This is a genomic window from Serratia sp. N21D137 (assembly GCF_047530005.1).
GTDB classification, from domain to species: Bacteria; Pseudomonadota; Gammaproteobacteria; order Enterobacterales; family Enterobacteriaceae; genus Chania; species Chania fonticola_B.
This window is the reverse complement of sequence record NZ_JBLJAJ010000026.1, coordinates 1-57,671: the sequence shown is the minus strand read 5'-3', so window position 1 is coordinate 57,671 and position 57,671 is coordinate 1. Positions and strand designations below refer to the sequence as shown.

The window sequence follows — 57,671 nt, the reverse complement described above, 5'->3', positions numbered from 1 at the left end:
TAACCGCGTGTTGCACAGCGCACTGCGTAATTTCGTGACGCCGTTGATGTGCCTGGTGATCACCGTGCCGCTCACCTTCCTGCTGATTGGCCCGGCGGCTACCTGGCTGAGCCTGATGTTGGCCAATGGCTATCAGGCTATCTATGCCTTCAACCCGATCGTGGCCGGTGCCTTTATGGGCGCGGCCTGGCAGGTCTGTGTGATCTTCGGCCTGCATTGGGGGCTGATACCGCTGATGCTCAACAATATGAGCGTGTTTGGCCGTGACACTCTGTCTCCACTGCTGCTGCCTGCGGTGATGGGGCAAGTGGGGGCTACGTTGGGCGTGATGCTGCGTACCCGCGATGCCAAGCTGCGGGTGATGGCGGGCTCTGCCGTTACCGCCGGTATCTTCGGTATTACTGAGCCTGCTGTATACGGGGTCACTCTGCCAAACAAACGGCCATTTATTTTCGGCTGTATTGGCGGGGCGCTGGGTGGTGCGGTGATCGGTTACTTCCACACGGCAACCTACTCGTTTGGTTTGGTCAGTATTTTCACCTTTGCCCAGATCATTCCGGCGGGCGGCTTTGATGCGACGGTCCTGGGGGCGATTGCCGGTACCTTGGTATCGTTTGTGTTTGCGACCATTGCCAGCTATCTGTTCGGCCTCGTACCGCCAGCGGAACAACCGGCTGAAGCGGCCCCGGCCCCAGCTCCACAGGCATCTCTCAACCGCAAGCAGCAGGTCACCAGCCCGATTGCTGGCGACATCATCCCGTTGGAACAGGTTCAGGATGCCACCTTTGCCAGCGGCCTGCTGGGTAAAGGCGTGGCCATTATGCCGCACCAGGGCCGTGTGGTGGCCCCAGTCAATGGCTGTGTGGCATCGCTGTTCAAAACCAAGCACGCCATCGGCATTGAATCAGATGAGGGGGCTGAGGTGCTCATCCACGTGGGTATCGATACCGTCAAGCTTAACGGCCTGCATTTTACCGCCCACATCAAAGAGGGCGATCGCGTTAAACAGGGCGATCTGCTGATCGAGTTTGACCAAGAGGCGATCCGTGCCGCAGGTTTCGATACCACCACGCCGATCATCATCAGCAACAGTGACGACTATGTCGATGTGCTCACCAGCGGCCAAAGCCCGGTGCAGGAACAGGCACCGCTGCTGACACTATTACGTTAATCAGGTTTATTGAGGAGAAAGCGATGAGTTGCAAATTTCCACAGCATTTTCTATGGGGCGGCGCGGTCGCGGCAAATCAGGTAGAAGGCGCGTATCTGGAGGATGGCAAAGGCCTTTCGACGTCAGATCTGCAACCCCAAGGGATCTTTGGTGGGCTGACGCCGCGCGTTGCCGGAGACAGCGGTATCAAGGATGTGGCGATCGATTTCTACCACCGTTACCCTGAAGATATCGCGTTGTTTGCCGAGATGGGCTTCAAGTGCCTGCGTACCTCGATCGCCTGGACGCGTATCTTCCCGCAAGGGGACGAAGAAGTACCGAATGAAGCCGGGCTGGCATTTTACGATCGACTGTTCGACGAGATGGCAAAATACGGCATTCAGCCGTTGATCACCCTGTCGCATTACGAAATGCCCTATGTATTGACGCAAAAGTATGGCGGTTGGGGCAATCGCCAACTTATTGAGTTCTTCGAGCGTTACGCCCGCACGGTGTTCGAGCGTTACAAGCACAAGGTCAAACACTGGCTGACCTTCAATGAGATCAACATGTCGCTGCATGCGCCGTTCACCGGCGTGGGTCTGCCGGAAGACAGCAGCAAAAGCGAGATTTACCAGGCAATCCACCATCAGTTGGTAGCCAGCGCCAAGGCGGTAAAAGCCTGCCATGAGATCGTGCCGGACGGTAAGATCGGCAATATGTTGCTGGGCGGTATTCTTTATCCGCTGAGCTGCAAGCCGGAAGACCTGTTGGAAACCCAGCGCCAGAACCGCGACTGGATGTTCTTCGGTGATGTACAGGTACGCGGTACGTACCCGGCCTATATGAAGCGCTTCTTCCGTGAGAACGGCATTCAGGTAACGATCACCGAGGAAGACAAGCAGGCGCTGCGCGAAACCGTCGACTTTATCTCCTTCAGTTACTATATGAGTGGCTGTGTCACCACCGACGAAGAAAAGAACCAGACCGCCCGGGCCAATATCCTCAACATGGTGCCTAACCCGCATCTGGCAAGCTCGGAATGGGGCTGGCAGATTGACCCGGTGGGGCTGCGCTATCTGCTCAACGTGCTGTATGACCGCTATCAGAAACCGCTGTTTATCGTCGAGAACGGCCTGGGGGCGAAAGACTGCATCGAGGCCGACGGCAGCATCAACGACGATTACCGCATTGACTATATCAACGATCATCTGGTGCAGGTTGCGGAAGCGATCGACGATGGGGTTGAGGTGATGGGTTACACCAGTTGGGGGCCGATCGATCTTGTCAGTGCTTCCAAAGCGGAGATGGCGAAGCGCTACGGCTTTATTTATGTCGATCGCGATGATGCAGGTAACGGCAGCCTGGAGCGCCGCCGCAAGAAGAGTTTCTACTGGTATCGCGATGTGATCCACAGCAACGGCAGCAGCTTGAAGATCAAGTAATTACTCAGGAAAACAGGCCCCTCACCCCAACCCTCTCCCACAGGGAGAGGGAGCTGCCCCGGTGTTGCGGTCGGGTGCTGCGATCGCTTTGTCCTGCCTAAAAGGGAGCAGATTGGGTGCAATGGCCAGGTAATTTCTATAACTGATAGGCAACTCGAACGGTCTCCTCCCACAGGGAGAGGGAGCTGCCACGGTGTTGCGGTCGGGTACTGCGATCGCTTTATCCTGCCTAAAAGAGAGCTGATTGGGTGCAATGGCCAGGTAATTTCTGCAACTGATAGTCAACTCGAACGGTCTCCTCCCACAGGGATAGGGAGCTGCCACGGTGTTGCGGTTGGGGGCTGCGAACGTTTTGTTCCCTGCCTAAAAGGGATCTGATTGGGGGCAATGGCCAGGTAATTTCTGTAACTGATAGGCAACTCGATCGGTCCCCTCTCCCTGTGGGAGAGGGCTAGGGTGAGGGGCCATAGCAGTGCTTATGTCTCCCTCCTATCTCAAGCTTACACCACCTCGTTTGCCTGATATCGCTGCCGGGCATGGTCAAACCAACGGGCCGGGACGTTATGCGGAGGCAGCTGCAGCGCCTGCAAGCCCTGTTCGATGATATAGCTAGCCTGCCGCCACAGCTGTGGATCGCCTTCGGTCAGCACTTCCAGCAGGCGCTGTTTTTCCACCAGGTAGGTTTTGGCGAAGTGGCTATCGTATTGCAGCAGGGAACGGGTGTTGTCGATCAAATCGGCCAGCTTGATGGTTTTGGCCTGTGGGGAGGCATTGGCGCTGTGGCGACGATCGCGGTTCTTGCGTTGATAGCGATTTTCCGCGCTGCCGACGCTGACGTTGGTCAGCATAGCGACCAGGCTGGCAACCTGCAGGCCAAAATGGCTTTCGATATCGGCCAGCGTAGAGGGAGTATCTTCCACGGTGTCATGCAACCAGGCCGCAGCCAGCATCTCTTCGCTGTGCGGCACGCTGCTGACAATCTCCATCACTGCCTGTGGATGCACAATATACGGGTCGTTCGTGTATTTGCGGCGCTGATCGATCGCTCCATGCGCTTTGGTGGCATAGCGGCGGGCACGTTCGGCCAAGGTGTCAGTCATGCTTTGATTTCCCTGTGGCATCCGATAGATAGAACTTAGCATACCGTGCTTAACGTCGGTTGTGCGAGCCTGGGCTACGCGCAGAATGGTCTACACTGGATCGGGTCACCAACCCGAAAAGGAACGATCTATGTCTATTGAGAAAGTGGTTTATCGCGCCCATGCCAAGGCAACCGGTGGCCGAGACGGCCGTGCAACCTCATCCGACGGCGTGTTGGACGTGAAATTAGGCGTGCCGAAAGAGATGGGCGGCGCCGGTGGGGAGGTTACCAACCCTGAGCAACTGTTTGCCGCGGGCTATTCGGCCTGTTTCCTGGGGGCACTGAAGTTTGTCGCCTCGAAGGAAAAAGTGAAAATCCCTGCTGAAGCCTCCATCGAGGGCACCGTCGGTATCGGTGAGATCCCCAACGGTTTTGGCATTGAGGTTCAGCTGGATATCAGCTTGCCGGGCGTTGAGCGTAGCGTCGCGGAAGACTTGGTGAAGAAAGCCCATGTGGTCTGCCCTTACTCCAACGCCACGCGCGGCAATATCGATGTAACCCTTAACATTAAATAATGTTCTCTGCCAATAACCGGTGAAAGAGGGGGACAGTGCTCCCCCATTCACAAGTCCTGTCTCCCCGCTATTTTTCTCACAAAATTGGCAAAAAATGCTCGTTTACTGAGATTTTTCTTGATTCTGTTCTGCAGAATGATGCTTATTGCCCATCGGCTGAACCTGAGGGCATATCGACTGTCTGATGGTTTCAGAACTTGAAGCCCGGAGCCACTGCGTTACATGAACAAAGTTAAATCGCTATCACAGCAGAATTTATCGTTATTGTTAGCGATCTATATCGGCATCTTTTTAAACCTTTCCGTTTTCTATCGTCGTTTTGATTCTTTTGCGCACGGCATTCAGGGGATCAAGGTGGTTTCTGCGGTGACAGAAGTCATTGCCATTGTCCTGTTCACCTTCTTTATCATGCGGCTGGTATCCCTCGGGGGCCGGCTGTTTTACCGCATCGTCGCCTCTTTGCTGGTATTGATCTCCGTCGCTGCCAGTTACTACATGACGTTCTTCAACGTGGTGATTGGCTATGGGATTATCGTTTCGGTGATGACCACCGATATCGATCTCTCCAAAGAGGTGGTCGGGCTGAATTTTGTGCTGTGGATGATCGTGGTCAGCGCTTTGCCGCTGTTGTGCATCTGGAGCAATAACCTGCGCGATACCCTGATCGAACAAATGAAAACGCCAGGGCAGCGGATTAAGCCACTGTTGATCATGTTGGCGGTGGTCGCGCTGGTGTGGCTGCCGTTGCGTACCTTGGATAAAGAGCAAAGCGCACAGGAAAAGATCACCAATATCGATCTGCCGAGCTATGGGGGGGTGGTGGCGCACTCTTATCTGCCTTCCAACTGGCTTTCGGCGCTGGGGCTGTTTGCCTATACCCGTTATGATGAAAGCTCGGATGCAGCCAACATGTTCGATCCCAGCAAGAACTTTACCTATGTTGCGCCAGAGGGCATTGATGACACCTACGTGGTGTTTATCATCGGTGAAACCACCCGCTGGGATCATATGGGCATCCTGGGCTATGAGCGTGATACCACGCCAAAGCTGTCGCAGGAGAAAAACCTGGTGGCATTTCGTGGGGAATCTTGTGATACCTCTACCAAGCTTTCGTTGCGCTGTATGTTCGTGCGCGAGCATGGTACCTCGGATAACCCGCAGCGAACCCTGAAAGAGCAGAATATCTTTGCCGTACTGAAAGAGCTGGGCTTCAGTTCCGAACTGTTCGCGATGCAGAGCGAGGTATGGTTCTACAACAATACTGATGTAGATAATTATTCATTCCGTGAAATGATCGCCTCAGAGAAGCGTAACGACGGTAAATCGGTGGACGATATGCTGTTGGTGGATGAGATGAAAGAGTCGCTGGCCCGCCATCCCAACGGTAAGCATCTGGTGATCCTGCATACCAAAGGGTCGCATTACCTCTATTCACAGCGCTATCCGCGCAGTTTTGCTCGTTATCAGCCGGAATGCATGGGCGTGGATGAGTTCTGCTCCAAAGAGCGCTTGATTAACGCCTATGACAACTCGGTGCTGTACACCGATACCTTTATCGACAGCGTGATTGACCAGGTGCGCGATAAGAAGGCTATCGTGTTCTACGCGGCCGACCATGGCGAATCCATTGGTGAAAACTCGCACCTGCATGGTACGCCGCGTGAAATGGCCCCGCCGGAGCAGTTCCGTGTGCCGATGATCGTCTGGGCCTCCGATAAATACCTCGAAGACCCACAGCATAAGAGTGCGTTTGAGCAGTTGCAGACCCAACAGCGGGTTGGCCAGCCGCACCGTCACGTAGAACTGTTTGACTCTATCCTCGGTTGCCTGGGTTATACCTCGCCAGACGGCGGTATTGTTGAGAGCAATAACTGGTGCCGCCTCCCGCAGAGCAAAGCGGACGCCAAAGCGCTGTAAACCGAACCAGAAGGGCCGTATCCGCTCAGATACTGGCCTGTTTGGCGCTTTTAGCGCCACTTGGTGTGCGGTGGTGAAAAAGAGATTGACGCGTATACGGCCCGGCAGTAAGATGCGCCCCGCATCGGCGAGTAGCGCAGCTTGGTAGCGCAACTGGTTTGGGACCAGTGGGTCGGAGGTTCGAATCCTCTCTCGCCGACCACATTCAAGAAAGCCCGCTTTTTTAAGCGGGCTTTTTTACGTCTGGAGTTTATCGCTCAGGCTGCCTTGCCAATGACAAAATCGAAATGGATTTGGTCGTAGGGGAAAATCACCCCGGCTGTACCCTTATCAACGATGCCGCAAGCCAACAACGCCTGAAGATCCGTATGCACAGCTTTGACATCCCGCTCAACGCGACGAGCAACTCCTGCCCGTATGGCAAAAAATGTCTACCTCTAGCTAGGCATCAATAGTGTGAGGGGAAGTAGAGGCTGGCAAGAGGGCTCTTTTAATGGTTGCGAGTCCACTCGCAACGTGGGGTCAGTAGCCAGCGGAATGGTAAGAAATCCCTCACGCACAACCCCTCCACCCAGCTCCCTCTTTCGGGCAGTGCCCCAGCATTTCCTCCTGTCTTTTACCGGGATCACAAAAATAACCGCTCAGATATTCATCATTCAGCAATAATCTTTTTTGGTTTTTTATTGGAGGTTAATGCTGGATAGGTCCTTAACGCTGGTTCATGACGCCAAGATTTAACCGGTAGCACAAGTTTTAATGCTGTAAATGTTGCTGAAAGGTTTTTTTTATGTTTGCTTGCTGTTTCTCACAGTCTAGGTAAATCCCTACTGGTTATATTGACGGCACCCCAAACAGTTGGCAATTTGGTACCCTCAGGGATAAGAGTGAGAGGTGTATGAGTGAAATTCACTCGCTCAAACGCCCCGCCGTGATGCGTTCCATCGGGCATTCTCGCGCTTTTTATTCCTCCTGCCTTCGGGCACTGACCGCACAGGCCGCGTAACAAAAAATATTAGGCTCTGGCGGTAATACACACACACCACATCACATACGGAGCACTAGCGATGACAAGTTCCTTGGGTAAATCAGGGATTCTGAAATTCGGTATCGGCCTGATTGCGCTGACCGTTGCGGCCAGCGTGCAGGCAAAGACGCTGGTTTACTGTTCTGAAGGTTCTCCTGAAGGGTTCAACCCGCAGTTGTTCACCTCCGGCACCACCTATGATGCCAGCTCAGTGCCAATCTATAACCGTCTGGTTGAGTTCAAACTGGGCACTACCGAACTGGAACCCGGCCTGGCAGAGAAGTGGGACGTCAGCGAAGACGGTAAAACCTATACCTTCCACCTGCGCAAAGGCGTGAAGTGGCAGGACAGCAAAGATTTCAAACCTACCCGTGAACTGAATGCCGACGACGTGGTGTTCTCCTTCATGCGTCAGCTCGATCCAAACCACCCTTACCACAAGGTTTCTGGCGGCAGCTATGAATACTTCCAGGGTATGGGCATGCAGGATCTGATCAGCAAAGTCGAGAAAGTGGACGACAACACCGTTCGCTTCACGCTGACCCGTCCAGAAGCGCCATTCCTGGCTGACCTGGGCATGGACTTCGCTTCTATTCTGTCTGCAGAATATGCCGACAAGATGATGAAAGCCGGTACGCCAGAGAAAGTGGACCTGAACCCTGTGGGTACCGGGCCGTTCCAACTGTTGCAGTACCAGAAAGACTCCAAAATCCTCTACAAGGCCTTTGACGGTTTCTGGGGCACCAAACCGAAGATCGATCGCCTGGTGTTCTCCATCACGCCAGATGCCTCTGTGCGTTACGCCAAACTGCAGAAAAACGAGTGCCAGGTCATGCCGTACCCGAACCCGGCAGACATCGCTCGCATGAAGCAGGACAAAACCATCAACCTGATGGAACAGCCTGGCCTGAACGTCGGCTACCTGTCGTTCAACACCGAGAAGAAGCCGCTGGATAACGTGAAGGTGCGTCAGGCACTGACCATGGCGGTGAACAAGCAGGCCATCGTGGATGCGGTGTATCAGGGGGCGGGTCAACCTGCCAAGAACCTGATCCCACCAACCATGTGGGGCTATAACGACGAGATCAAAGATTACACTTACGATCCGGTCAAGGCCAAAGAGCTGCTGAAAGAAGCAGGCATGCCAGATGGCTTCTCCATCGATCTGTGGGCGATGCCGGTACAGCGTCCGTATAACCCGAACGCACGCCGTATGGCTGAGATGATCCAGTCCGACTGGGCGAAGATTGGCGTCAATGCCAAGATCGTCACCTACGAGTGGGGCGAGTACCTCAAGCGTGCCAAAGACGGTGAGCACCAGACGGTCATGATGGGCTGGACCGGTGACAATGGGGATCCAGACAACTTCTTCGCCACGCTGTTCAGCTGTGCGGCCGCTAAAGATGGTTCCAACTACTCCCGTTGGTGCTACAAGCCGTTTGAGGATCTGATCCAACCGGCCCGTGCCGAAGCAGACCACGACAAACGCGTCGCACTCTACAAGCAGGCTCAGGTAGTCATGCACGATCAGGCCCCGGCGCTGATTGTTGCCCACTCCACCGTTTACGAGCCAGTGCGTAAAGAAGTGAAGGGCTATGTGGTCGATCCGCTTGGTAAACATCACTTTGAGAACGTTTCTCTGGACTAAGCCTACCAAGGCGGGTTGAAGGACTGGGATAGTTAATCTGCAGGGGCGCAATACGTTGCGCCCCTGCATTCCCGTCCCCAGAAGAATGTCGTGAAGCGTGTGAGTTTTAATAAGCTTGGCGGACGATGAGCTGCCAGGCACTTTATACAGAGAGTTCGGGATATGTTGCAGTTCATACTCCGACGTTTGGGGTTAGTTATCCCAACGTTTATCGGCATAACGTTGCTGACTTTTGCATTCGTCCATATGATCCCCGGCGATCCGGTGACCATTATGGCCGGGGAACGCGGGATCTCCGCAGAGCGCCATGCACAACTCATGGCAGAGATGGGGCTGGATAAACCGCTCTATCACCAATACTTCAATTACGTCACCAACGTGCTGCATGGCGATTTGGGGACGTCCCTCAAAAGCCGTATCTCCGTGTGGGAAGAGTTTGTGCCGCGCTTTAAGGCCACCCTGGAACTGGGCCTGTGCGCGATGCTCTTCGCGGTGATTGTCGGTATCCCGGTGGGGGTGCTGGCGGCCGTCAAGCGAGGTTCGGTGTTTGACCATACCGCCGTGGGTCTCTCCCTGACCGGCTATTCAATGCCGATCTTCTGGTGGGGCATGATGCTGATCATGCTGGTCTCGGTACAGCTCAACCTCACGCCCGTATCGGGGCGAATAAGCGATACGGTCTTCCTCGATGACAGCCTGCCGCTGACCGGCTTTATGCTGATCGACACCCTGTTCTGGGGTGAGCCGGGTGATTTCATCGACGCCGTGATGCATATGATCCTGCCTGCCATCGTGTTGGGCACCATCCCGCTGGCGGTTATCGTGCGTATGACCCGTTCCTCCATGCTGGAAGTGCTGGGTGAAGACTATATCCGTACTGCGCGCGCCAAGGGTGTGAGCCGTATGCGGGTGATCGTGGTGCATGCGTTGCGTAACGCCTTGCTGCCGGTGGTGACGGTGATCGGCCTACAGGTTGGTACCTTGCTGGCCGGGGCGATCCTGACCGAAACCATCTTCTCCTGGCCGGGGCTTGGCCGCTGGCTGATGGATGCGTTGCAACGCCGTGATTATCCGGTTGTTCAGGGCGGCGTATTGTTGGTCGCCTGTATGATTATTCTGGTTAACCTGCTGGTAGACGTGCTCTACGGCGTGGTCAACCCGCGTATTCGCCACAAGAAATAAGGGGCGCTCTGATGTCTCAAATTACCGAGTCTGTAGTGAACGGTGCGCCGAAGCCAATGACCCCGTTCCAGGAGTTTTGGCACTATTTCAAGCGCAACAAAGGGGCCGTCGTTGGCCTGGTTTATATCGTGGTCATGCTGGTGGTTGCCGTGGGGGCAGGATTCCTGGCTCCACATGCGCCTGCCGAACAGTTCCGTGATGCCCTGCTTAGGCCCCCGGTCTGGGAGGATGGCGGCAGCTGGAAGTTTATTCTGGGTACCGACGATGTCGGCCGTGATGTGTTGTCGCGCCTGATGTACGGTGCCAGGCTCTCGCTGTTGGTCGGCTGCCTGGTGGTGGTGCTTTCGCTGGTGATGGGCGTGGTATTCGGCCTGTTGGCCGGTTATTTCGGCGGCGTAGTCGATGCCATCATCATGCGCGTGGTCGATATCATGCTGGCACTGCCAAGCCTGCTGTTGGCGTTGGTGCTGGTGGCGGTGTTTGGGCCCTCGATCGTTAACGCCTCGCTGGCGCTGACCTTCGTTGCTTTGCCGCACTATGTCCGCTTGACCCGCGCTGCGGTGCTGGTGGAAGTGAACCGCGATTACGTGACGGCTTCCCGCGTGGCGGGGGCTGGGGCGGCGCGTCAGATGTTCGTCAATATCCTGCCAAACTGCCTGGCACCGCTGATCGTGCAGGCTTCTCTCGGTTTCTCGAACGCCATTCTGGATATGGCCGCTCTCGGCTTCCTGGGTATGGGTGCGCAACCGCCAACGCCGGAGTGGGGCACCATGCTCTCCGACGTGTTGCAGTTCGCGCAAAGTGCCTGGTGGGTTGTGACCTTCCCAGGGGTGGCCATTCTGCTGACGGTTTTGGCCTTTAACCTGATGGGGGACGGCTTGCGTGATGCTCTCGACCCCAAACTCAAGCAGTAACAGAGGAAGAGAGAATGGCGTTATTAAATGTAGACAAGCTTTCGGTGCACTTCGGTGACGAAGGTGCGCCGTTCCGCGCGGTAGACCGAATCAGCTACAGCGTAGAACAGGGGCAGGTGGTTGGCATCGTCGGCGAATCCGGCTCCGGTAAATCCGTCAGTTCGCTGGCAATCATGGGGTTGATCGATTTCCCCGGCAAGGTGATGGCCGACAAGCTGGAGTTCAACGGCCAGGACCTGCGGAAAATCTCGGAAAAAGAGCGCCGCCAGCTGGTGGGCTCCGAAGTCGCGATGATCTTCCAGGACCCGATGACCAGCCTGAACCCGTGCTATACCGTCGGTTTCCAGATTATGGAAGCGCTGAAGGTGCATCAGGGCGGTAATCGCCGTACCCGTCGCCAACGCGCTATCGACCTACTCAATCAGGTAGGCATTCCCGATCCGGCCTCGCGGCTGGACGTTTACCCTCATCAGCTTTCTGGCGGGATGAGCCAGCGTGTGATGATCGCCATGGCGATCGCCTGCCGGCCCAAGCTGCTGATTGCGGATGAACCGACGACCGCGCTCGACGTGACCATTCAGGCCCAGATCATTGAGCTGCTGCTCGAGCTGCAACAGCGTGAAAATATGGCGCTGCTGCTGATCACCCACGATCTGGCGCTGGTGGCGGAAGCGGCACACCACATCATCGTGATGTATGCCGGGCAGGTGGTGGAATCCGGCAAGGCGGTAGAAATTTTCCGTTCGCCGCGCCACCCGTACACCCAGGCGCTGCTGCGTGCGTTGCCGGAGTTTGCTACCGACAAGGCGCGTTTGGCCTCGCTGCCTGGTGTGGTGCCGGGCAAGTACGATCGGCCGGAAGGCTGCTTGCTGAACCCGCGTTGCCCGTATGCTACCCAACACTGTCGCGAAGAAGAGCCGGAACTGCGCAGCATTCCCGGCCGTCAGGTTAAATGTCACACACCGCTGGATGATGCGGGGAGGCCGACCGTATGAACCAGAACCACCCTTTATTGCAGGCCATTGACCTGAAAAAACACTACCCGGTCAAGAAGGGGCTGTTTGCCCCGGAACGACTGGTGAAGGCGCTGGACGGGGTTTCCTTTACCCTTGAGCGTGGTAAAACCCTGGCGGTGGTTGGGGAGTCTGGTTGTGGCAAGTCCACGCTGGGCCGCCTGCTGACCATGATCGAAATCCCTACCGGTGGTGAGCTGTACTATCAGGGGCAAGATCTGCTTAAGCCGGACGTGACGGCAGAGAAGCTGCGCCGCCAGAAGATCCAGATCGTGTTCCAGAATCCTTACGGATCGCTTAACCCTCGTAAGAAGGTGGGGCAGATCCTCGAGGAGCCGCTGTTGATCAACACCTCGTTGAGCAGCGCCGAACGGCGTGAGAAAGCGCTGGAGATGATGGCGAAGGTCGGCCTGAAAACCGAGCATTACGACCGTTACCCGCATATGTTCTCCGGCGGCCAACGTCAGCGTATTGCCATTGCGCGTGGGCTGATGCTCAACCCGGACGTGGTGATTGCCGATGAGCCGGTCTCTGCGCTGGACGTGTCCGTGCGTGCGCAGGTATTGAACCTGATGATGGATCTGCAACAGGATCTGGGGTTGTCTTACGTGTTCATCTCCCACGATCTGTCGGTGGTGGAGCACATTGCTGATGAAGTGATGGTGATGTACCTCGGCCGCTGCGTGGAGAAGGGCAGTAAAGACGCCATCTTCAACAATCCGCGCCATCCGTACACTCAGGCACTGCTTTCCGCTACGCCGCGCCTGAACCCGGACATGCGCCGGGAGCGTATCAAGCTGACCGGCGAGCTACCAAGCCCGATGAATCCACCGCCGGGTTGTGCGTTTAACGCCCGCTGCCGCCGTGCCTTTGGCACCTGCACCCAGCTGCAACCGCAGCTCAAGCAGTATGGCGATCAGATGGTGTCCTGCTTTGCCGTTGACCAGGATGAAGCTACCGGGTCTTGAGACTACTAACCGGGCTCGCAGCGTAGATACTCTGCGTGCTGCGCCTGGTTACCTCAGCGACATTAACACTCGATCTTCAATCTGACGCCGGTAGCGATACCGGCGTTTTTTTACTTATAGATGCGAAGCAAATCCCATGGTGATTACTTTTTAGTCGATATTGTTGACGCTATAAGTTATGACTTATAGAATTAATTATAAGTTGTAGCTTATAAAGGAGAGGGCTTTGTGGACTGTTATTTTTACCTCGACATTTGATTCTTGGTTGCAAGAGCAGGAAGAAGGGATGCAGGAGAAGGTACTGGCTGACCTGTGAACCTGGAGACGTATGGGCCTCAACTGCCACGTCCTTACGCTGACACGGTAAAAGGTTCAAGATACAAGAATATGAAAGAGCTGCGTGTTCAGTATTCGGGCCGCCCAATCCGTGCCTTTTTTGTTTTCGACCCCAAACGCCAAGCCATTGTGTTGTGCGCTGGTGATAAAAGTAATGATAAGCGTTTTTACGAGACAATGATCCGAATAGCGGATGATGAATTTACGGCGTATTTAGCCACACAAGAGGTATCCAAATGAAAACGTTACGTGATGCAGTCGCTGCCCGTTCTCTTGAGAGCCAAGCCCGTATCAAGGAAATGGCCGACGAAATGATGCTAGAAACAGGTTTGCAACTGATGCGTGATGAGCTGCAACTGTCACAGAAAAGCCTGGCCGAAGCTATGGGCGTAAGCCAATCCGCGGTTGCACAAATAGAGCAGCGTGGTAATGACGTAAAGTTAGCGACGCTAAAACGCTATATTGAAGCTATGGGTGGGAAGTTGAGTCTGACTGTAGAGATGCCGGAAGGCGGTGGGCGAGTCTTCCATATCTGATCGAAGGTGCTTTGGTCTCGAGCCAGGTCTAATTAACCGAAGATTGCAAAAATTCCCCAATCAACTCAAAACGGGGCGCAGCATGCCGCGCCCCTATATTTTGAGCCCGGTGAGGGAATGTCTGCAGTTTCAGTCTATAACCGCAAAACTCCCTTCACCAGTTACTGGGGATAAGGCACCCAATCCCCGCCATTAAGGCGAATATACGCCTTGCCCTGATACTGCATCACGATGGCATTGTCATTCTCCGAGATCACCGCAGTCTGCGGCAGGTTCTGCGTCAGCACTTGCCAGTCGACGCTTGGCGCGCTGAATACCTTGCCATCCACCAGACGGGAAATCAGCTCAGACAGCGCCAGATAGCTGCTCGGCGTTTTAATCTCCACCGGGCTGCCCTGGTGCGGGGCCTGCATCCCTACCAGTTTGATACCAACCGGCGTATGGGTAATGTTCAGGCTTGGGATATCCCGCAGGCCAGACATCTGCATTTTGTCGCCCGCCAGCGCCGCACCGTGCTCCGGCACGATCACCACCATCACCTTGCGTCCGGATTTCTGAAGCTCATCAAGGAAGGTGTTCAACTGATCAAACAGCTTTTGCGCTCGAGGCTGATAATCGGCGGTCTGTTTACCCCCGACAAAGCGGTTGCCGTCATGCAGCGGGATCAGGTTGAAGAAGGTGGCGGTGCGGGCATCGCCGCCCTGTTTCTGCTGATCGAGCCAGCGGTTGAGCAGTTGTAGGTCGTTATAGATTGGTTCACCGTCGAATGAGGCCAGCTCATTGCCGATCCCTGCCTGGGACATCAGCGGAGCCTGCATATCACCTTGCTCACGCAGCTCTTTCAGGAAATTACCGAACACGCCAGAGTGATCCAGCATCAGCTGTTGTTTAAAGCCCAGCCTGGCCAGGTTGTCAAACAGATAACACTGCTGATTGGCGGGTTGATACAGATCGTGATGCGAAGGCTGGCCGCAGCTGGCGCGTAGCAGGCGGATGGCCGCTGGGCCGCTGTACGCGGTGGCCGAGTTGAAGTTGGTGAACATAATGTCCATCTTGGCCCACAGCGGATGGTTGCGCAGATTGACGGCATCCAGATCGGCCCAGGCCAGCGAACAGATGTTGATGATCAGCACGTCAAACGGTTGGGCATCGGCGGGTAAGGCGGCCGGGAAGGTGGTCGCTCGGGCTTTTTCCTGCTGGTAGAACTGCTCCAGGTAGGCCGTGAGGTTGGCATTGGTCGGTGGGCCATTGGCCGCAGGCAGATTGCCGCCTGGCGTGCTCGCCGTGGCCGGTGTAGACGGGGTATCCGTCACCGTAGCGGTATGGGTGGCAGGCAGCAAGGAGACCGCCGGGCCAGCAATATTGACCACGTTCAACCACACCAATGCCGCCACGGTAAATACCGTGATGCGTATCCATTGGGCCAGGAACAGGTAGGCAATCAGCAGCACGAAGGCGGCGCCAATCATCTGCCAGTTGATAAAGCGGTTGGTCAGCTCCAGTAGATAATCCGCGCTGAAACCGGTGAGCTGCGAGCCCTGGCTAAGGATGCTGTTAATCCCCGGTAGCCAGGTATCGTGGTAAAACAAACCGATACCGATAGGAATGGCGATCAGGTGACGCCAGCGGTGCCAGCGCGGCGACGGGATCGGCATCAGTAAAAAGGCCATAAACACCAGGTTGGGCAGCGCATGGAAGTTCAGATAGCCGAACCACAGCAGGCCGAACTTGACCAGGAAATAGAAGTTCCAGCCGCCAAGACCGCGCCAGTATCGCCATAAGGTATTGTTAGGTTGCGTTATTTTATCGTCACTCATGGTTATTTTTTACGCTTGATTTGAGAGGTGGAACCTGCGCGCACCCATAGCCCTGCCGACTTTAAATAGCGCGGTGATAACAACAAATTCTGCCAAGATCGGCGCCAGTTGGGGAAACGGCGATGCAGCAGGTATCCCGTAGGGATAAACACTATGGCGCACAGGAGCACCAGTTGCACGATATCGTCAAGTGCGTTCATGGCTGTTCCTCCTGCCCGAGGCTCATCAGGGTGAAGGGAATGGGTTCCCGGCGTTCGGTCTGGTGTTCCGTTTCTACGGCGTGGGTGGTGACAGCGGCCGATTGCAGCTTGCTGGCGGGGAGCGAAAACTCGATATGCTGCCGCATCAGCCTGATTTTATCGATAATATCGACATCCAGATGCCACACTACTCGGTTACTGAACGCCTCACTCACTGGCAGGCGGAAGACGAATTTCAGTGCAGTATCCAGATCGTTAATCCGGCAGGTGGAAAGGAACAGGAACAGTCGATTCTGCGCCACGGTCATGATGTCGCCAAAACGCCGCAAATGGCACAGCGTCATCGACTGGCGGGCGCTCAACCCCGGTGATGGGCGCAGGGCGACCATCACCCCTTTGCCATCTTCCGGCAACAGGGTATTTTCCATAAGGGAAGTCACCGCCCGGCTGAATTCCTCCAGCGGCAGGTAGCCTTTCAGTTGCATTGACCGCAAACCGGCGAGCAGGTTATCGATATCCGCCGGAATATGGCGCGATAGTCGCTGGCCCTGGATACCTTCCAGCATGGTCAAAAAATTGGAAAGCGGTGCCACGTGGGGCACGATCAGATTGGCACCGCAGGCCAGCAGCAGGCGTTCGTCGCTGTAGCGCAGGCTGGCGCTCATCTCGCGCACCACAATCTTCAGTCCGTCGCCCCTGCTGCGGCGCAGGCTATGGATCTGATGGGCCAACTCGTCAATTTCGTCACTTTGAAACAGGGCGAAGATCAGCGTGGCGGCGATGGTCAGCATGCCACGCTGCATCAACTTGGTATTGTCCTCAAACAGTTGCCAACTGGCCGATAGCGGCGGGGCGCCCTCGAGAATGCGTTGTTCCGCCAGGCACAGGCCCTCGTCGTTGCGTTCCGGGGTAGGGGAGGGTTGGTTACTGTCGTCTGCCCCTTGCCAGCCTTCCGGGCCTTCGGTCAGGGTGAACAACTGATTGGCATTGATGCCGTTTGCCGTGCTCCACCAGTGCACCAGATACTGGGCACTGCCTTGTAGCCCCTGCAGGCTGGCCAGGCCGTTGAGAATGCGGTGCTCGGCGGCTAGCTGGCCTTTGAGTTTACTCACGCCGCTGCCGTGGCTGAGTATCACCAGCGTACACTGCCGCTGGTGTAACCATTGGCCGAGTTGAGCGGCCCAGTTGCGCAATTCATCGCTGGTAAAGGTTTGCCACAGGCTGGCGTGGGCCAACAGGATCAGTAAGCGGTTGCTGGGTTTTAGCTCACGCATCAGATCGTCGGCCAAATGCAGCAGCGCCGCCTTTTTTTCTGGCAGGCTATATAAAGGAAACTTTTTAATCGCAGGGGAAAGAGGCGTGGCCAATAAAGTATCTACCTGATTGCCGCTACAAATCAGTGCCAACTGGGCATTTTCTTCCTGGGCGGCGATGATCTGCCGGCAAAATAGGTTGGCATCGCTCTGGCGATCGATATTCACCCAGTAAAAACCTGGGGATTGCATAGCCGACAATTCTTGCCAAATCCGTCGGATACCTAATGAAAAAGAGTTCGCCATAGATTTATTCTACTTTTGTTGAAAGTGGCGTAGACCAAACCCGAACGGGTCACTTTAAAAGCGTAATGCCAGAGTTAGCATAGCAAATCTAGCCATTAGAGGGATAATACCCGTTAAGATTCATCTTATTGGCCCAATTTTTTCCGAACGTTGCTATAGTCATTTAACATTAGCCTATTTTATAAGGCGGCAAGATGAATAATGATGCGTTAAGAGGGCTTCGGGAGAAAGCACCAGTAGAACTTCAGGACGATCTGCAGGCCTTGAGCCGCGCTTTTTCGTTGCCCAAGTTAAACTACATCGATATTGCACGCCAGGAACGGCTAGCACAAATGATGGTCCGCTGGCCGCTATTGGCGGAGCTGGCCAACAAGACGGGGAGTGCTTAAGCCATGCCGGTCATTGCACTGCAAGGGGTTCGGGGCGGTATTGGCACCACGTCAATCACTGCTGCGTTAGCTTGGGCGCTACAGCAGTTGGGCGAATCGGTACTGGCGATTGACCTGTCACCGGACAACCTGCTGCGATTACACTTTAATATGCCCTTCGAACTGAACCGGGGCTGGGCTCGTGCAGAGCTGGATGGCACCGGGTGGCAGCAAGGGGCAATGCGTTACTGCAAAAAACTCGATTTTCTGCCGTTTGGCCGGTTAAGCGCGGCCGAACGGGTAAAAGTACGGCAGCAACAGAGTGATACCCCACAACGTTGGCATGATTTTCTGGCTCAGCTGCGTGCTTCTGGGCAGTATCGCTGGATCCTGCTGGATATCCCGGCGGGTGATGGTCCCCAGATTGAACAGCAACTGGCGTTGGCCGACCAGGTTTTCCTGTTGCTTAACCCCGATGCCAATTGCCATGCGCGCCTGCATCAGCAATCGTTGCCTACGGGCTGCCACCTGCTGATTAATCACTACTCCTCGGCCAGCCCGTTGCAACAAGATCTGCATCAGCTGTGGCTGCAAACGCTGGCAGGTCTGTTGCCGCTGGTGATCCATCGTGATGAAGCGCTGGCGGAAGCGATGGCGGTCAAGCAGCCGCTGGGAGAGTATCGACCGGAAAGTCTGGCGGCCGACGAAGTGCTGACGCTGGCCAACTGGTGTCTGCTCAACCTGCAGGACGCCGAGGTATGAGCAGGGTATTGAGCCTGCTGCTGGTGCCTCCCGTTCACCGGGCGGTGCAACAACGCTACCGCGCTTATCGCCATGCGGGGGCTCCGGCATTTACCGCTGGCCTCACGACCCTGATGGTGGCCATCGGCTGGCTGTTGCTGCGGTTTGAGTCCCCTAGTTGGCAAAAGGTGCAGGCAGGCCAAAGCTATTGGTTCCCCCATATTTCTCCTCATCGTCCACGCCCGGCAGATGCACTGCGTTATTTGTTACAGGGGTTTTGGCTGCTAGTGACCCACAGCGGTCCGGCACCGATGGGACGATCCTACTTTGCCGGTTGGCACCGTTTGCAACTGCGTTATGCCAACTGGTTGCAAAGCTTGCCGCAACGCTTGCAGGGTGCCGGAATGGAGGAGCGTACGGTACAACGCCTTAATCGGATGAATCACCGGGTGCGTCGGGTGCTGTTTATCTTTGCTGGCCTATTGGCCGGGCTGCTGGCTCTGCTGTGCATTTCCCAGCCCTTTGAACTGCCCGCCCAGTTTATTTTTGTGCTGCTGTTGTGGTGTATTGCCATGGTGGTGCGGCGTATCCCGGGCCGGTTACCCAGCCTGATGCTGATTGTGCTGTCGCTGACCGTTTCCTGCCGTTATTTATGGTGGCGCTATACCTCAACGCTGAACTGGGACGATCCGCTCAGCCTGACCTGCGGCCTGCTATTGCTGGCAGCGGAAACCTATGCCTGGGTCGTGTTGGTGCTGGGCTACTTCCAGACCGTGTGGCCGTTGAATCGCCAGCCGGTGCCGATGCCTGCCGACAGTAACATCTGGCCGACCGTCGATCTGCTGGTGCCGACCTACAACGAAGATCTGGGCGTGGTGAAACCCACCGTTTATGCGGCGCTGGGCATCGACTGGCCGAAAGATAAAATCAACATCTATATCCTCGACGACGGTAACCGGCCAGAGTTTAAAGCCTTTGCCGCAGAGGTTGGGGTGAAATACATCGCCCGGCCGACCCATGAACACGCCAAAGCGGGCAATATCAACAATGCGCTCAAGCACGCTAGCGGTGATTTTGTTGCCATCTTCGACTGCGATCACGTTCCCACGCGTTCTTTCCTGCAACTGACCATGGGTTGGTTCTTTAAAGACAAGAAGCTGGCGATGCTGCAAACGCCGCACCACTTCTTTTCGCCCGACCCGTTTGAGCGCAACCTGGGGCGTTTTCGCCAGACGCCGAATGAAGGTACTTTGTTTTATGGGCTGGTGCAGGACGGCAATGATATGTGGGATGCCACTTTCTTCTGCGGCTCCTGCGCCATCTTGCGCCGGACGGCATTAGATGAGATCGGCGGTATCGCGGTGGAAACGGTGACCGAAGATGCCCATACCTCGCTGCGTCTGCACCGTCTTGGCCACACCTCTGCCTATATCCGTATTCCGCAGGCCGCCGGGCTGGCAACGGAAAGCCTGTCTGCCCATATCGGCCAACGTATTCGTTGGGCGCGCGGCATGGTGCAGATCTTCCGTTTGGATAACCCCCTGCTGGGCAAAGGGCTGAAGTTTGCCCAGCGCCTGTGCTATGCCAACGCGATGCTGCATTTCCTGTCCGGTATTCCGCGTCTGATCTTCCTGACCGCGCCGCTGGCGTTTTTGTTGATGCATGCTTACATCATCTTCGCGCCAGCCTTGGCGATTGCGTTGTATGTGCTGCCCCACATGATCCACGCCAGCCTGACCAACTCACGTATTCAGGGTAAATACCGCCACTCCTTCTGGAGTGAAATCTACGAAACCGTGCTGGCCTGGTATATCGCTCGACCGACCACCGTGGCCTTGTTCAACCCGCATAAAGGCAAGTTCAACGTCACCGCCAAAGGCGGGCTGGTTACGCAAGAGCACGTTGATTGGGTGATCACCCGGCCTTACCTGCTGTTGGTGACACTCAATCTGGCAGGCCTGGGTTTTGGCGTGTGGCGCTTTTTCTACGGCCCGACGGACGAGATGATGACGGTGGTGATCAGCCTGATTTGGGTGATCTATAACATGACCATCCTCGGTGGAGCGGTGGCCGTGGCGGTGGAGGCCAGGCAGGTACGGCAATCGCATCGCGTAGAGATCGCCATGCCTGCCGCGATAGCCCGGGCTGACGGACATCTGTTCCCCTGTACGTTGCGTGATTACTCCGATGGTGGCGTGGGTATCGAAATGCGTGTAGCGGATCGGTTGCAAGAGCATGACCAGATTGCGCTGCTGCTTAAACGTGGCCAGCAGGAGTTCAGCTTCCCTTGCGTGGTGACGCGATCTCATGGCCGCTCGGTGGGGGTCCGCTTGGTCGAACTCTCGACCCGCCAACATATCGAATTTATTCAATGCACCTTTGCCCGGGCGGATACCTGGGCACTGTGGCAAGACGCATTCCCGGAAGACCGGCCAGTGGACAGCCTGCGGGACGTACTGATGCTAGGTTTTCACGGCTACCGGCGCATGGCGGACTATGCGCCGCCAACGTTGCGCAAGATCCTGCTTGGCCTGACCTCGCTGGCCACCTGGATCCTGTCATTTATTCCGCATGGCGTAGGAAGAGACCGCGCTCCTACGGCCCCAGAGGCTGTGGCATAGGCTGTGTATCGTAACTGCCCGTTCGCAAGCCCGGCAAACCGGCCCCAACATTGATGATGATACGATGACGAGAAAAATAAACTGGTTTACCGCGCTGGCCTTAGGCATCAGTAGCTTATCTCAGGCGGAAACGGCCCCCACACCAGCGGCTGGCGTGACTTCGCCCCCGAGTACCGTGGCCGAAGCTCCGCTCACTGAACCTATGGGAGTGGTGGTGCCGCAAGCACCCGATGCGCCGGTGCGCGATGTAAAACTGCCGTTTACCGAGGTAGCACCACCGCCTGGCACCTTTATCCTGCGTGGCACCCGCCCTGAAGGCCAGATTGAGTTTAGCGTGCGCAGTGACGAAGTGGTTTCGCAGGCGGTGCTGGACCTGGAGTTTACCCCTTCACCGTCGCTGATCCCGGTGGAGTCGCACGTCAAGATCTACCTCAACGATGAGTTGATGGGGGTCATCACCATCGCCAAGGAGCAGTTGGGTAAGCCGAATCGTGTCCAGTTGCCGATCGATCCGCGCTATATCACCGATTTTAACCGCATTCGCCTGGTGTTTGTCAGCCATTACCAGAACATCTGTGAGAACCCGGCCAACAGCACGCTGTGGCTGGACGTCAGCAAATCCAGTTCGCTGAGCCTGCGTTACCAGACGTTGCCGGTGAAAAATGAGCTTTCCCACTTCCCGGAACCCTTCTTTGACAGCCGCGACGATCGGCCATTAACGCTGCCGATGGTGTTTGCCGGGCAACCGGACCTGGAACAACAGCGGGCGGCGGGGATCCTGGCCTCCTGGTTCGGCACTCAGGCGCAATGGCGCGGCCAGTCCTTCCCGACGCTGTTTAACCGCTTGCCAAGCCAGCACGCCATCGTGTTTGCCACCAATAAACAGCGCCCGGACTTCTTGAAAGATTATCCGGCGGTCAACGGGCCGACGGTGGAGATGATCAGCCACCCGGATAACCCCTATGTGAAGCTGCTGTTGGTGCAGGGCCGTGATGATAACGACCTGATCACGGCGGTGAAGGGCATCGCCCAGGGCAATATTCTGTTCCGTGGCCAGAATCTGAGCGTGGATAAGATTGAACAGTTGGCCGTTCGCCAGCCGTACGATGCGCCAAACTGGGTGCGTACCGATCGTGCGATGAAGTTCAGCGAACTGCAGCAATATGCCGAGCAGTTGCAGACTAACGGCGTCGAACCTGGGCCGATCTCACTGTCGATGAACCTGCCGCCGGATCTGTTCCTGATCCACAGCAACGGCATCGATATGCAGCTGAAATACCGCTATACCTCGCCGCGTATTGAAGATGGTTCCCGCCTGAGCATCAGCCTGAACAATCAGTTTGTGCAGTCCTATGCCCTGGTGCCGGAGCATGAGAAGGGCGCACAGCTGTTGCGCCTGCCGCTGGCCCAGGGATTGCTAGATTCTGACAAGGTGGTCAATATTCCGGTACTGAAGTTGGGGGCGACCAACCAGTTGCGCTTTGACTTCGATTACACCACGCTGCTGGCCAGCGGTGCCGAAGGGCGTTGTGAAACCTATTCCTTGGCGCCGAACCATGCGGTGATCGACGGCAATTCCACCATCGATTTCTCCGGCTATCGTCACTTTATTACCATGCCCGATCTACGCTCCTTTGCCAACGCCGGTTTCCCTTTCAGCCGCCTGGCAGATCTGTCGCAAACGTTGGTGCTGGTGAACAAACAGCCACAATCCGCTCAAGTGAGCGCCTTGCTCAACGCCATGGGTAACATGGGGGCGCAAACCGGTTATCCGGCGCTGGCTTTCTCGCTGTCCGATGACTGGTCGCAGGCCAAGGATAAGGACGCCGATATCCTGCTGATCGGCACCATTCCACCGGAACTGCGTGATGACAAGAAAATCAATCTGCTGGTAGAGGCGATGCTGAGCTGGGTGAAAATGCCGATGCGCCAACTGCCGCTGCCGAGTATGGATGTGCAGCAGGACGACGCCACACCGGGCAGTAAAACCACCATCAGCTCGGAAGGGGCGATGGCGGCCGTGATCGGCGTGCAGTCCCCGTTCCACGATCAGCGCAGTATTGTGGCCCTGCTGGCAGACAGCCCACGGGGTTATGAGTTACTGAACAATGCGCAGTTAGACAGCGGTAAGCGTGCGGCGATGTTTGGTTCCGTGGCTGTGATCCGTGAGTCCGGCGTCGATAGTTTGCGTGTGGGGGATGTTTACTACGTTGGCCATCTGCCGTGGTGGGAACGTATCTGGTTCGCGTTGTCGACGCATCCACTGTTGCTGGGCGCGATAGCCGCGCTGGTGGTGGTAATGGTGGCCCTGTTGCTGCGGCGTGGTCTGAAGGCCTTTAGCCGTCGTCGTCTGTCACCGGAAGATCGGGATTAATTGCCATGATGGGGATTTGCCTGCGCCGCCTGCTGCCTGGTCTGATGCTGCTTTGTGCGTTCAGCACGGCGGCAAGCTGTGATTGGCCTGCCTGGCAGCAGTACCAACAGTTTTATCTTAGCGAGGAAGGGCGGGTAATCGATCCCAGCAGCCCGAAGCGCATTACCACGTCCGAAGGGCAGAGCTATGGCATGTTCTTCGCGCTGGTGGCCAACGATCGGCCTGCCTTCGATAAGCTGTTGGCGTGGACGGAGAACAATCTCGCCTCTGGTGACCTGAGCGCACATCTGCCGGCTTGGTTGTGGGGGCAGGATGATAACAAGGCCTGGAAGGTGCTGGACAGCAACTCGGCTGCCGATGCGGATCTGTGGATTGCGTATAACCTGCTGGAGGCGGGGCGGCTGTGGCAAAGCCGCCGCTATCAAACATTGGGCACGCTGTTGTTGCAACGGATTGGCCGTGAAGAGGTGGCGAATATCCCCGGTTTGGGGCTGATGCTGCTGCCGGGGAAGATGGGTTTTGTGGCCGAGGACCGCTGGCGCTTGAACCCTAGCTATTTACCGCCGCAGTTGCTGGCCCGCTTTGCCCAATTGAACGGGCCGTGGCGAGCGATGCAGAAAACCAGCCAGCGGTTGCTGTTGGAAACGGCTCCGCAAGGATTTTCACCAGACTGGGCCGAGTGGCAAGCGGGCAAAGGCTGGCAGCCCGATCCCGTCAAACCTGATGTCGGCAGCTATGACGCCATCCGCGTTTATCTCTGGGCCGGGATGTTGGCGGACGACGATCCCCATAAAGCGGCGCTGATGAAGCAGTTCCAACCGATGGTACGCCTTACCGCCCAGCTTGGTGCAGTGCCGGAGACGGTCGATACAGCTAGCGGAAAAGCCAACGGTACTGGCCCGGTAGGCTTCTCCGCCGCGATGTTGCCGTTATTGGCCGCACAGCCTGATGCCCTGGCGGTGCAACGCCAACGTATTCAGGATAACCCTCTGGGTAATGATGCCTATTTCAGCGCCTCTTTGCTGCTGTTCGGCCAGGGATGGGATCAGCAACGCTATCGTTTCAATCGTCAGGGTGAACTTCAACCCGCCTGGAGTAGCCAATGCGCAACTTCACACTAGGCTGGCTAAGCCTGTTTCCTTTAAGTCTGGCTTTGCTGCCGCAGGCGCAGAGTGCCGAGAGCGTTGCCCCGGAGCAATGGCTGCTTGAGCAGGTACGCATCGGCGAAGCCAGCAACAAAGATGAACTGGTACGTCAATCGCTGTATCGTCTTGATCTGATGGATCCGAATAATCCTGATGTGATAGCGGCGCGTATGCGCCTGGCGTTGCGGCAGGGGAATCAGGTCTTGGCGCAGCAACAGTTGGATAAGCTGAAGGGGGTGGCACCACAATCGCCGGTGTTCCGCCAGGCAGAAATGAACATGCTGCTGACCCAGCCGGAAACCCGCCAGAAGCTGCAACAGGCACGCCTGATGGCGGCCGCAGGGCGCTTGCCGGAGGCTAAAGCCCAGTACGACGAGCTGTTTCACGGCAATCTGCCAACGCTCGATCTGGCGGTGGAGTATTGGCGTCTGGTGGCCAGGCTACCCGGCCAGGAATTAGCAGCGACAAAGCAACTACAGGCGCTGGATCGGCAATATCCCGGCAACATCACGCTGCGCATGGCGCTGGCGCGGATGCTGTTCAGCCAGGATCGCGACGCTCAGGCCTATGAACTGTTACAGCAAGTGGCGGCCGATCCGGCAGGCCGCGGTTCTGCGGCGGACTTGTGGTTGGAACAGGTCAAAGCGTTGCCCGTCAGCCCGCAGAGCGTGGCGGCGTTGAACCGTTTCCTCGGTGTGTTTGAAAGTGGTGAACAGGCGCTTAGCGCACAACAGGAACTGGCGCGCCAGCGGACGCTGTTGGCCGATCCGGCCTATCGCGCGCGCATGACCGGGCTGGCGCAGGTGAATAAAGGCGGCGGTCGTGCGGCAATCCCGGAACTGAAAAAAGCGCTATCGAGTGCGCCTAATGATGCCGAAGTGCTTGGCGCACTTGGCTTGGCCTATTCCCGCGCCGGCAACCGGCAGCAGGCGTTGAGCCTGTTCCAACAGGCGCAGAAGGCAGACAAGGATAACTACGACAGCAGCAAATGGCAGAGCCTGATCAAAACCACCCGTTACTGGCTGGCGATCGATGCGGGTGACAAGGCGTTAAAGGCCAATAACCTGCCGTTGGCACAGCAACAATACCAGCAGGCACGGCAGATTGATAACAGTGACAGCGATGCGTTGATCGGCCTGGGCGACGTTGCCGTCGCCCGTAAGGATGATGCTGCCGCCGAGCGCTATTATCAGCAGGCTCTGCGCCTGGATCCGGGCAGCGGTAGCGCGGTGCGGGGTTTGGTGAATATCTACCAGCGGCAGTCGCCACAAAAAGCGCTGGCCTACCTTAATGGTCTGCCCCGCGTGCAGCAGAACAAGCTGCGCAGCACCCTCGACGGGCTGCAATTGGATATGCTCAAACAGCAGGCCGACGAACTGGCCCAGCGACAGCAGTGGCCAGAGGCGGCGGAAAAGTACCGGCAGGCGCACCAGAAGGATCCTGATGACGTCTGGCTGACCTACCACTATGCGCAGACGCTGCGTCAGGCCGGGCAACCGCAGCAGGCCGACATACTGATGCGTCAACTGGCCGCGAAGAAGTCCGGCGATCCGCAGCAGGTTTACGCTTATGCGCTGTACCTGGCTGGCAGCGATCGTGATAACCAGGCGTTGGCCCAGTTGAATACCTTGCCCAAAGCGCAGTGGAACGACGGGATGCGTGAGATGGCCCAGCGTTTGCAGATGCAGGCCACGCTCGATCATGCCGAACGGCTCCGAACTGCCGGTGATGAACCCGCAGCCATCGCCTATCTGCGCCAGCAGCCCCCGGCAACGCGCATCGACCTGACCTTGGCTGACTGGGCGCTGGAGCGGGGAGAGTATGACGAGGCGCTGGCGGATTATCAGCGGGTGCGTGCTCGTGAGCCGAATAATCCGGATGCGCGTTTGGGGGAGATTGAAGCCTATGTGGCTCAAGGTCAGCTGAGCGAGGCCCGCCAACGGCTGCAAACGGCACCGGTGCAACCGGACGAGTCGATCAATGGCCAGCGCCGTGTTGCCAATGCCTGGACGGCGGTGGGTGAGCCGCAGAAAGCGACCGATATCTTCACACGGTTAAAAGTGGCTGCCCAGCAAGAGCCGCCGGGACAGGCCAAAGCCTTGGTGTATCGTGATGCTGCCAGGCTGGAACAAAAGCAGTTGCAACCGCAACCGGCGCAGCAGGATTATCGCCAGGCGATGGTGGCCAGCGGCATTGCGCCAACGGTTCCTGAGGATAATGACGGTTATACCCGTCTGACCCGCAATAACGCGACGGATGACTGGCTAAAACGCGGCATTCGCTCCGATGCCGCCGATCTTTATCGCCAACAGGACGTCAGGGTCACGCTCGATCATGACTACTGGCGTTCGAGCGGTACCGGTGGCATCTCGGATTATCAGGCACATGACACCATGTTGCAGTTGGATATGCCGCTGTATGACGGCCGGGCGTTCCTGCGTACCGACACCGTCCAACTGAACGCGGGCAGCTTCTCGACCGATAATAACGGCAAGTACTTCGAAACCTTTGGCACCTGTAACACGCAGGGTTGCAGCGGTAACGAACGGCAAAAAACCACCGGCACTAGCGTGGCGGCCGGTTGGGCCAACGACCATTGGCAAACCGATATCGGCACTACCCCGATGGGATTTGAGGTGGTGGATTGGGTCGGCGGCGTGGCCTATAGCGGTGACTGGAATCATATCGGTTGGACGCTGGGCGCCTCACGGCGGCCGATTACCAGCTCGCTGTTGGCCTTCGGCGGGACGCGCGATCCGAACACCGGCACTACCTGGGGCGGCGTACGTGCTACCGGTATCAACCTGAGCGCCAGCTACGATCGCGGTGAAGCCAACGGCGTGTGGGCCGATCTCAGTGCTCATCAGCTTACCGGCCAGAATGTCGAGGATAACCAGCGCCAGCGCTTGATGGCCGGTTATTACTATAAGGTGATAAACGAAGATAACCGCCGTGCCACCGTTGGGCTGAGCACCATGCTCTGGCACTATCAGAAGGACTTGAGCGGTTACTCTCTTGGGCAGGGGGGCTATTACAGCCCGCAGCAATATGTTTCGCTGGCGGTGCCGGTGAACTATCGCCAGCGCACGGAAAACTGGTCGTGGGAAGTGGGGGGATCGGTGTCGATTTCGCACTCGAAAACCAACGATGAAAAACGCTATCCCCTGCAAGGACTGATCCCAAGCTCCCTGCCAGACAGGGACGCAGTGGAAAGCGGTGGCTCCTCCTCTGGCGTGGGCTACACGCTGCGAGCTCTGATCGAACGCCGCCTCAGTTCCCATTGGACGCTGGGGGCCGGCATCGATATTCAACAGGCTAAAGACTATACCCCGAGCCATGCGTTGATTTATCTGCGTTACTCGCTCGCCGGTTGGCAGGGCGATCTCGATCTGCCACCGCAGCCGCTGACGCCTTACGCCGACTTCAAGTAACGTGAAATTGGTCGATTCGTGGTGTCGCCCACAGGGTAGTTTTGCTACCCTGTGGCTATTCCGGCTAGGATAATACCGAAACCCGCGCTTTTCCTGCTGCCACCAGGCGGTTGGTAAGGAAAACACGCGGGGCAATCGAGTATACTCAAGCCGCTTATCCAGCAAGCAATTTTTCCCCTTACCCCAGTCCCTCCTTGCAGGAACTGATATGGAGCTGCGGTCAGGCACAAGAGTCAGGTTTTAGAGCATTCAATCCCTTCTCCCTGTGGGAGTGGGTTAGGGTGAGGGGGGCATAACTCTCTATCCGTCCTTATCAATCTAGGAGTGCAGGTTTTTGCGGGTCAGGCGTTCATTAACGATTAAGCAGATGGCGGCGGTGTCTGGTGTGGCACTGGTGACGATCTGTATCTTCATCGTGATCCAGTTATTCCACTTTGTGCATCAGCGCAGGGATGACTACGCTCAGCAACTGGAGAATGTAGCCCAGGCCGTGCGTCAGCCTCTGGCAGAAGCCGTGCTGCGGATGGATGTGCCGGAAACCAAACGCGTGCTCAACTCTCTGCAGCCAGTGGGGATCCTCACCCGAGCGGATATCGTCCTGCCGAACGAGTTTCAGGCGCTGCATGCCAATTTCCCGCCGGAACGCCCGGTCCCTGCGCTAGTGGCGCGTATCTTTGAGCTGCCGGTACAGATTTCTGTGCCGCTCTATTCGCTTGAGCGGGTGCCTGCCAACCCTCAGCCGCTGGCCTATCTGGTGTTGCAGGCCGATTCGTACCGCATGTATCAGTTTATCCTCAGCACGTTATCGACCATGCTGTCGACCTATCTGCTGTTGGCGCTGATCCTGTCGATTGCCGTTAGCTGGTGCATGAACCGGCTGTTGGTTTATCCATTGCGAGCCATGGCGCGCGAACTGGAAAATGTCCCTCAGGAAGATCTCCCTTACCATCAACTGATGTTGCCAGCCCAACATCAGGACGATGAATTGGGCTTGCTGGTGCGCAATTACAACCGCAACCAGCAAACGCTGGCCAAGGCGCATACCGCCATGAGCCGCCTGAGCACCCATAACTCGATGACCGAATTACCCAATCCGGTGCTGTTTGCTGCGCTGCTTGAAGAGCATATTGCTGCCAGTATGCGACCACCGCGCTTTAATCTGTTGGTCGTGGGGATCGAAACCCTGCATGAAGCCTCCGGCGCGCTGAACCCATCCATGCGTGAAGCGCTGTTGCTGACGCTGGCGAAAAAGCTGCGTCAGGTTATCGGCGTGGACTGCGTGCTGGCACAGCTGAGCAATGCCGAGTTTGCCATCCTGGCGAAAAATATTGAGCAACCCATTCACGCCATGCAGTTGGCCAGAAGAGTGATGGCGGCCATCAACGCGCCACTGAACCTGCAACAGAAGATGCCGCTGCGGCCAAGCGCCAGTATCGGCATTGCCCATTATCCCAATTCGGGGGAAAGCGCGGAGCAACTGCTGCGTAGTGCCACCTCGGCCATGATGTCGGCGCATCGTGAGGGTAAAAATCAGATCCTGTTCTTCGAACCTTGCCTGACCGAAAAAACCCAAAAACGTCTGACGCAGGAAAGCGAGATCCTGCAGGCCTTGGAGCAAGGTCAGTTTGCGCTATTCCTGCAACCGCAGTGGGATATGCAAACCAATCAGGTGACCGGCGCGGAAGCCCTGCTGCGTTGGCAACTGCCAGACGGGCAGATTATTCTCCCGGCGGATGTGATCCCGCTGGCGGAGGAGTTGGACGTGATCGTGCCACTGGGTAACTGGGTGCTGGAAGAGTCATGCCGTATTCTGGCCGCGTGGCAATCCCAGGGCATCACGTTGCCGTTGGCGGTAAATATTTCGCCGATCCAGCTGCAGCATAAAGACTTTGTGCCCCAGTTGAAACGGCTGCTGGCCGAGCACCAGATCGACCCGCATAAGCTGCTGCTGGAAATCACCGAGACGGTGCGTATCCACGACCTTGATGAGGCGTTGGAATTACTACGTCAGTTGCATGATTTAGGCGTGTTGATCGCCTTGGATGATTTTGGCATGGGCTATGCCAGCCTGAATTACCTCAATCGTCTGAAATCCTTGCCGATCGATCTGATTAAAATCGACAAAAGCTTTATCGATGGCCTGCCAGAGGACGATGCGATGGTGCGGATCGTCAGCTCGATTTCCGAGGTGCTTAACCTGCCGGTAATGGCGGAAGGGGTGGAAACCGCGGCGCAGCGAGACTGGCTATTACAGCACGGTATTCGTACTGGCCAGGGTTTCCTGTTTGCCAAACCCTTGCCCCGTCATGAGTTTGAAGCGCAGTTTACCTCGGTTGCCAAAGCGTGACCTGGTTGACCTGATGCTGAATTTTTATCCTCCCTCTGGTACTTTTCAGGCGGGAGAGGCCGCTTTATTTCCCCAATCAAAAACTAGTTTCTACTGCTACCCAATCTGAGTTAATGCAAAGGAAAGTTGACGTAACGCCGGAACTTGTACACTGACTGACGCGTTTCAGCTCTTAAATTCACACCATTAGGCCTGGATTTTTCCATCAAGTTATTTCCATGTTGTTATGGGGGTGTTATTTTCCGCGCAAGCGATAAACAGGACGGACGAGTGATTGCCCGCCTGCCGCGTTGTCCCCCCCCAAAGGATGTGCTAATGAAAACAACTATATTTAAGAGCCTCTATTTTCAGGTGTTAACAGCGATTACGCTGGGGATCCTGCTTGGCCATTTCTACCCTGAACTCGGTGCCCAGATGAAACCCCTGGGCGATGGATTTGTTAAATTAATCAAAATGATTATCGCTCCGGTGATCTTCTGCACCGTGGTGACCGGCATCGCGGGCATGGAAAGCATGAAGGCCGTGGGCCGTACCGGGGCGATTGCCCTGCTGTACTTTGAAATCGTCAGTACCATTGCATTGCTGATCGGCTTGGTGATCGTTAACGTGGTGCAACCCGGTGCCGGGATGAACGTTGATGCGGGAACGCTGGATGCCAAAGCGGTGGCAGTCTATGCCGAGCAGGCTTCGCAGCAGGGCATCGTGCCTTTCCTGCTGGATATTATCCCGGGTAGCGTGGTCGGTGCCTTTGCCAGCGGCAACATCTTGCAGGTGCTGCTGTTTGCGGTGCTGTTTGGTTTTGCTCTGCATCGCCTGGGTGAGAAAGGCCAGGTGATCTTTAACGTCATCGACAGCTTCTCCCGCGTTATTTTCGGCATCATCAATATGATCATGCGCCTGGCGCCGCTGGGGGCCTTTGGTGCCATGGCGTTCACTATCGGTAAATACGGTGTGGGCACCCTGTTGCAACTGGGCCAGCTGATTGTCTGCTTCTATGTCACCTGTGTGCTGTTTGTGGTGGTGGTGCTGGGCTCGATTGCCCGTTACAACGGCTTCAATATCTTCAAATTTATTCGCTATATCAAAGAAGAACTGCTGATCGTACTGGGTACCTCGTCTTCCGAATCGGTGCTGCCACGCATGCTCGATAAAATGGAAAATCTGGGGTGCAAGAAATCGGTGGTAGGTCTGGTGATCCCGACGGGTTACTCGTTCAACCTTGACGGCACCTCGATCTATCTGACGATGGCGGCGGTGTTTATCGCCCAGGCAACCAACACCCATATGGACATCATGCATCAGGTGACCTTGTTGGTGGTGCTGCTGCTCTCCTCGAAAGGGGCTGCAGGGGTAACAGGCAGTGGCTTTATCGTACTTGCGGCGACCATTTCGGCAGTAGGACATTTACCGCTGGCCGGTCTGGCGCTGATCCTCGGTATCGACCGCTTTATGTCCGAAGCCCGCGCCTTGACCAACCTGGTCGGAAACGGTGTGGCAACGGTAGTGGTGGCCAAATGGTGTAACCAACTGGATGAGAAGCAGCTGCAAGACGTGCTGAATAACAGAACAGATAAGGTTGCTACTGACAAAAAGCTGCCTTCTGCCTAAGTTTTTTCCTATCTTCAATATCGGCTGCCATGGCAGCCGATGTCATTCCCCCTTGCTTCTTGTTCATTTTTTCTCCATAACACCCTACAGCTATTATTTTTCACTGTGATGAGTGACATCCGCCAAGGCGCGCGGTCTAACAGAATGGTACACTTTGCGCTTTCCGCCCTACGGTGAAACTCAGGGTGTGATCGTTGCTGTGCCACGCACAGTTCAGGCCGTACTCGTCAACATCGCGGCGAGACGATGCCTTATATTCCAATGAACGGAATATCCGTATTTGCATAAAAATTGGCTAGTCATTAAGTAGGGGTTCACATGCAGGGCACCAGAATTCGTCTTTTAGTGGGTGGGCTGCTGTTGGTTGCGGCCAACGGCAGCGTGCACGCTGAAGCGCTACAACCTGATCCTGCCTGGCAGCAGGGGCAGCTGAATAACGGTTTTTCTTGGCAGATCCTTGATACACCACAGCGCCCGAGCGATCGCGTTGAGTTAAGGTTGATGGTCAATACCGGATCGCTGGTGGAGTCGGCCCAGCAGATCGGTTTTGCCCATTTGCTGCCGCGTATTGCGATTACGCGCAGCGAGAGTTTTACCCAGCCGCAGCTACAGTCGCTGTGGCAACAGAGCGTGGACAGTGAACGGCCATTGCCGCCAGCCATTAGCTCTTATGATTTCACCATCTACAACCTTAGCCTGCCCAATAACCGCCCCGATCTGTTGAAAGAGGCGCTGGCCTGGCTGGCGGATACCACGGGTAAGCTGGCTATCGATGAGCCAACGGTAGAGGCGGTGATGAATGCCAATATGGATCCTATCGGTATCTTCCCGCCGGATCCCAAAGACAGCTGGTGGCGTTATCGCCTGAAAGGCTCAACGTTACTGGCACACGATCCGGGCCAATCGGTCAAGCGGCCTGTCAATATCGAGCAACTGCAGAAATTTTATCAGCAGTGGTATACCCCAGATGCCATGACGTTATACGTGGTGGGTAAAGTTGATAGCCGTAGCCTGACCGAACAGATCAACAAGGCGTTCTCGCCTCTCCAAGGCAAGCGCGAAGCGCCGGCAACTATGCCAACCCTGACTCCTCTGCCGCCGCAGCCAGTCAGTCTGATCAGCGATCAGGTGAAGCAGGATACGCTGTCGATCATGTGGGATACGCCATGGCATCCGATTCGCGATTCGCAAAGCCTGAGCCGTTACTGGCGCAGTGATATGGCCCGTGAAGCCCTGTTCTGGCACATTCAGCAGGTGCTGCAAAAGAGCGAGCAGAAAAACATCAAGCTGGGCTTTGACTGCCGGGTGCAGTACCAACGCGCCCAGTGTGCGATCCATCTGAATTCACCGAATGATAATCTGAACAGCGGACTGGCCTTTATTGCCCGCGAATTGGCTAATGTGCGTAACAACGGCCTGTCTCAGGATGAGTTCAATGCCTTGCTGGCACAGAAAACCGATCAGTTGAGCAAACTGTTTGCCACCTATGCCCGCACTGATACCGACGTGCTGATGAGCCAGCGTCTGCGTTCACAGCAAAGTGGCGTAGTGGATATCGCTCCGGAGCAATACCAGAAGCTGCGTCAGGCCTTCTTGTCGTCGCTGACGCTGGAATCGCTGAATCAGGAACTGAAGCTGCAACTGTCGCAGGATGCCACCCTGGTGCTGTTACAGCCGAAGGGGGAGCCGGAGATGAATATGAAGCAGCTACAGGAAACCTATAACGGCATCATGGCGCCAGCACCGGCCGTAGTGAGCGAAGAGCCAAAACCGGCGGAAGCGGCTACCGCAGCACCGGAAGCCAGTGCACAGTAATCATTGACCCCTCACCCCAACCCTCTCCCACAGGGAGAGGGAGCTTGTCCGGTGTTGTGGTCAAGTATTGTGATCGATCTGTCCCTAGGTAAAAGGGGCCTTAATTGGTGCCGTGATCGTTCAATTCCCTACGTAAAGGGAGCTGATTGGGTACTGTGGCGAGGTAATTTGCTGTAACTGATAGCTAGCTCGATCGGTCCCCTCTCCCTGTGGGAGAGGGTTAGGGTGAGGGGCCTAGTTGCGATAAAGTACCTTGATGATGTGATAGCCGAACTGGGTTTTCACCGGGCCATAGGGTTTGAGCAACGGGATGCTGAACACCGCCTTATCGAAGGCTGCGACCATAGTCCCCTTGTTGAACTCACCCAGGGAGCCGCCGTTGCGCTTGGACGGGCAGCTCGAGTATTTGCGCGCCAGCGTATCGAAGCTGACACCGCGCTTGAGTTTGGCCAACAGTTCGTTGGCCAGTGTTTCGTTATCCACCAGGATGTGCAGCGCGCTAGCGGTCTTTGCCATCTTAATAATCCAATCAGTCGTGTAGAATTTGCCGCCATTATACCTGTTAAATCTGTTTGGCGCTTTCTGCTACAATCCCTCTCCCCAGCACTCCAAAATTGAGCAACAAAGCGCCATGCGATTAAACCCCAGCCAACAACAAGCCGTCGAATTCGTTACCGGGCCTTGCCTGGTGCTGGCCGGTGCCGGTTCCGGCAAAACGCGTGTGATCACCAATAAAATCGCCCACCTGATCCACCAATGTGGCTATCAGGCGCGGCATATTGCCGCCGTAACCTTTACCAACAAGGCGGCGCGTGAGATGAAAGAGCGTGTGGCGCAAACCATGGGGCGCAAAGAGTCGCGTGGCTTGATGATCTCCACTTTCCATACGCTGGGGCTGGAGGTGATCAAACGCGAATATGCCGCGTTGGGGATGAAGTCCAACTTCTCGCTGTTTGACGATCAAGACCAGCTCGCGTTGTTGAAGGAACTGACCGAGAAGTGGCTGGAAAACGACAAGACTCTGGTGGCACAGCTGATCTCGACCATTTCCAACTGGAAGAACGATCTGGTGGATCCGCAGCGGGCAATGGGGCTGGCGCGCTCCGAGCGGGACAAACTGTTCGCCCACTGCTACGGGCTGTATCACGATCACATGAGGGCCTGTAACGTCCTGGATTTTGACGATCTGATCCTGCTGCCTACCTTGTTGCTACAGCGTAATGAGGAGGTGCGTGAGCGCTGGCAGAACCGTATCCGCTACCTGCTGGTGGATGAATATCAGGACACCAACACCAGTCAGTACGAACTGGTGAAACTGCTGGTGGGTCACCGCGCACGCTTTACCGTGGTGGGGGATGACGATCAGTCGATCTACTCCTGGCGCGGTGCGCGTCCGCAGAACCTGGTACTGCTAAAGGAAGATTTTCCGGCGTTGCAGGTGATCAAGCTGGAGCAGAACTACCGTTCCAGCGAACGTATTTTGAAAGCGGCCAACATCCTGATTGCCAACAACCCGCACGTCTTTGAAAAACGCCTGTTCTCTGAGCTGGGCTACGGCGAAGAGTTGAAGGTGGTCACGGCCAACAATGAAGATCACGAGGCCGAGCGGGTGGTGGGGGAACTGATCGCCCATCACTTTGTGAAGAAAACCAATTACGGCGACTATGCGATCCTCTATCGCGGAAACCACCAGTCGCGGCTGTTTGAAAAAATGCTGATGCAGAACCGCATTCCGTACAAGATTTCTGGCGGCACCTCGTTCTTCTCGCGCCCGGAAATCAAGGATTTGCTGGCCTATCTGCGGGTTTTGACCAACCAGGATGACGACAGCGCCTTCCTGCGTATCGTCAACACGCCGAAGCGGGAAATTGGCCCGGCGACGCTGCAAAAGTTGGGGGAGTGGGCCAATCAGCGTAACAAGAGCCTGTTCCGCGCCAGCTTCGATCTTGGCCTTGGTCAGTATCTAACCGGGCGGGGGTTGGAGTCTTTACAGCGTTTCACCCACTGGATGGAAGGGATCATCCAAATGGTGGAGCGTGAGCCGGTGGCAGCGGTGCGCGATCTGATCCGCGGCATCGACTATGAAAGCTGGTTGTTTGAAACCTCGCCCAGCCCGAAAGCGGCCGAAATGCGCATGAAAAACGTCAACACGCTGTTTGGCTGGATGACCGAGATGCTGGAAGGCAACGATCTGGATGAACCGATGACGCTGACCCAGGTGGTCACGCGCTTTACGTTGCGTGACATGATGGAGCGTGGCGAAAGCGATGAAGAGCTGGATCAGGTACAGCTGATGACCCTGCATGCTTCCAAGGGATTGGAATTCCCCTATGTGTTCCTGGTGGGGATGGAAGAGGGGTTATTGCCGCATCAGAGCAGCATTGACGAGGATAATGTCGATGAAGAGCGGCGTCTGGCCTATGTTGGGATCACTCGTGCCCAGAAAGAGCTGATTTTCACCCTGTGTCGCGAACGTCGCCAGTACGGTGAACTGGTGCGGCCAGAACCCAGCCGTTTCCTGTTGGAATTGCCGCAGGACGATCTGGCCTGGGAGTCGGAACGCAAAGTCGTTAGCCCGCAGGAGCGGATGGAGAAGGGCCAGAGCCATTTGGCCAGCGTGAAGGCGATGCTGGCCAAGGCTAAGGGCGGTAGCTGAGGGGCGTTTTTAAGACTGCTCTTCCAAAAACAGAGGCCAGTGGGCATAGCTCTGCCAGTGGCTTTCCTGATCCAGCGCCTCTGCGCGCAGCGGATGTCGTTCCAACCAGCCGCGCGGCAAAATCACATGCAACTCTTCATCGTTGGCACGCAGGCGTACCGCGGGCAGGGTATCGTCACGGCGGCGGCTGGCAAAGATGATGGCCAGACGTAACAGACGACACATGCGCTGTGCCACGCGGGGTGGCACGGCGTTCTGTTGGCTCAGCAGCGGCAGATCGAGGGCATTGCTCTGGTTTTGCAACAGGGTAGCTAACAGTTTTTTCTGCGCCGGGGTAAAGCCAGGTAAATCAAGATGGCTGACCAGATAGGCGGCGTGTTGAGGAGCCTGTTTGAAATCGACGCTCAGGCCGATTTCGTGGATCAGGCACGCCGCATGCAGTAGTTCACGACATCGCGTATCCAATTGCCATTCGTTGGTGGTCTGCAAACAGAAGTTCGCGGCCAATTGGCTGACGCGTTCGGCCTGCTCGATATCCAGCAGGTAACGGCGTTGCAGGTTGCGTAATGTGCGGCTGCGGATATCCTGCTCGACCGGCAGATGCAACATGCCATACACCAGCCCTTCGCGCAGAGCGCCACCGGCCAGCGTCATGCTTTCAATGCCTAACTCCTGGAAAATGGCCAGCAGTATCGACAGGCCGCTTGGGAACACCAAGGCACGTTCCAGCGTCAGCCCTTCGATTTCCAGCTCTTCCAGCTTGCCACACTGAATGGCTCGTTGTTTCAACTGCCGCAGTTTGGGCAGGGTAATACGTTCGTCCATCCCCTGCGCCACCATGATTTCCTGTAGCGCTTGCACGGTTCCGGAGGCACCGACGCAAATCTGCCAGCCATGTTGGCGAAGTTGTGCGGCTATCGGCCGCACCTTTTCACGCGCGGCCTGTTCGGCGGCTTCGAAGTTATCCCGCTCCAGGTTGCGATCGCTGAAGAAGCGTTCGAGCCAGGTGACACAGCCCATCGAAAGGCTATACAACTGCGCGGCTTGCGCCCCTGTCCCTACGACCAACTCCGTGCTGCCACCCCCGATATCGACCACCAGACGCCGATCCGGGCCGCCGGTGGTATGGGCAACGCCGTGGTAGATCAGGCGGGCTTCTTCTTCGCCGCTGATGACCTGAACGGGGCAGCCAAGGATAGTTTCGGCGGTTTGCAGGAATTCGGCCGCGTTGTTGGCCAGGCGCAGCGTTGCGGTGGCGACGACCCGAATTTGATCGCGCGGGATATCCTGCAGGCGTTCCGAGAACAGCCGCAGACATTGCCAACCGCGCTGCATGGCTTCCTGTGACAGGTGATTGTGCTGATCCAGCCCGGCCGCCAGGCGCACTTTGCGCTTGATGCGAGCTAGCGTCTGGATACTGCCAGCCACCTCACGTACCACCAACATATGAAAACTGTTGGAACCCAGATCGATGGCGGCATAGAGGGTGCTGGAACCTGGCATAGTCGTCTATTAGCCCGAACGTTTACGGTTGTTACGCGGCGCACCACCACGACGTGGCGCGGAAGAGTTACGGCGTGGGCCGTTGTTGCCACGAGGGCGCACCAGGCGCTTCGGTGCTGGCAGATCGCTCAGCAGCGCATCGCTGTTGTACTTGCTCACCGGAATGCTGTGGCCGGTATAAGTCTCGATGGCGGGCAGATTCAGCGCGTACTCTTCACAGGCCAGGCTGATGGAGTGACCGCTTTCGCCCGCGCGGCCTGTACGGCCAATGCGGTGCACGTAGTCTTCGCAGTCATCCGGCAGATCGTAGTTGAAGACGTGAGTCACCAACGGAATATGCAGGCCGCGTGCGGCGACATCGGTGGCGACCAGGATATCCAGGTTACCTTTGGTGAAGTCGTCCAGAATACGCAGGCGTTTTTTCTGCGCCACGTCGCCGGTCAGCAGGCCTACGCGGTGACCATCGGCAGCCAGATGGCCCCAGATGTCTTCACAGCGGTGCTTGGTGTTGGCGAAGATGATGCAGCGGTCCGGCCACTCTTCCTCGATCAGCGTCTGCAGCAGGCGCATCTTTTCTTCGTTGGAAGGGTAGAACAGCTCTTCCTGAATGCGGTGGCCGGTTTTCTGTTCCGGTTCAACTTCCACATATTCGGCATTGTTCATCTGCTCAAAGGCCAGCTCGCGTACGCGATAGGACAGGGTGGCAGAGAACAACATGTTCAGGCGTTGATCGACCGCAGGCATACGGCGGAACAGCCAGCGGATATCTTTGATAAAGCCCAGATCGTACATGCGGTCGGCTTCATCGAGCACCACAACCTGGATAGCACCCAGATCGATATAATTTTGTTTGGCGTAGTCGATTAAACGGCCGGTGGTCCCCACCAGAATATCTACGCCGCTTTCCAGCACTTTCAGCTGTTTGTCATAGCCATCACCGCCGTAGGCCAGGCCAAGCTTCAACCCGGTAGACTGCGACAGCGCTTCTGCATCGGAATGGATCTGCACCGCCAGTTCACGCGTAGGCGCCATGATCAAGGCGCGCGGCTGGTTGGTCTGGCGACCTTCTTTCGCCGGGTGGGACAGCAAATAGTGAAAAGTAGACGCTAAAAATGCCAGCGTCTTTCCGGTACCGGTTTGCGCCTGACCTGCAACGTCGCGCCCACTGAGGGTGAGCGGCAATGCCAACGCCTGGATGGGCGTGCAGTTGTGAAACCCTTTTTTCTCAAGGGCTTCAAGGACTAACGGGTGCAGGGCGAAGTCGGAAAACTTCTGTTCGGTCAAGTGTGTTTTGCTCATAGTGTGGTAGAATATCAGCTAACTATTGCTTTACGAAAGCATATCCGTTGAAATAAAAGCGGTGAAATAAAATCACCTGAGTTGGTTTGATGCTACACCAACAAGGTAGACCTAATCCTGTGGAGTAGAACATGAGCGATAAAATTATTCACCTGACTGACGACAGCTTCGATTCCGATGTGCTGAAAGCCGAAGGGCCAATCCTGGTCGATTTCTGGGCTGAATGGTGTGGTCCGTGCAAGATGATTGCTCCGATCCTCGACGAGATTGCCGAAGAGTTCGCCGGCAAGCTGACCATTACCAAACTGAACATCGATCAAAACCCGCTTACCGCGCCTAAGTACGGCATCCGCGGTATTCCGACGCTGTTGTTGTTCAAGAACGGTGAAGTGGCAGCGACCAAGGTCGGCGCGCTGTCCAAGGGCCAGCTCAAAGAGTTCCTGGACGCGAATCTGTAATTAGGGCGGGAAGCCCCGTGACGGGCGTCTGGAGGGGGATTTTCATTCACCGCTAGACGCCTGCCAAGAAGCGTGTTAAGTTTAACCATACTGCATTCTGAACTTGCCATAAGTATTAAATCTAAAGAGTCTGAATCTAAGCGTTACTCTACGTTGAACCATCGGCACTAGCATTTTACTGTGAACCGAGCCCGTGTTTTGACGATCAAGCGGTTTTACAAAAAAATCAGTTTTAAGGCACCTTCGATCTTAAACCGTCAGCGTGTGCGCCCCAGCTAAGCCATTTCTTACTGCGGCGGCCCAGCAGCCCGGCGATCGAACGTCCAGTAACAGGCACGCATACCCTATGAATTTCACGTTGTAGCTTGAAAGGTTATGGGTATAACACGCTGCCATACCATTCACGATACTAGTTCGAGACACACCCCGAGTTTAAGAACCCCCACTATGAATCTTACCGAATTAAAGAATACGCCGGTTTCTGAGCTGATTACTCTCGGCGAAAATATGGGGCTGGAAAACCTGGCCCGCCTGCGCAAACAGGACATTATCTTCTCTATACTCAAGCAACATGCGAAAAGCGGAGAAGATATCTTCGGTGATGGCGTGCTGGAGATATTGCAGGATGGATTTGGTTTCCTCCGTTCCGGAGACAGTTCCTACCTCGCAGGCCCCGACGATATCTACGTTTCTCCCAGCCAAATCCGCCGCTTTAACCTCCGCACAGGTGACACCATTTCCGGTAAGATTCGTCCGCCAAAAGAAGGCGAGCGCTATTTTGCCCTGTTGAAAGTTAACGAAGTCAACTACGACAAACCGGAAAACGCCCGTAACAAGATCCTGTTCGAAAACCTGACGCCGCTGCACGCCAACTCACGTTTGCGTATGGAGCGCGGCAACGGCTCTACCGAAGATCTGACGGCTCGCGTACTGGATCTGGCAGCGCCAATCGGCCGTGGCCAGCGTGGCCTGATTGTGGCACCGCCGAAAGCCGGTAAAACCATGCTGCTGCAAAACATTGCGCAGAGCATCGCATACAACCATCCAGACTGCGTGCTGATGGTGCTGCTGATCGACGAACGTCCGGAAGAAGTGACCGAGATGCAACGTCTGGTAAAAGGCGAAGTGATCGCTTCTACCTTCGACGAACCCGCATCCCGCCACGTACAGGTTGCCGAAATGGTGATCGAGAAGGCCAAGCGCCTGGTCGAACACAAAAAAGACGTGATCATCCTGCTGGACTCCATCACCCGTCTGGCGCGTGCCTACAACACCGTAGTACCTGCCTCAGGCAAAGTGCTGACCGGTGGTGTGGACGCCAACGCCCTGCATCGTCCGAAGCGCTTCTTCGGTGCGGCTCGTAACGTTGAGGAAGGCGGCAGCCTGACCATCATCGCTACCGCACTGGTTGATACCGGTTCGAAGATGGACGAAGTGATTTACGAAGAGTTTAAAGGTACGGGTAACATGGAACTGCATCTGGCGCGTAAAATCGCCGAGAAGCGCGTGTTCCCTGCTATCGATTACAACCGTTCCGGTACGCGTAAAGAAGAGTTGCTCACTACCTCTGAAGAACTGCAGAAGATGTGGATCCTGCGCAAGATCATTCACCCAATGGGCGAGATCGACGCGATGGAGTTCCTCATTAACAAGTTGGCGATGACCAAAACCAACGATGAATTCTTCGACATGATGAAACGCTCATAAATAAGTAAAATATTCGAGGAACGCCACGCCTAGTCGTGGCGTTTTTTGCTTTTGGCGGATACGATAAGTAACAGTAAAGGAAAGTAAGTTATTCTTGTGACTTATTGAGAACTTATCTTATTTGCGCCAGTTTTTGCATTAACGCGTTGAAGCAAGACACGTTTTGGGCATTGATAATTGTCTATGTCATAGGAAATGACTGAAAGGTCGCTTGGTCATGTGGCGCGGTTTTTTACCCATGTTAAGCTGCCTCATCTTCTTCAGAGATTTGTTAACCGTGAACTTACTCACCATGAGTACTGAAATTCTTTTTGTTTTTCTGTTTTCTCTGGCTTTTTTATTTGTTGCTCGCAAGGCAGCAAAACCTATTGGTTTGGTTGATAAGCCTAATTATCGCAAACGTCATCAGGGGCTGATCCCGCTGGTGGGTGGGATTTCTGTTTATGCTGGCATCTGCTTTGCCTTCCTGATCACCGACCAGACGATTGCGCACAGCAAACTCTATCTCACCTGCGCCGGTGTCCTGGTCTTCGTCGGGGCGCTGGACGATCGCTTCGATATCAGCGTCAAGATCCGCGCCACCATTCAGGCACTGGTCGGCATCGCCATGATGGTATTTGCAGGTCTTTATCTGCGCAGCCTCGGCTATGTGTTTGGTGGCTGGGAAATGCAGTTGGGGCCGTTTGGCTATTTGGTGACGCTGTTTGCCGTTTGGGCGGCGATTAACGCCTTTAACATGGTCGACGGTATCGACGGCCTGCTCGGTGGTCTCTCCTGCGTGTCGTTCGGCGCGATGGGGATCCTGCTGTATCAAGGCGGCCATAGCGAGCTTGCCTTCTGGTGCTTCGCGATGCTGGCGGCCATTGTTCCCTATATTCTGCTCAACCTCGGCATCCTTGGCCGTCGCTATAAGGTCTTTATGGGTGACGCCGGGAGTACGCTGATCGGTTTTACCGCCATCTGGCTGCTGGTGCAAAGCTCGCAAGGGCCAAACCATCCGATCAAACCGGTCACCGCGCTGTGGATTATCGCCATCCCGCTGATGGATATGATTGCCATCATGTATCGCCGTCTGCGTAAGGGCATGAGCCCGTTTTCGCCAGACCGTCAACACATCCACCATTTGATCATGCGAGCGGGCTTTACGCCTCGTCAGGCTTTTGTGCTCATCACCCTAGCCGCAGCGCTGCTGGCGGCGGTTGGTGTGATAGGCGAACGTCTGACTTTCATACCTGAATGGGTTATGTTGGCATTATTCTTGCTTGCATTCTTCTTGTATGGCTATTGCATTAAACGTGCATGGCGGGTCGCGCGCTATATCAAACGTCTCAAGCGCCGCCTGCGGAATGCAACGAACAATAAGCAAGTACCTTAACTGAGGCTTTAGGGCAGTGATGAATCCTGAAACAACGTCTGACAAGAATACCCCGGTGGTCGATAACGAACTCGATATCCGCGGTCTGTGCTGCACCCTGTGGCGTGGCAAAAAATGGATTATCGGTTTTGCGGTGTTGTTTGCTGCCGTCGCGCTGATCGTTTCCTACCTGGTGAAACAGGAGTGGAGCGCCACGGCGATCACCGATAAGCCAACGGTGAATGCGCTGGGGGGATATTACTCTCAGCAGCAGTTCCTGCGTAGCCTGGATCAGCGCACGCTGCCTGCGGTTGCCAGCGATCAGCCAGGCATCGCCGATGAAGCCTATAATGAATTTATCATGCAGTTGGCCGCCTATGACACGCGCCGTGATTTCTGGCTGCAAAGCGATTACTACAAGCAGCGCCAGGAAGGGGATGCCCGTGCCGATGCGGCGTTGCTTGATGACCTGATTAACAATATCCAGTTCACGCCGCGCGACGACAAAAAAGTGCTGAATGATAGCGTGAAACTCACCGCCGAGACCGCGCCAGACTCCAACCATCTGCTGCGTCAGTATGTTGCCTTTGCCAGCCACCGCGCGGCGCAGCATCTGAATGAAGAGATCCAGGGAGCCTGGGCGGCGCGTACCACCTCGATGAGTGCGCAGGTCAAACGCCAGGAAGCGGTAGCCGATGCGGTGTATCAGCGTGAGCTCAAGACCGTGCAGCAGGCGCTGAAAATCGCCGAGCAGCAGGGGATTAGCCGTACGCAGACCGATACGCCAGCCGAACAGCTGCCAGACTCCGATCTGTTCCTGCTGGGCAAACCTATGCTGCAGGCGCGTCTGGAAGGTTTACAGGCTTCCGGCCCGGCTTACGATGTAAGTTACGATCAGAACCGGGCGATGCTGGCAACTCTGAACGTTGGCCCGACGTTGGATGCCAAATTCCAGACCTACCGCTATTTACGTACGCCGGAAGAGCCGGTGAAACGTGATAGTCCACGCCGGGTATTCTGGCTGATTATGTGGGGCGCAATCGGTGGCCTGATTGGTGCGGGCGTCGCCTTGGTACGCCGGCCACGTAGTTAACTAATAATATAATCATTTCGCTGTTGGGCACTGAGTGCCCAACTTTGCAGGTTCGCCTGCACTTCACCGACCAAAAGAGATTCGCTGTGAAAGTGTTGACTGTTTTTGGCACCAGACCGGAAGCCATCAAAATGGCACCTCTGGTACATGCTCTGGCTCAGGATGATGCCTTTGAGTCAAGAGTCTGCGTTACGGCACAGCATCGCGAGATGCTGGATCAGGTACTGCGTTTGTTTGAAATCGTACCGGATTACGACCTGAATATTATGAAACCGGGCCAGGGGCTGAGTGAAATCACCTGCCGCATTCTGGAAGGGATCAAAGGCGTACTGGAGGACTTCAAGCCGGACGTGGTGTTGGTTCACGGTGACACGACGACCACCATGGCGACCAGCCTGGCGGCGTTTTATCAGCGTATCCCGGTGGGGCATGTCGAAGCGGGCCTGCGTACCGGTAATCTCTATTCTCCTTGGCCTGAAGAGGCCAACCGCAAGTTGACGGGGCATTTGGCGATGTATCACTTCTCGCCAACCGAAAATTCACGGCAGAACCTGTTACGTGAATCGCTGCGGGACGACCATATTTTCGTCACGGGTAACACCGTGATCGATGCGTTGCTGTGGGTGCGCGACCGCATCATGCACAACCCAGAGCTGCGCAGCAGCCTTGACCAACGTTATCCTTTCCTGGATGCCAACAAAAAGCTGATCCTGGTGACTGGGCACCGTCGCGAAAGCTTCGGCGGTGGGTTTGAGCGCATCTGTAGCGCCTTGGCCGAGATTGCTCTTCAGCATCCTGACGTGCAGGTGGTGTATCCGGTGCATCTCAACCCGAACGTCAGCGAGCCGGTTAACCGTATTTTGAAGGGGATCGATAACATCATTCTGATCGATCCGCAGGATTACCTGCCGTTTGTCTATCTGATGACGCGATCTTATCTGATCCTGACCGACTCGGGCGGCATTCAGGAAGAGGCGCCATCGCTGGGGAAACCGGTGTTGGTGATGCGTGATACCACCGAGCGGCCAGAAGCGGTAGATGCCGGCACGGTACAGCTGGTGGGAACGGACGTAGCTAAAATTGTTGATGCGGTAACCCGGTTATTGACAGACGAAGGCGAATACCACGCCATGAGCCGGGCGCATAACCCATACGGTGACGGGCATGCCTGCCAACGTATCCTCGAAGCTTTAAAGAATCATCAGGTGACACTATGAGTTTTAACACTATTTCAGTTATTGGCCTGGGCTATATCGGTTTGCCAACGGCGGCGGCGTTTGCTTCCCGCAAGAAGAAAGTGGTGGGCGTAGATGTTAACCAGCACGCGGTAGATACCATTAACCGCGGTGCCATCCACATCGTCGAACCTGATTTGGATCGCGTGGTAAAAGAAGCGGTAGAAGGCGGTTACCTGCAGGCGGTGACTAAACCGCTGGCGGCCGATGCGTTCCTGATTGCCGTACCAACGCCGTTCAAAGGCGATCACGAACCCGATCTGGCCTACGTTGAAGCCGCCGCCAAGTCATTGGCACCGGTACTGAAAAAAGGCGACCTGGTGATCCTGGAGTCTACTTCACCGGTGGGCGCTACCGAGCAGATGGCCCTGTGGTTGGCAGAGGCGCGTAGCGATCTGAGCTTCCCGCAGGATGCCGGTGAGCAGGCCGACGTGAACATTGCCTACTGCCCTGAGCGCGTGCTGCCTGGGCAGGTAATGGTTGAGCTGATCCAGAATGACCGCGTGATCGGCGGGATGACGCCAAAATGCTCCGAGCGCGCCAGCGCGCTGTACAAGATTTTCCTCGAAGGTGAGTGTGTGATCACCAACTCGCGCACCGCCGAGATGTGCAAACTGACGGAAAACAGCTTCCGCGACGTTAACATCGCGTTTGCCAATGAGCTTTCGCTGATCTGTGCCGAGCAGGGCATTAATGTGTGGGAACTGATCCGCCTGGCCAACCGTCATCCGCGCGTCAACATTCTGCAACCTGGCCCAGGCGTGGGCGGGCACTGTATCGCCGTTGACCCTTGGTTCATCGTGGCGCAGAACCCGCAGCAGGCTCGTCTGATCCATACTGCGCGCCTGGTAAACGACGGCAAACCGCTCTGGGTGGTCGATCAGGTCAAGGCAGCCGTGGCAGATTGCCTGGCGGCCACCAATAAGCGCGCTTCTGAAGTGAAAATTGCCTGCTTCGGTTTGGCGTTCAAACCTAATATCGACGACCTGCGTGAAAGCCCGGCGGTTGAAGTAGCCCACCTGATTGCCGACTGGCACGTAGGTGAAACCCTGGCGGTCGAGCCTAACGTTGAGCAATTGCCGAAGTCACTGGCGGGCCTCGTTACGCTGAAAAAACTGCCTGAGGCCTTACAGCAGGCGGATGTGATCGTCATGCTGGTCGATCATAAAGAATTCAAGGCCATCAGGCCGGAAGAGATTAAGCAGTCCTGGATCGTGGACACCAAAGGAGTTTGGCGTTGAAACGTATTTTGGTCACCGGCGGGGCCGGATTTATCGGCTCTGCCGTGGTAAGACATATCATCGAGGGGACCCGCGATAGCGTGGTGGTGGTTGATAAGCTCACCTATGCCGGTAACCTGGAGTCGCTGGCGGGTGTAGCGGACAACGAGCGCTATGCTTTCGAGCAGGTAGATATCTGCGACCGTGCCGCACTAGACCGCGTATTTGCGCAGTACCAGCCGGATTTCGTGATGCACCTTGCGGCAGAAAGCCACGTTGACCGCTCGATCGACGGCCCGGCGGCCTTTATCGAAACCAACATAGTGGGCACTTACACCATGCTGGAAGCTGCCCGCCATTATTGGCAGGCGCTGGCGGCAGAGAAAAAGCAGGCTTTCCGTTTCCATCATATCTCTACCGATGAAGTGTACGGCGACCTGCACGGTACCGACGATCTGTTTACCGAAACCACGCCTTACGCGCCAAGCAGCCCGTATTCTGCCTCCAAGGCCTCAAGCGACCACCTGGTGCGCGCCTGGCTGCGTACCTACGGTTTCCCTACCGTCGTGACCAACTGCTCCAACAACTACGGCCCTTACCACTTCCCAGAGAAGCTGGTGCCGCTGGTGATCCTTAATGCCATCTCCGGCAAACCGCTGCCGGTCTACGGCGATGGTGCGCAGGTGCGTGACTGGCTGTTTGTGGAAGACCATGCGCGGGCGTTATATCAGGTGGTGACAGAAGGTGTGATTGGGGAGACCTATAACATCGGCGGCCACAACGAGCGCAAAAATATCGAGGTGGTACAGACCATCTGCGATCTGCTGGAAGAACTGGCACCGAACAAACCGCAGGGCGTGGCGAAATATCGCGATCTGATCACTTACGTTAAAGATCGCCCAGGCCATGATATGCGTTATGCCATCGACGCGGGCAAAATTGAACGTGAACTGGGTTGGCGCCCACAGGAAACCTTTGAAAGCGGCATCCGCAAAACGGTTTCCTGGTATCTGAACAATGAAACCTGGTGGCGCCGCGTGCAAGACGGTTCCTATGCAGGCGAGCGTTTAGGGCTAAACCAATAATCCTATCTAGATAAACGCACGGAAGGCTATAAGCGCCGTGCGGCTAGCGGAAGTTCAGGAGTCATGATGAAAGGTATTATTCTAGCCGGCGGTTCGGGGACGCGTTTGCACCCGATCACCCGCGGCGTCTCCAAGCAGTTGCTGCCCATTTACGATAAACCGATGATTTACTATCCGCTCTCGGTGCTGATGCTGGCCGGGATCCGCGATATTCTGATTATCTCTACGCCTGAAGATCTGCCCTCGTTTCGCCGTTTGCTGGGCAGCGGTGAAGAGTTTGGCATCAACCTCAGCTACGCCGAACAACCGAGCCCGGACGGGTTGGCACAGGCCTTCCTGATTGGCGAAGAGTTTATCGGCGGCGAGCCGTGCTGCCTGGTGCTGGGCGACAATATCTACTTCGGCCAGGGCTTCAGCCCGAAACTGAAAAGCGTGGTCCAGAGTCTGAAAGGTGCCACGGTATTCGGTTACCAGGTCATGGACCCAGAGCGCTTTGGCGTAGTGGAGTTCGACGATAACTTCCGCGCGCTGTCGATTGAAGAAAAACCGCTGAAGCCGAAGTCCAACTGGGCGGTCACCGGTCTCTATTTCTATGACAACCAGGTGGTGGATTTCGCCAAGCAGGTGAAGCCCTCCGAACGCGGCGAGTTGGAAATTACCAGCATCAACCAGATGTATCTGGAGCGTGGCGAACTGAGCGTCGAGCTGCTGGGGCGTGGTTTTGCCTGGCTCGATACCGGCACCCACGACAGCCTGATCGAAGCCAGTACCTTTGTGCAGACGGTAGAGAAGCGCCAAGGGTTCAAGATTGCCTGTCTGGAAGAGATCGCCTGGCGTAACGGTTGGCTGGATGATGATGGCGTAAGACGCTCGGCGCAGGCGTTAGCCAAAACCGGCTATGGCAAATACTTACTGGATTTACTGCATGTCCGTCCACGCCAATATTGAGCCTTTGGGCTGGGAAAGCGAGTATTTCCAACTCACCAGCGCCAAATTGCATTTTGACGAGGCGGCTCCTGCGCTTACGGCAACTGAACTGGATGCGTTTGCGCTGGTTCAGGCCAAGATCCCGGCCCAGCGTCTGGATTTGGCCGATGGTTTGGCAGCCGCGGGGTTTCGGCTGGTAGAGGGCGAAGTGGACTTTGCCCTGGCAATTGGCACAGATTGTGCATTGAATTTACCGGCCATCCGCATCGCCCAGCTCGAAGATATTCCACTGTTGCGTTCGGTGGCGGCCAAGGTTTTTGCCGCCAGCCGTTTTCGCGCGCCTTGGTATCAGCCGCAGGACAGCGGGCGTTTTTACGCCACCTGGATTGAAAAAGCGGTGCTGGGGACGTTTGACCATCAGTGCCTGCTGGTGCTGGGTAGCGATGGGGAGCCAGAAGGGTTTGTCAGCCTGCGAGATATTGGCCAGCAAGAGGCGCGTATCGGCCTGCTGGCGGCATTCCCAGGTGTACAAGGTAAAGGGACCGGTTCTCGGCTGATGACTGCCGCGATCGCCTGGTGCCAGCAGCAACGGCTGCAGCGCCTGCGGATCGCGACTCAAATAAGTAATATTGCCGCGTTACGGCTCTATCAACGGCACGGTGCCACCCTAGAAAGCACCGCGTATTGGTTCTATAGAGGTTTACATGATCCCATTTAACGCTCCACCGGTTGTTGGCACGGAACTCGATTATATGCAGGCTGCGATGAGCAGCGGCAAACTCTGTGGTGATGGTGGTTTTACCCGTCGCTGCCAGCAGTGGATGGAACAGCATTTCGGCTGCCCGAAAGTGCTGCTGACGCCGTCTTGCACAGCGTCACTGGAAATGGCCGCCATCCTGCTGGATATCCAGCCGGGTGATGAAGTGATCATGCCGAGCTATACCTTCGTATCCACCGCTAACGCCTTTGTGCTGCGCGGGGCGGTTATGGTGTTTGTCGATCTGCGTCCAGACACCATGAACATCGATGAGACCAAGATCGAAGCGGCGATCACCGATAAAACCCGTGCCATCGTGCCGGTGCATTACGCTGGCGTAGCCTGTGAAATGGACACCATCATGGCGCTGGCGAAGAAGTACAACCTGATGGTGGTGGAAGATGCCGCGCAGGGCGTGATGTCGACCTATAAAGGCAAAGCCTTGGGGACTATCGGCCATATCGGTTGCTTCAGTTTCCATGAGACCAAAAACTACACCGCTGGCGGTGAAGGTGGCGCAACGCTGATTAACGACCCGGCCCTGATCGATCGTGCCGAAGTGATCCGTGAAAAAGGCACCAACCGCAGCCAGTTCTTCCGTGGTCAGGTAGACAAATATACCTGGCGCGATATTGGTTCCAGCTATCTGATGTCAGATCTGCAAGCCGCTTATCTGTGGGCACAGCTGGAGGCCGCCGAGACGATCAACCAGCGCCGCCTGAAGCTGTGGCAGAACTATTACGATGCATTGAAACCGTTGGCAGACTCAGGGCGTATCGCCTTGCCGGTCATTCCGGCCAACTGCGTGCACAACGCCCATATGTTCTACATCAAGCTGAAAGACGTGCAGGATCGTACCGCGTTTATCGACTACCTGAAAGAAGCCGAAATCATGTCGGTGTTCCACTACATCCCACTGCACGCCTGCCCGGCGGGTGAGAAGTTTGGCCGTTTCTCCGGCGAAGACCGCTTCACCACCAAAGAGAGCGAGCGCCTGGTGCGTCTGCCGCTGTTCTTTAACATGTCAGACGTCAATCAACGTACGGTGATCAATACCATTCTGAGCTTCCTCGCCTGATATGTCGCTGGCAAAAGCATCGATTTGGACCGCGGGCTCCACGCTGATCAAGATCGGCGTGGGGTTGCTGGTGGTAAAAATGCTGGCGGTGGCCTTCGGCCCCAGCGGGGTCGGGCAGGCGGGTAACTTCCGCCAGTTGATCACCGTGCTGGGCGTGCTGTCGGGTGCCGGAATTTTTAACGGTATCACCAAGTATGTGGCGGAATACCATCAGGATCCGCAGCGGTTGCGTATGGCGGTGGGCACCGCGTCCAGCATCGTGCTGGGTTTCTCAACTCTGCTGGCGCTGGTGTTCCTGTTTGCTGCCGAGCCGATCAGCCGTGGGCTGTTTGGCCATGGTGACTATGTGAACGTGGTGCGGGCGGTGGCGTTTATCCAGATGGGGATTGCCTACGCCAACCTGTTCCTGGCGATCCTCAAAGGTTATCGCGATGCGATGGGTAACGCGCTGGCGGTGATCGCCGGTAGCCTGATAGGTGTGGTGGCCTTTACGCTATGCTTTAAGCTGGGCGGTTATGAAGGCGCGTTGGCCGGGTTGGCTCTGGTTCCTGCCCTGGTGGTGTTGCCTGCTGGTTTCATGCTGTGGCGGCGCAAGGCGCTGCCGCTGCGTTATCTGGCGCTCGCCTGGGATAAGGCGCTGGCCAGCCATCTCGGTAAGTTTACCCTGATGGCGCTGATCACCTCCGTGACCTTGCCGGTTGCCTATGTAATGATGCGTAACCTGTTGGCGGAACATTACGGCTGGGACGAAGTGGGGATCTGGCAAGGGGTGAGCAGTATCTCCGATGCCTACCTGCAGTTTATTACCGCTTCTTTCACCGTTTACCTGCTGCCAACGCTGTCGCGCCTGCAAGAGAAAAGCGCCATTTCGCGGGAGATCGTGCGCTCGCTGAAGTTTGTGCTGCCTGCGGTCGCCGCTGCCAGCTTTACCGTCTGGCTGCTGCGTGACTTCGCCATCTGGCTGCTGTTCTCTGAGAAATTCGTTGCCATGCGCGATCTGTTTGCCTGGCAACTGGTGGGGGACGTGCTGAAAGTCGGGGCCTACGTCTTCGGTTACCTGGTGATCGCCAAGGCGTCGCTCCGTTTTTATATTCTGACAGAGGTCAGCCAGTTTGCCTTGCTGACGCTGTTCTCGCACTGGCTGATCCCGCTGCACGGCGCATTAGGGGCGGCACAGGCCTATATGGCAACCTACATCGTGTATTTTGCGCTCTGTAGCTGCGTATTTATTCTTTATCGTAGACGAGTATGACCATACTAATCCACGTACTGGGATCTGATATCCCGCATCATAATCAGACGGTGCTGCGCTTCTTTAATGACGTGCTGGCTGACCGCCTGCCCGCAGAACAAGTGTGTCACTTCATGGTGGCAGCCAAAGACGTGGCCGCGTTGGGCCACTTTCCAAAGTTGACCATCGAGGCTTTCCCTGGCAAGAAGAGCCTGGCAGAGGCAGTGATTGCCCGTGCCAAGGCCAACCGTGACACTCGCCTGTTCCTGCATGGCCAGTTTAACGCAACGTTGTGGCTGGCCTTGCTGAGCGGCAAGATCAAGCCGCGCCAGGTGAGCTGGCATATCTGGGGGGCCGATCTGTATGAAAACGCCACCAGTTGGAAATACCGCCTGTTCTACGTGCTGCGCCGCATTGCCCAAGGGCGGGTGGGCCACGTGTTTGCTACCCGAGGCGACCTGATCCACTATCAGCAGCGGCACGCACGCGTTCCGGCCTCGCTGCTGTATTTCCCAACGCGGATGGATCCTGCCCTGACGGGTATCGAAGTTGAAAAGAACCTGGCTGGGCCGATGACTATCCTGGTGGGCAATTCTGGTGATACCACCAACCGCCATATTGAGGCGTTGCAGGCGATCCATCAGCAATTTGGTGACAAGGTGCGGGTGATTTTGCCGATGGGCTATCCGGCCAATAACGACGCCTATATTGCCCAGGTGCGCGCGGCGGGCCTGAAGCTGTTCTCCGAACAGAATCTGCAACTGCTGACCCAGCAGGTGGCGTTTGACGATTATCTCAATATTCTGCGTGAGTGCGATCTCGGCTACTTCATTTTCGACCGTCAGCAGGGGATCGGTACGCTGTGCCTGTTGATCCAGTTTGGCGTGCCTTTTGTACTGAGCCGCAAGAACCCGTTCTGGCAGGATCTGGCTGAGCAGCATCTGCCGGTGCTGTTCTATGGCGACTCGCTGGATGAAGCCGTGGTGCGCGAATCACAGCGCCAACTGGCAACGCTGGATAAGCAGTCTATCGCCTTTTTCAATCCGAACTACGTGGATGGCTGGCAGCAGGCATTGGCGCTGGCGGCGGGGGAAAACCCATGACGCTGGCACAGTTTGGCGGGCTGTTTGTCGTCTATCTGATCGGGGCGCTATTTGTGCTGACCCTGACCTATCAGGAGTTTCGGCGCGTCCGCTTCAACTTTAACGTCTTCTTTTCCCTGCTCTATCTGCTGACGTTTTACTTTGGCTTCCCGCTGACCTGCCTGCTGGTATTCCAGTTTGACGTGGCCGTGGTGCCGGTAGAGTTCCTGCTTTACGCCATCCTTTCGGCTACCGCCTTCTACGCGATTTACTACGTCAGCTACAAGACGCGGTTGCGTAAACGCACTGGCCAGCCGCATAAGCCGGTGTTCACCATGAACCGGGTTGAGACGCATATCACCTGGATATTGCTGGCGCTGGTGGCGATCGGCACCGTGGGCATCTTCTTTATGCAGAACGGTTTCCTGCTGTTCAAGCTTAACTCCTACAGCCAAATCTTCTCCAGCGATGTGTCAGGGGTGGCGCTCAAGCGCTTCTTCTACTTCTTTATCCCGGCGATGCTGGTGGTCTATTTCCTGAAACAGGATCTGCGCGCCTGGTTCTTCTTCCTGGCGGCCACGGTGGCGTTTGGCATTCTGACCTACGTGATCGTGGGCGGCACCCGTGCCAACATCATCATCGCGTTCGCTCTATTCCTGTTTATCGGCATTGTGCGCGGCTGGATCTCGCTGTGGATGCTGGTGGCCGCCGGGGTGTTCGGCATCGTCGGCATGTTCTGGCTGGCGTTGAAACGCTATAGCCTGGATGTCAGCGGCCCGGAAGCGTTCTACACTTTCCTGTATCTGACCCGTGATACCTTCTCGCCGTGGGAGAACCTGGGGCTACTGCTGCAAAATTACGACAAGATCGATTTCCAGGGGTTGGCCCCGATCGTGCGTGATTTCTATGTCTTCATCCCTGCCTGGCTGTGGCCGGGGCGGCCGGATCTGGTGCTGAATACTGCCAACTACTTTACCTGGGAAGTGCTGGACAACCACTCCGGGCTGGCGATTTCCCCAACGCTGATTGGCTCGCTGGTGGTGATGGGGGGGGTGCTGTTTATCCCACTGGGCGCTATTGTGGTGGGCCTGATCATCAAGTGGTTCGACTGGCTGTATGAGCTTGGCAAAAGTGAACAGAACCGCTTTAAGGCGGCGATTTTGCAAGGGTTCTGCTTTGGTGCGGTGTTTAATATCATCGTGCTGGCGCGTGAGGGGGTCGATTCGTTTGTCTCACGCGTGGTGTTCTTCTGCATTATTTTTGGTGCCTGCCTGATATTGGCAAAATTACTGTACTGGCTGTTTGATGCTGCCGGGCTTATCAAGACTCGAATTATGCGCAAGCGCGCGTTGGCTCCAGCAGCCAACTCCCTTGTGCCAAGGTAATAGTGACAATGGAAGCAAACATTTCGGTTCCCAAGTATGAGCTGCGTGGTTTCAGCCTGTGGGGCTTTCGCAACATGGCGCAGTGCATGGATTTTCTGTTCGACGGTGGCAGGGTCAAGCAAGGCACCCTGGTGGCGATGAACGCCGAGAAAATCCTCAATGCAGAAACCGATCCGGCGCTGCATGCCCTGTTGGATGAGGCGGAGTATAAATATGCCGATGGCATCAGCATGGTGCGCTCCATCCGCCGCAAGTATCCTGGCGCGGAGGTGTCGCGTGTGGCTGGGGCCGATCTGTGGGAAGCCATGATGCAGCGTGCCGGGCAGGAAGGTACGCCGGTGTTTCTGGTTGGCGGCAAGCCTTCGGTGCTGGCAGAGACCGAGCAGAAGCTGCGTAGTCAGTGGAATGTGAATCTGGTTGGCAGCCAGGATGGCTACTTCAAACCAGAACAGCGGGATGCCTTGTTTGAACGCATTCGTGCCAGCGGCGCGGCTATCGTGACCGTGGCAATGGGATCGCCCAAGCAGGAAATCCTGATGCGGGATTGCCGCAAGGTACATCCACAGGCGCTGTATATGGGGGTTGGCGGCACCTATGACGTGTTTACCGGCCATGTGAAGCGTGCCCCCAAGGTGTGGCAGAATCTGGGCCTGGAGTGGCTCTATCGCCTGCTCAGCCAGCCGAGCCGTATACGCCGCCAGCTTCGACTACTCAAGTTCGTCGGCTATTACTATACCGGCAAGATGTGATCCTCCGGCTGGAGCAGCCCATCTGTTGCTCCAGCGTCTGTTTTGCGCAAATAATCTCCCTGTCGGCCATAACGTGGTCAAAGCTATAACCTCGGTCAATCATTCCCTCGTCACTTATTCCATAAGGTTTTAATTCGCGGTTTGCTTATAGCGGCAAAATGCGAAACCATAACGCCCGCAAATTTCCCCAGGCCCTAGTGTCACTTCCTCGTCATTACATGGTGCGGATTGCTCGCCAAGTAGCGTTTTGCGCGGGTGGGGGATGAATTACACTCAACTTGTCTAAAACAATAATGACCGGCACCGATCGGCAGGCAAACAACATCATAAAAGATATGACTGAGGATTTATGGCAAGCAAAGAAAAACCACAAGGTTTACATCGCGGGTTAGAAGCGCGACATATAGAGCTGATCGCCCTGGGTGGGACGATTGGCGTGGGTCTGTTTATGGGATCGGCCAGTACGCTAAAATGGGCAGGGCCTTCAGTGTTGCTGGCCTATATCATCGCCGGCCTGTTTGTGTTCTTCATCATGCGTTCGATGGGGGAGATGCTGTTCCTGGAGCCGGTGGCGGGCTCTTTCGCCGTCTATGCGCACAAATACATGAACCCCTTTTTCGGCTATCTCACCGCCTGGGGCTACTGGTTTATGTGGCTTGCCGTGGGGATATCGGAAATCACGGCTATCGGCGTCTATGTACAGTTCTGGTTCCCTGAGATACCGCAGTGGCTGCCAGCGTTAATTGCGGTCGCCATGGTCGCGTTAGCCAACCTGGCGGCGGTGCGTCTGTACGGTGAGCTGGAGTTCTGGTTTGCCATGATCAAGGTTACCACCATTATCGTGATGATCCTGGTGGGCTTGGGGGTGATCTTCTTCGGCTTCGGCAACGGCGGGCAGCCGACCGGGTTTGCCAACCTGACGGCTCACGGCGGCTTCTTTGCTGGTGGCTGGAAAGGCTTCCTGTTTGCGCTGTGTATCGTGGTGGCCTCTTACCAGGGAGTTGAGCTGGTCGGTATTACCGCCGGGGAAGCCAAAAACCCGCAGGTAACGCTCAAACGGGCGATCAACAACATCCTGTGGCGTATTCTGATTTTTTATGTCGGTGCCATCTTCGTGATTGTCACCATCTTCCCGTGGAACGGTATCGGCACCGCTGGCAGCCCGTTTGTGCTGACCTTTGCCAAGATTGGTATTGTTGCCGCTGCGGGTATCATCAACTTTGTGGTGCTGACCGCCGCACTCTCCGGCTGCAACAGCGGCATGTATAGCGGCGGCCGCATGCTCTATGCCTTGGCCAAGAACCGTCAACTGCCTGCGGCATTGACCAGGCTTTCTGCCAGCGGCGTGCCGGTCAACTGTATTGCCATCACCATCATTTGCCTGTTGGTGGGGTCGGCGCTGAACTACGTTATTCCCAATCCTCAGCAGGTGTTCGTCTATGTCTATAGCGCCAGCGTGCTGCCGGGCATGATGCCGTGGTTCGTGGTGTTGATCAGCCAGATCTACTTCCGCCGAGCCCACAAAGAAGCGATGAAGACTCACAGCTTCAAGTCATTTATGTTCCCTTACATGAACTACCTGACCATCGCTTTCCTGATTTGTGTGCTGGTTGGCATGGGGATCAATCCGGATACGCGGATTTCGTTGGTGGTGGGGATGATTTTCCTGGCTGCGGTGAGCCTGTGCTACTTTGTATTCGGTATGCACAAAGTCCATCATGAGCCTGAAAAGCGGACAGAAAGTCAGCGCTAAGCTTAAGAAAAGGGCCCTGTCGGGCTCTTTCTGCTGCAAGAGTGAGCAAAGGGTCAGCGAACTCAACATTTCTGAGAAAAAGCACTAGACAGGATGGGCATAAAACCGTAGTATCCCCACCCGCAACGGCGCTACGCGCCCGTAGCTCAGCTGGATAGAGCGCTGCCCTCCGGAGGCAGAGGTCTCAGGTTCGAATCCTGTCGGGCGCGCCATTAATTTTGTGCGCAGGAGCTGCGGTGGTATGAATACCGCGTGAAGTAAGCAGTAGATAAAGTAGTTATGGTGGCTATAGCTCAGTTGGTAGAGCCCTGGATTGTGATTCCAGTTGTCGTGGGTTCGAGCCCCATTAGCCACCCCACTTTACCTAGGGTAAAGTACAAGAATTGAAAGCTGTTTTGTGACAGTGCGAAGGTGGCGGAATTGGTAGACGCGCTAGCTTCAGGTGTTAGTGTTCTTACGGACGTGAGGGTTCAAGTCCCTCTCTTCGCACCACACACAAAATGTCTAATAAATTTAATATTTACATAGACATAGGCTGGAAAGTTCGGTAGTATCAGCAACAAGAAATCGGCGAGTAGCGCAGCTTGGTAGCGCAACTGGTTTGGGACCAGTGGGTCGGAGGTTCGAATCCTCTCTCGCCGACCAATTTCAAGAAAGCCCGCTTTAAAAGCGGGCTTTTTTACGTCTGGAGTTTGTGTAACCTGCTCAGCAATGAGCGGGTTTTTTGCTTTTTATGCTGGCGGAAAGGGTGGGCGTCCGATACCTGAGATATCGTGCTGGCCCCTCACCCTAACCCTCTCCCACAGGGAGAGGGGACCGATCGAGTTCGTTGATTTCTCTAAGTAATGCCCTGTCTTTCTTCTAACTCATCACTCTCCGAAGTGGTACGTGCTAATCGGGCGATTCGGACAACTTCCTTTCTTTTGGGGACCGATCGAGCTCGTTGATTTCTCTGCGTATAACCCTGTCTTTCTTCTAACTCATCACTCTCCGAAGCGGTACGGGCTAATCAAGGGCTCAGGGCAGCTCCCTCTCCCTGTGGGAGAGGGTTGGGGTGAGGGGAAGCAGACAACTTTAGAGCTGGCCTTACAAGGGAATGATCAGAAGGAAGCAGAGATAAGCGCTGGAAAAACGCTAGGGTGCGAAATGGAGGATAATGTCAATGCCAATCGAATAGTGACCCAGGCTGCCAAAGTAAATCTGACCCACCCCTGTTAGCGGTTAGCCAGAAATGTCGGCGGTTGCCGGCTTCTTCAACTGACCACTTTTTAACTTGTCCTTCAG

Annotated in this window: 42 protein-coding genes, 5 tRNA genes and 1 pseudogene (1 of these 48 running past the window's edge); 41 read left to right on the top strand and 7 right to left on the bottom strand. The window is 55.9% G+C overall.

Features of this window, described 5'->3' with window-relative positions:
* Together bglF and ACMV5H_RS18830 are read left to right on the top strand one after the other, a co-directional pair.
* A protein-coding gene (bglF, locus tag ACMV5H_RS18835; protein ID WP_021807721.1) for a PTS beta-glucoside transporter subunit IIABC crosses the window boundary here: on the top strand, positions 1 to 1,171 show its 3' portion. Its footprint begins 707 nt before the window's first position; only the last 1,171 of its 1,878 coding nucleotides appear in the window; its start codon lies beyond the left edge, outside the window; its stop codon occupies positions 1,169 to 1,171.
* Between the two features lie 23 nt (positions 1,172 to 1,194).
* The gene (locus ACMV5H_RS18830; protein WP_414822279.1) at positions 1,195 to 2,595 is read left to right on the top strand and encodes a glycoside hydrolase family 1 protein; all 1,401 of its coding nucleotides are present in this window, start codon (positions 1,195 to 1,197) and stop codon (positions 2,593 to 2,595) included.
* A gap of 500 nt (positions 2,596 to 3,095) precedes the next feature.
* Here ACMV5H_RS18830 and ACMV5H_RS18825 read toward each other — a convergent pair whose 3' ends face one another.
* Positions 3,096 to 3,695, bottom strand: coding sequence for an HD domain-containing protein (locus ACMV5H_RS18825; RefSeq protein WP_059199131.1), 600 nt, complete (start codon positions 3,693 to 3,695; stop codon positions 3,096 to 3,098).
* 130 nt (positions 3,696 to 3,825) lie between these two features.
* On the opposite strand from ACMV5H_RS18825, the gene ACMV5H_RS18820 reads away from it, so the two are divergent.
* The 10 genes and pseudogenes from ACMV5H_RS18820 (at position 3,826) to ACMV5H_RS18775 (ending at position 13,789) form a co-directional block, all read left to right on the top strand.
* Positions 3,826 to 4,251 carry an organic hydroperoxide resistance protein gene (locus tag ACMV5H_RS18820; RefSeq protein ID WP_024486966.1) on the top strand — a complete coding sequence of 142 codons (426 nt, stop codon included), beginning with the start codon at positions 3,826 to 3,828 and terminating at the stop codon, positions 4,249 to 4,251.
* A gap of 222 nt (positions 4,252 to 4,473) precedes the next feature.
* Positions 4,474 to 6,168 carry a kdo(2)-lipid A phosphoethanolamine 7''-transferase gene (gene eptB / locus ACMV5H_RS18815; RefSeq protein ID WP_021181587.1) on the top strand — a complete coding sequence of 565 codons (1,695 nt, stop codon included), beginning with the start codon at positions 4,474 to 4,476 and terminating at the stop codon, positions 6,166 to 6,168.
* 125 nt (positions 6,169 to 6,293) lie between these two features.
* A tRNA-Pro gene (locus ACMV5H_RS18810) sits at positions 6,294 to 6,370 on the top strand.
* 862 nt (positions 6,371 to 7,232) lie between these two features.
* The gene (dppA, locus tag ACMV5H_RS18805) at positions 7,233 to 8,840 is read left to right on the top strand and encodes a dipeptide ABC transporter periplasmic-binding protein DppA (protein ID WP_059199128.1); all 1,608 of its coding nucleotides are present in this window, start codon (positions 7,233 to 7,235) and stop codon (positions 8,838 to 8,840) included.
* 162 nt (positions 8,841 to 9,002) lie between these two features.
* Positions 9,003 to 10,022: a dipeptide ABC transporter permease DppB gene (dppB, locus tag ACMV5H_RS18800; RefSeq protein WP_037376574.1), complete on the top strand. Its 1,020-nt coding sequence runs from the start codon at positions 9,003 to 9,005 to the stop codon at positions 10,020 to 10,022.
* Positions 10,023 to 10,033: 11 nt separating this feature from the next.
* Positions 10,034 to 10,936 (top strand): dipeptide ABC transporter permease DppC, encoded by a 903-nt coding sequence (gene dppC, locus ACMV5H_RS18795; protein ID WP_414822278.1) that lies wholly within the window; start codon positions 10,034 to 10,036, stop codon positions 10,934 to 10,936.
* A gap of 14 nt (positions 10,937 to 10,950) precedes the next feature.
* Positions 10,951 to 11,931, top strand: a complete 981-nt coding sequence (gene dppD / locus ACMV5H_RS18790) for a dipeptide ABC transporter ATP-binding protein (RefSeq protein WP_021807726.1) — start codon at positions 10,951 to 10,953, stop codon at positions 11,929 to 11,931.
* Complete coding sequence (gene dppF / locus ACMV5H_RS18785) at positions 11,928 to 12,917, top strand: dipeptide ABC transporter ATP-binding subunit DppF (RefSeq protein WP_414822277.1); 990 nt, start codon at positions 11,928 to 11,930, stop codon at positions 12,915 to 12,917. Before dppD ends, dppF begins: the two co-directional genes overlap by 4 nt.
* 226 nt (positions 12,918 to 13,143) lie before the next feature.
* A pseudogene (locus tag ACMV5H_RS18780) lies at positions 13,144 to 13,493 on the top strand (type II toxin-antitoxin system RelE/ParE family toxin).
* Complete coding sequence (locus ACMV5H_RS18775; protein ID WP_021807729.1) at positions 13,490 to 13,789, top strand: helix-turn-helix domain-containing protein; 300 nt, start codon at positions 13,490 to 13,492, stop codon at positions 13,787 to 13,789. Before ACMV5H_RS18780 ends, ACMV5H_RS18775 begins: the two are co-directional and overlap by 4 nt.
* Before the next feature lie 161 nt (positions 13,790 to 13,950).
* On the opposite strand, the gene bcsG is transcribed toward ACMV5H_RS18775, so the two are convergent.
* From bcsG to bcsE, 3 genes are read right to left on the bottom strand one after another with little or no spacing between them, the layout of a single operon-like run.
* Entirely contained in the window at positions 13,951 to 15,606 is a 1,656-nt protein-coding gene (gene bcsG, locus ACMV5H_RS18770; protein ID WP_414822276.1) for a cellulose biosynthesis protein BcsG, read from the bottom strand.
* Positions 15,607 to 15,608: 2 nt separating this feature from the next.
* Positions 15,609 to 15,806, bottom strand: coding sequence for a cellulose biosynthesis protein BcsF (gene bcsF, locus ACMV5H_RS18765; protein ID WP_223500647.1), 198 nt, complete (start codon positions 15,804 to 15,806; stop codon positions 15,609 to 15,611).
* Positions 15,803 to 17,365, bottom strand: coding sequence for a cellulose biosynthesis protein BcsE (bcsE, locus tag ACMV5H_RS18760; RefSeq protein WP_414822275.1), 1,563 nt, complete (start codon positions 17,363 to 17,365; stop codon positions 15,803 to 15,805). The genes bcsF and bcsE overlap by 4 nt, the downstream gene beginning before the upstream one ends.
* Before the next feature lie 194 nt (positions 17,366 to 17,559).
* Between bcsE and bcsR the strand changes: the two genes are divergently transcribed.
* The 9 genes from bcsR (at position 17,560) to ACMV5H_RS18715 (ending at position 33,815) form a co-directional block, all read left to right on the top strand.
* The gene (gene bcsR / locus ACMV5H_RS18755) at positions 17,560 to 17,754 is read left to right on the top strand and encodes a cellulose biosynthesis protein BcsR (protein WP_166733830.1); all 195 of its coding nucleotides are present in this window, start codon (positions 17,560 to 17,562) and stop codon (positions 17,752 to 17,754) included.
* 3 nt (positions 17,755 to 17,757) lie between these two features.
* Positions 17,758 to 18,495 (top strand): cellulose biosynthesis protein BcsQ, encoded by a 738-nt coding sequence (gene bcsQ, locus ACMV5H_RS18750; protein WP_115159796.1) that lies wholly within the window; start codon positions 17,758 to 17,760, stop codon positions 18,493 to 18,495.
* Entirely contained in the window at positions 18,492 to 21,095 is a 2,604-nt protein-coding gene (bcsA, locus tag ACMV5H_RS18745) for a UDP-forming cellulose synthase catalytic subunit (RefSeq protein WP_223500651.1), read from the top strand. Before bcsQ ends, bcsA begins: the two co-directional genes overlap by 4 nt.
* A gap of 64 nt (positions 21,096 to 21,159) precedes the next feature.
* Positions 21,160 to 23,469, top strand: coding sequence for a cellulose biosynthesis cyclic di-GMP-binding regulatory protein BcsB (gene bcsB / locus ACMV5H_RS18740; RefSeq protein ID WP_414822274.1), 2,310 nt, complete (start codon positions 21,160 to 21,162; stop codon positions 23,467 to 23,469).
* 8 nt (positions 23,470 to 23,477) lie between these two features.
* Positions 23,478 to 24,590 carry a cellulose synthase complex periplasmic endoglucanase BcsZ gene (bcsZ, locus tag ACMV5H_RS18735; protein WP_059201913.1) on the top strand — a complete coding sequence of 371 codons (1,113 nt, stop codon included), beginning with the start codon at positions 23,478 to 23,480 and terminating at the stop codon, positions 24,588 to 24,590.
* A complete protein-coding gene (gene bcsC / locus ACMV5H_RS18730; RefSeq protein WP_414822273.1) occupies positions 24,572 to 28,045 on the top strand; it encodes a cellulose synthase complex outer membrane protein BcsC in 3,474 nt (1,157 codons plus the stop codon). Before bcsZ ends, bcsC begins: the two co-directional genes overlap by 19 nt.
* Before the next feature lie 334 nt (positions 28,046 to 28,379).
* Positions 28,380 to 30,392: a biofilm formation regulator HmsP gene (gene hmsP, locus ACMV5H_RS18725; protein WP_021807739.1), complete on the top strand. Its 2,013-nt coding sequence runs from the start codon at positions 28,380 to 28,382 to the stop codon at positions 30,390 to 30,392.
* A 315-nt stretch (positions 30,393 to 30,707) separates the two neighbouring features.
* Positions 30,708 to 32,000 carry a dicarboxylate/amino acid:cation symporter gene (locus ACMV5H_RS18720; RefSeq protein WP_021807740.1) on the top strand — a complete coding sequence of 431 codons (1,293 nt, stop codon included), beginning with the start codon at positions 30,708 to 30,710 and terminating at the stop codon, positions 31,998 to 32,000.
* Positions 32,001 to 32,318: 318 nt separating this feature from the next.
* The gene (locus ACMV5H_RS18715; protein WP_021807741.1) at positions 32,319 to 33,815 is read left to right on the top strand and encodes a M16 family metallopeptidase; all 1,497 of its coding nucleotides are present in this window, start codon (positions 32,319 to 32,321) and stop codon (positions 33,813 to 33,815) included.
* A gap of 234 nt (positions 33,816 to 34,049) precedes the next feature.
* On the opposite strand, the gene ppiC is transcribed toward ACMV5H_RS18715, so the two are convergent.
* Positions 34,050 to 34,331, bottom strand: coding sequence for a peptidylprolyl isomerase PpiC (gene ppiC / locus ACMV5H_RS18710; RefSeq protein WP_021181563.1), 282 nt, complete (start codon positions 34,329 to 34,331; stop codon positions 34,050 to 34,052).
* A gap of 115 nt (positions 34,332 to 34,446) precedes the next feature.
* Here ppiC and rep point away from each other — a divergent pair, with 115 nt between their 5' ends.
* Positions 34,447 to 36,471, top strand: a complete 2,025-nt coding sequence (gene rep, locus ACMV5H_RS18705; RefSeq protein WP_021181562.1) for a DNA helicase Rep — start codon at positions 34,447 to 34,449, stop codon at positions 36,469 to 36,471.
* Between the two features lie 9 nt (positions 36,472 to 36,480).
* Here the strand turns inward: rep and ppx are convergent, their stop codons facing one another.
* Positions 36,481 to 37,974, bottom strand: a complete 1,494-nt coding sequence (ppx, locus tag ACMV5H_RS18700; protein ID WP_021807744.1) for an exopolyphosphatase — start codon at positions 37,972 to 37,974, stop codon at positions 36,481 to 36,483.
* A gap of 9 nt (positions 37,975 to 37,983) precedes the next feature.
* Positions 37,984 to 39,273 carry an ATP-dependent RNA helicase RhlB gene (rhlB, locus tag ACMV5H_RS18695; protein ID WP_024484189.1) on the bottom strand — a complete coding sequence of 430 codons (1,290 nt, stop codon included), beginning with the start codon at positions 39,271 to 39,273 and terminating at the stop codon, positions 37,984 to 37,986.
* A 131-nt stretch (positions 39,274 to 39,404) separates the two neighbouring features.
* Between rhlB and trxA the strand changes: the two genes are divergently transcribed.
* From trxA to ACMV5H_RS18600, 19 genes are all read left to right on the top strand, one after another.
* On the top strand, positions 39,405 to 39,731 hold the full coding sequence (gene trxA, locus ACMV5H_RS18690) for a thioredoxin TrxA (RefSeq protein ID WP_021181559.1): 327 nt from the start codon (positions 39,405 to 39,407) through the stop codon (positions 39,729 to 39,731).
* Positions 39,732 to 40,178: 447 nt separating this feature from the next.
* Positions 40,179 to 41,438, top strand: a complete 1,260-nt coding sequence (gene rho / locus ACMV5H_RS18685) for a transcription termination factor Rho (RefSeq protein WP_021181558.1) — start codon at positions 40,179 to 40,181, stop codon at positions 41,436 to 41,438.
* A 277-nt stretch (positions 41,439 to 41,715) separates the two neighbouring features.
* Positions 41,716 to 42,813: a UDP-N-acetylglucosamine--undecaprenyl-phosphate N-acetylglucosaminephosphotransferase gene (wecA, locus tag ACMV5H_RS18680; protein ID WP_024484187.1), complete on the top strand. Its 1,098-nt coding sequence runs from the start codon at positions 41,716 to 41,718 to the stop codon at positions 42,811 to 42,813.
* Between the two features lie 19 nt (positions 42,814 to 42,832).
* Positions 42,833 to 43,885, top strand: coding sequence for an ECA polysaccharide chain length modulation protein (gene wzzE, locus ACMV5H_RS18675; protein ID WP_414822272.1), 1,053 nt, complete (start codon positions 42,833 to 42,835; stop codon positions 43,883 to 43,885).
* 86 nt (positions 43,886 to 43,971) lie between these two features.
* On the top strand, positions 43,972 to 45,102 hold the full coding sequence (gene wecB, locus ACMV5H_RS18670) for a non-hydrolyzing UDP-N-acetylglucosamine 2-epimerase (RefSeq protein ID WP_021181555.1): 1,131 nt from the start codon (positions 43,972 to 43,974) through the stop codon (positions 45,100 to 45,102).
* The gene (wecC, locus tag ACMV5H_RS18665) at positions 45,099 to 46,361 is read left to right on the top strand and encodes a UDP-N-acetyl-D-mannosamine dehydrogenase (protein WP_021807747.1); all 1,263 of its coding nucleotides are present in this window, start codon (positions 45,099 to 45,101) and stop codon (positions 46,359 to 46,361) included. The genes wecB and wecC overlap by 4 nt, the downstream gene beginning before the upstream one ends.
* Positions 46,358 to 47,425, top strand: a complete 1,068-nt coding sequence (rffG, locus tag ACMV5H_RS18660) for a dTDP-glucose 4,6-dehydratase (protein WP_021807748.1) — start codon at positions 46,358 to 46,360, stop codon at positions 47,423 to 47,425. Before wecC ends, rffG begins: the two co-directional genes overlap by 4 nt.
* Before the next feature lie 66 nt (positions 47,426 to 47,491).
* The gene (gene rfbA / locus ACMV5H_RS18655) at positions 47,492 to 48,373 is read left to right on the top strand and encodes a glucose-1-phosphate thymidylyltransferase RfbA (RefSeq protein WP_021807749.1); all 882 of its coding nucleotides are present in this window, start codon (positions 47,492 to 47,494) and stop codon (positions 48,371 to 48,373) included.
* A complete protein-coding gene (rffC, locus tag ACMV5H_RS18650; protein WP_094982250.1) occupies positions 48,351 to 49,070 on the top strand; it encodes a dTDP-4-amino-4,6-dideoxy-D-galactose acyltransferase in 720 nt (239 codons plus the stop codon). Before rfbA ends, rffC begins: the two co-directional genes overlap by 23 nt.
* Entirely contained in the window at positions 49,057 to 50,187 is a 1,131-nt protein-coding gene (gene rffA, locus ACMV5H_RS18645; protein ID WP_037376578.1) for a dTDP-4-amino-4,6-dideoxygalactose transaminase, read from the top strand. The genes rffC and rffA overlap by 14 nt, the downstream gene beginning before the upstream one ends.
* 1 nt (position 50,188) lies before the next feature.
* Positions 50,189 to 51,439, top strand: a complete 1,251-nt coding sequence (gene wzxE / locus ACMV5H_RS18640; RefSeq protein WP_059199111.1) for a lipid III flippase WzxE — start codon at positions 50,189 to 50,191, stop codon at positions 51,437 to 51,439.
* Positions 51,436 to 52,521, top strand: coding sequence for a TDP-N-acetylfucosamine:lipid II N-acetylfucosaminyltransferase (locus ACMV5H_RS18635; RefSeq protein ID WP_037376579.1), 1,086 nt, complete (start codon positions 51,436 to 51,438; stop codon positions 52,519 to 52,521). The genes wzxE and ACMV5H_RS18635 overlap by 4 nt, the downstream gene beginning before the upstream one ends.
* Positions 52,518 to 53,885, top strand: coding sequence for an ECA oligosaccharide polymerase (wzyE, locus tag ACMV5H_RS18630; protein ID WP_021807752.1), 1,368 nt, complete (start codon positions 52,518 to 52,520; stop codon positions 53,883 to 53,885). Before ACMV5H_RS18635 ends, wzyE begins: the two co-directional genes overlap by 4 nt.
* Before the next feature lie 8 nt (positions 53,886 to 53,893).
* Positions 53,894 to 54,634 (top strand): lipopolysaccharide N-acetylmannosaminouronosyltransferase, encoded by a 741-nt coding sequence (gene wecG, locus ACMV5H_RS18625; RefSeq protein ID WP_021807753.1) that lies wholly within the window; start codon positions 53,894 to 53,896, stop codon positions 54,632 to 54,634.
* A gap of 349 nt (positions 54,635 to 54,983) precedes the next feature.
* Positions 54,984 to 56,387: a bifunctional threonine/serine APC transporter ThrP gene (gene thrP, locus ACMV5H_RS18620; protein WP_021807755.1), complete on the top strand. Its 1,404-nt coding sequence runs from the start codon at positions 54,984 to 54,986 to the stop codon at positions 56,385 to 56,387.
* A gap of 135 nt (positions 56,388 to 56,522) precedes the next feature.
* A tRNA-Arg gene (locus tag ACMV5H_RS18615) sits at positions 56,523 to 56,599 on the top strand.
* Between the two features lie 70 nt (positions 56,600 to 56,669).
* Positions 56,670 to 56,745, top strand: a tRNA-His gene (locus ACMV5H_RS18610).
* A gap of 47 nt (positions 56,746 to 56,792) precedes the next feature.
* Positions 56,793 to 56,879, top strand: a tRNA-Leu gene (locus ACMV5H_RS18605).
* 76 nt (positions 56,880 to 56,955) lie between these two features.
* Positions 56,956 to 57,032 (top strand) — tRNA-Pro (locus ACMV5H_RS18600).
* Positions 57,033 to 57,671: the final 639 nt, after the last annotated feature.

What these genes read in the sequence shown, in the direction of transcription:
- ACMV5H_RS18830 (WP_414822279.1), top strand. Translation starts at nt 1,195, where the DNA reads ATGAGTTGCAAATTTCCACAGCATTTTCTATGGGGCGGCGCGGTCGCG.
- ACMV5H_RS18825 (WP_059199131.1), bottom strand. Translation starts at nt 3,695, where the DNA reads ATGACTGACACCTTGGCCGAACGTGCCCGCCGCTATGCCACCAAAGCG.
- ACMV5H_RS18820 (WP_024486966.1), top strand. Translation starts at nt 3,826, where the DNA reads ATGTCTATTGAGAAAGTGGTTTATCGCGCCCATGCCAAGGCAACCGGT.
- eptB (WP_021181587.1), top strand. Translation starts at nt 4,474, where the DNA reads ATGAACAAAGTTAAATCGCTATCACAGCAGAATTTATCGTTATTGTTA.
- dppA (WP_059199128.1), top strand. Translation starts at nt 7,233, where the DNA reads ATGACAAGTTCCTTGGGTAAATCAGGGATTCTGAAATTCGGTATCGGC.
- dppB (WP_037376574.1), top strand. Translation starts at nt 9,003, where the DNA reads ATGTTGCAGTTCATACTCCGACGTTTGGGGTTAGTTATCCCAACGTTT.
- dppC (WP_414822278.1), top strand. Translation starts at nt 10,034, where the DNA reads ATGTCTCAAATTACCGAGTCTGTAGTGAACGGTGCGCCGAAGCCAATG.
- dppD (WP_021807726.1), top strand. Translation starts at nt 10,951, where the DNA reads ATGGCGTTATTAAATGTAGACAAGCTTTCGGTGCACTTCGGTGACGAA.
- dppF (WP_414822277.1), top strand. Translation starts at nt 11,928, where the DNA reads ATGAACCAGAACCACCCTTTATTGCAGGCCATTGACCTGAAAAAACAC.
- ACMV5H_RS18775 (WP_021807729.1), top strand. Translation starts at nt 13,490, where the DNA reads ATGAAAACGTTACGTGATGCAGTCGCTGCCCGTTCTCTTGAGAGCCAA.
- bcsG (WP_414822276.1), bottom strand. Translation starts at nt 15,606, where the DNA reads ATGAGTGACGATAAAATAACGCAACCTAACAATACCTTATGGCGATAC.
- bcsF (WP_223500647.1), bottom strand. Translation starts at nt 15,806, where the DNA reads ATGAACGCACTTGACGATATCGTGCAACTGGTGCTCCTGTGCGCCATA.
- bcsE (WP_414822275.1), bottom strand. Translation starts at nt 17,365, where the DNA reads ATGGCGAACTCTTTTTCATTAGGTATCCGACGGATTTGGCAAGAATTG.
- bcsR (WP_166733830.1), top strand. Translation starts at nt 17,560, where the DNA reads ATGAATAATGATGCGTTAAGAGGGCTTCGGGAGAAAGCACCAGTAGAA.
- bcsQ (WP_115159796.1), top strand. Translation starts at nt 17,758, where the DNA reads ATGCCGGTCATTGCACTGCAAGGGGTTCGGGGCGGTATTGGCACCACG.
- bcsA (WP_223500651.1), top strand. Translation starts at nt 18,492, where the DNA reads ATGAGCAGGGTATTGAGCCTGCTGCTGGTGCCTCCCGTTCACCGGGCG.
- bcsB (WP_414822274.1), top strand. Translation starts at nt 21,160, where the DNA reads ATGACGAGAAAAATAAACTGGTTTACCGCGCTGGCCTTAGGCATCAGT.
- bcsZ (WP_059201913.1), top strand. Translation starts at nt 23,478, where the DNA reads ATGGGGATTTGCCTGCGCCGCCTGCTGCCTGGTCTGATGCTGCTTTGT.
- bcsC (WP_414822273.1), top strand. Translation starts at nt 24,572, where the DNA reads ATGCGCAACTTCACACTAGGCTGGCTAAGCCTGTTTCCTTTAAGTCTG.
- ACMV5H_RS18720 (WP_021807740.1), top strand. Translation starts at nt 30,708, where the DNA reads ATGAAAACAACTATATTTAAGAGCCTCTATTTTCAGGTGTTAACAGCG.
- ACMV5H_RS18715 (WP_021807741.1), top strand. Translation starts at nt 32,319, where the DNA reads ATGCAGGGCACCAGAATTCGTCTTTTAGTGGGTGGGCTGCTGTTGGTT.
- ppiC (WP_021181563.1), bottom strand. Translation starts at nt 34,331, where the DNA reads ATGGCAAAGACCGCTAGCGCGCTGCACATCCTGGTGGATAACGAAACA.
- rep (WP_021181562.1), top strand. Translation starts at nt 34,447, where the DNA reads ATGCGATTAAACCCCAGCCAACAACAAGCCGTCGAATTCGTTACCGGG.
- ppx (WP_021807744.1), bottom strand. Translation starts at nt 37,974, where the DNA reads ATGCCAGGTTCCAGCACCCTCTATGCCGCCATCGATCTGGGTTCCAAC.
- rhlB (WP_024484189.1), bottom strand. Translation starts at nt 39,273, where the DNA reads ATGAGCAAAACACACTTGACCGAACAGAAGTTTTCCGACTTCGCCCTG.
- trxA (WP_021181559.1), top strand. Translation starts at nt 39,405, where the DNA reads ATGAGCGATAAAATTATTCACCTGACTGACGACAGCTTCGATTCCGAT.
- rho (WP_021181558.1), top strand. Translation starts at nt 40,179, where the DNA reads ATGAATCTTACCGAATTAAAGAATACGCCGGTTTCTGAGCTGATTACT.
- wzzE (WP_414822272.1), top strand. Translation starts at nt 42,833, where the DNA reads ATGAATCCTGAAACAACGTCTGACAAGAATACCCCGGTGGTCGATAAC.
- wecC (WP_021807747.1), top strand. Translation starts at nt 45,099, where the DNA reads ATGAGTTTTAACACTATTTCAGTTATTGGCCTGGGCTATATCGGTTTG.
- rfbA (WP_021807749.1), top strand. Translation starts at nt 47,492, where the DNA reads ATGAAAGGTATTATTCTAGCCGGCGGTTCGGGGACGCGTTTGCACCCG.
- rffC (WP_094982250.1), top strand. Translation starts at nt 48,351, where the DNA reads ATGTCCGTCCACGCCAATATTGAGCCTTTGGGCTGGGAAAGCGAGTAT.
- rffA (WP_037376578.1), top strand. Translation starts at nt 49,057, where the DNA reads ATGATCCCATTTAACGCTCCACCGGTTGTTGGCACGGAACTCGATTAT.
- wzxE (WP_059199111.1), top strand. Translation starts at nt 50,189, where the DNA reads ATGTCGCTGGCAAAAGCATCGATTTGGACCGCGGGCTCCACGCTGATC.
- ACMV5H_RS18635 (WP_037376579.1), top strand. Translation starts at nt 51,436, where the DNA reads ATGACCATACTAATCCACGTACTGGGATCTGATATCCCGCATCATAAT.
- wzyE (WP_021807752.1), top strand. Translation starts at nt 52,518, where the DNA reads ATGACGCTGGCACAGTTTGGCGGGCTGTTTGTCGTCTATCTGATCGGG.
- wecG (WP_021807753.1), top strand. Translation starts at nt 53,894, where the DNA reads ATGGAAGCAAACATTTCGGTTCCCAAGTATGAGCTGCGTGGTTTCAGC.
- thrP (WP_021807755.1), top strand. Translation starts at nt 54,984, where the DNA reads ATGGCAAGCAAAGAAAAACCACAAGGTTTACATCGCGGGTTAGAAGCG.